Here is a 57,671-nt window from a genome sequence, read left to right as displayed (position 1 = left end):
GCATATGGGCCTCACCACCGGCCCGGACGCCGCTAGCCCCGTCGCCCGCTTCTCCGGCGGGCAGGAGGATGGCGCGATTTCCGCCGATGGCCGGGTCGCTGGCACCTATATCCACGGCCTGTTTGCGCATTCGGCGCAGCGGCGCGCCTGGCTCTCCCGCATCGGCGTCGCGTCCACCGGAACCGACTATCGCGCTTCCGTCGATGCCGCGCTGGACGAGATCGCCGCCACGCTGGAAACCCATGCCGATATCGACGCCATCCTCGCACTGTCCATGAAGGCGGCATGACAAAAAGGTCAGGAACGGGCGGGGGGCTGGCCGTCGATTAAGCCTTCGTGCATATGCGCGGAGATAGAGGCATCCAAATCCCTGCCCCCAACTTTGCGAGGCGCTCCCTTCCATGTGCGGTATTATCGGAATCGTTGGCAATTCCCCCGTCGCCGACCGTCTGGTCGATGGCCTGAAGCGGCTCGAATATCGCGGTTATGACAGCGCGGGCGTCGCGACCGTGTTCGAAGGCGCGATCGAGCGCCGCCGTGCGGAGGGCAAGCTCGCCAATCTAGTCAAGGTGCTGGAGGGTGATCCTCTGCCCGGCGACATCGGCATCGCCCATACACGCTGGGCCACCCACGGCGCGCCGACCACCAGCAACGCTCACCCGCATGCGACCAATGAAGTGGCGCTGGTTCACAACGGCATCATCGAGAATTTCAAGCCGCTGCGGGACGAGCTGATCGGCCGCGGCCGCACCTTCGCCAGCGAGACGGATACGGAGGTCGTCGCGCATCTGGTGAGCGAACTGGTGGAGCAGGGCGCGTCGCCCAAGGAAGCGGTTGCGCAGGTGCTGCCGCGTCTGCATGGCGCTTTCGCGCTCGCCATCCTGTTCCGCAGTCATCCCGATCTGCTGATCGGCGCGCGTCTCGGTTCGCCGCTGGTCGTCGGTTATGGCGACGGTGAGACCTATCTGGGGTCCGACGCGCTGGCGCTCGCCCCGCTGACCCAGCGTATCGCCTATCTTGAGGAAGGCGACTGGGTCGTCATCACCCGCGAAGGGTCGGAGATTTTCGACAAGGACAATAATCCCGTCGAGCGTCCCGTCACCATTTCCGGCGTGACCGGCGAACTCATCTCCAAGGGCAATCACCGCCACTATATGCTCAAGGAGATTTACGAGCAGCCGGTGGTCGTGGCGCAGACGCTGCGTTCCTATATGCGCCGGATCGACGATCAGGTGTCGCTGCCGATCCCGGACTTCGACCTGTCGGCGATCCGCCGGGTGACGATCGTCGCCTGCGGCACCAGCTTCTATGCGGGCATGGTCGCGAAATACTGGTTCGAACAGTTCGCCCGCATCCCCGTCGACATCGATGTGGCGAGCGAGTTTCGCTATCGCGAGCCGGTGCTGGAGCCGGGCGGGCTGGCGCTGTTCATCAGTCAGTCGGGTGAGACCGCCGATACGCTCGCCGCACTCCGCCATGCGCGGGCGGAGGGGCAGAAGATCGCCGTGGTCGTCAACGTCCCCACCAGCACGATGGCGCGGGAGGCGGACCTGCTGCTGCCCACCCATGCCGGTCCGGAAATCGGCGTCGCCTCGACCAAGGCCTTCACCTGTCAGTTGGCCGTGCTTGCCGCGCTCGCCGCGAACCTGGCGCGGGCCAAAGGAAGGCTCAGCCCGGAAGAGGAAAAGAAGGTTGTGCGCCATCTGGCCGAAGCCCCCGCCGCCCTCAACGCCGCGCTTGCCTATGACGAGGCGATCGAGAGCATGGCGGGCGTCATCGCCGGAGCGCGCGACGTGCTGTATCTCGGCCGTGGTCCCGATTATCCGTTGGCGCTGGAGGGCGCGCTGAAGCTCAAGGAGATCAGCTATATCCATGCCGAGGGCTATGCCGCCGGCGAGATGAAGCATGGCCCCATTGCGCTGATCGACGATGCCGTGCCGGTGATCGTCATCGCACCGTCAGGTCCGCTGTTCGAAAAGACCGTGTCGAACATGCAGGAGGTGCAGGCGCGCGGCGGCAAGGTGGTGCTGATCTCCGACTATGACGGGATCGCGGCGGCGGGCGACGGTTGCCTTGCCACCATCACCATGCCAAAGGTCCACCCGCTGATCGCGCCGCTCGTCTATGCGGTGCCGGTGCAGCTCCTCGCCTATCATGTCGCCGTGGCGAAGGGCACGGACGTCGACCAGCCCCGCAACCTCGCCAAGTCGGTGACGGTGGAATAGGCCATCGATATAGGGGAATGGTGGGCGATGACGGGCTCGAACCGCCGACATTCTCGGTGTAAACGAGACGCTCTACCAACTGAGCTAATCGCCCCCAGGGCTCTGGCTATCTAGGGCAAAGCGCCGCAGGGTCAAGCGCGGAGTGCGCGCGGTTACAGTTCGTCACGCAGTATCCGCCGCCGCGCCACATACCATTGGGTGATCGCCGCGGCGGCGTCATCGGACAGGGCGATGAACACCCGGCGTCCGTCCGCCGGGTCGGCCTGCCGCACGAAAATCCCCCGGTCGGTAAGCTGGCGTATCCATCGCAGCGCCGTCGTCGGCGGGACGGCGGCGGCGATGCACAGGCTGGACACGGACACCTGCTCCCCCGAAAGGCGCGCCGCCATCAGGTCCAGAAGCATGTCCCAGGCGGGGTCGGCGAACATGTCCGGCGGCAGGAAATGGTCGCGCAATCGCCGCGTGCGCAACAGAGCGCGGATATGACCCGCGGTCAGCTCGTCGCCCACCGGCGCCAGCGATGCGGCGGCGGGCTGGGCGACATAGCCGCCCTGCCGTTCGGCCAGCCAGCTTCCCTCCGGGCGCTGCGCCGCCTCGCTGCGTTCGGTAAGGACATCCAGCGCGCGGGCGATGCGGCCGACCTCCTCGCTCAGCCGGTCGATCCGCGCGGAATCGCCCTCACGCCCGATGTCGCGCAACAGGGGGTCGCGCTCGCGCATCCTCAGCCCCAGCGTGATCGCGGCGGCCAGTTCCGTGTCGCGCGGATCGCACAGCCATTGGGTCGCAGGCGCCCGATGATGGGCATAGGCGATGTCCAGGCAATCCATGCTGGTCACCATCACCAGCGCGGCGTCGTTCGCCGCCGCCATCGCATCCAGCCTTGTCAGCAGGCCCGGCAAGGCCGCATGAGGCCGCGCGCAGCACAGGACGATCATGTCGACATGCGCGATGCGGTCGAGCCGGATCGCCGCCTCCTCCAGACAGACCGACCCCAGCAGGCGCGCGCCGACCGCCGTTGCGGCCGCTTCCAGGCATCCCCATGCATCGGGTTCGGCGATCATCAAAAGGGTGGGCCGGTCGTCGGCGCACAGCGCAATATCCTGCGTGATGAACCGGGCGGCGGGATGATCCGCCGGCAGCAATATCTCATCGCCCTTCATGCCCGTACCCCCCGATCCAGATCCGCCATCCGCTTTCGATCTATTATGGAAGGAACGCGGCCCGGCGTCGCAAGCCGCCTCCTCCATAATGGAGGAACAGCACCGCCCCGGACCCCGAAAGGGTGCGTGAAATGCGGTCTGTTCCTGTCCGTAACGGTTCTAACCTTCCCAAATCCATCCAGAATGGCGGTGGGGAATATCTTCTCCGATATGGATGATGTTCCTTATATGTTCTTTCTTTCCTTCTGTCGATGATCAATTGCGCCTTGCCCGCGAAAGCATGGAGGACGAGGATGCCGCGCTGTCTACGGAGTATCGTCATGCGCAAAATCGTCGCCGCCCTCCTGCTCGCCGGGGCAACGCTTCCGGCCGCCGCCCAGACCGGATCGAGCGGCTCTCCCGCGCTTAAGGGCGTGATCGACGATCATTGGCGCTGGTGGCTTTCGGTCAACCCGGTGGAGGCGACCGGCCTTGGCGTGCGGGACTATGATGATCGCATCGACGACCTCAGCCTTGCCGCACGGGATGCCAATGCAAAGACCGAACAGGCTTTCCTGTCGCGGCTGGAGGCCATTCCCGATTCGGGCCTCAGCGCCGACGAACGCACGAACAAGGCCGTGCTCTCCTGGATGCTCGGCGACGATATAGAGGCCAATCGCCATGGCGAGCGGATGATGCTGTTCACCACCTATTATGGCTGGCAGCAGGGTTTCGCCGACATGGCCGACAACCTGCCTTTCTACACCCGCGCCGACTATGAGAGCTATCTGAAGCGCCTTTCGCTGTTCCCGGCGCAGAACGGGCAGGGCATCGCGATCACGAAGCGGGCGGTGAAGGAGGGCTATGTCCAGCCCTGTTCGGTGCTTGGCGGCTTTGCGGACACGATCAGCGCCACCGTGGCGGGCAAGCCGGAGGATACGCGCTTCTACGGTCCGTTTCTGCGCAACCGCCCGCGCGACATGGGCGAGGCGGACTGGACGGCGATGAAGGCGCGTGCGGTCACGGTGATCCGCGACGTGGTGACGCCGGAATATGCCCGGCTGCACGATTATATCGCGAAGGAGTATGTGCCCCATTGCCGCAAGACGGACGGCGCATCGGCCATGCCGGGCGGGGCGGCCTGGTATGCGACGCAGGTGAAGGCGCATACGACGACCGGCCTGACGCCGGATCAGATCCATGCGATCGGCCTGTCGGAGGTCAAGCGCATCCTCGCGCGCATGGATGAGGTTGCGAAGAAGGCGGGCTATGCCGACCGCGCCGCCTTCATCGCCACGCTGCGCACCGACCCCAAATATTATGCCAAAACGCCGCAGGAACTGCTGAACGCGGCGGCGTGGCAGGCCAAGACGATCGACGGCATGCTGCCCCGCTATTTCGGGCGTCTTCCGCGCCTGCCCTACGGCGTCCGGGCGATCCCGGCGGAAACGGCGGAGGGAACGACGACCGCCTACTACGGGCCGGGTGCGCCGGAAAGCGGCATTTCCGGCACCTATTTCGTCAACACGTCAAAACTGAGCCAGCGCCCTTTGTGGGAACTGCCCGCCCTGACCGCGCATGAGGCGGTGCCGGGCCATCACAACCAGATCGCCCTGCAGCAGGAGCTGGACTTGCCGGATTTCCGCAAACATGCGGCCGGTTTCACCGCCTATGTCGAGGGGTGGGCGCTCTACACCGAATATCTGGGCGAGGAGATGGGCCTGTACGACACGCCGGAAAAGATGATGGGGCGGCTGAGCTATGAGATGTGGCGCGCCTGCCGTCTGGTCGTCGACACCGGCATTCATGCGAAGGGCTGGACCAAGGCGCAGGCCGTCGCCTTCATGAAGGAGAATAGCGCGCTGTCCGAAGCGAATATCGATGCGGAGGTGAACCGCTATATCAGTTGGCCGGGGCAGGCGCTCGGTTACAAGCTGGGCGAGATACGCATCCGCGAGCTGCGGGCGAAGGCGGAGGAGGCATTGGGTCCGAAATTCGACCTGCGCGCCTTCCATGACGCGGTGCTGGCGCAGGGACCGGTGCCCCTCGACGTGCTGAGCGGCCGGATCGATGCCTGGATCGCGGGGCGGAAGCAGCTTTAGGCCAGTATTGTCCCCCGCTCCGTTCGGGCTGAGCGAAGTCGAAGCCTTTCACTGAGCGTAGCGAAGTGCCCTCCCTCTGGTCGGGCGAGCCCTTCGACTTCGCTCAGGGCGAACGGAATTGAGATAATCTGCTCAACCCACCGATAACCCGGAAAAGCGAAACCCATGCTCCAGCGGCAGCGCGGTCTCGCAAAAGGCGCACTCCGCCACGACCCTGCCGACCAGCCACTGGCTCTTGCCGCAACCGGGGCAGGGGTTAGACGCAGCCTTGCGATAGAGGATATTGTGGCCAACGGCCGGGGGTCGGGATTTGCGCGTGGGCGCGGGACATGTCTGGATGTTCAAGGCCGGTCCTTTTCTCTCCCCATGCTAACACGCCAACAGGCGGAAGTTTCCGTGCCGGTATGAAACCAAGCATCGAAAAAATCACAGGGAATCGATGAGCAGCGGTTGAACCGAGAGCAACGTGCTCCTGCGAAAGCAGGAGCCCAGATCCGCCCTCCGAACTGGGCTCCTGCTTTCGCAGGAGCACGCTAATCTCAAAGCAACGACGCTAAGATCGACACCACCCGCCTCGATCAATAATCCTTGGAATAGCGCAGATTGGCCGAAGTGCCCGTCGTGCCGCCGGTCTGGGACAGGATGCTGAGCGCCTTGGACAGCGCCACCTCAAGCTGCGTCGCGGTAAAACCCTTAGCGTCGGTGATGATCTCCACATAGACATTGTTGGTCAGATACTGCCCCGCCGCCAGCGCCGTGCCGCGTCCCGTTGCGCTGTCGGAGCCGAGGATGCGGAGCCGGTCGACGCCGGATGCGCCCTGCAGCTTGCCGAGCGGGTTCAGCCCGCCGCCACCCCCGCGCAGGCCGTTCAGTGCAGCGGCAAGCTGGATCGCCTGCGTCGCGGACAGGTTGCTGACATTGCTGCCGAACAGGATGCGGGACAGCACCTCGTCCTGCGGCAGGCTGGGGACGGAGGTGAAGGCGATCTCCGGATTCTGGGCTGTGCCGGTGACATTTATGGCGGCGACGACCTTCTCGACATTGGTGGACGCGGTGATGAAGATCGCCGGATTGGTCATCGCGCCGCCGGTGAAATCAATCTCGCCGCGCGTCAGCTCGAACCGCTTGCCGGAGAAGGTGTAGGTGCCGCGCACGATCTGCACCTTGCCCACCACGCGCGGATCGGCGGTGGTGCCGGTAACGCGCATGTCCGTCTTCCATTCCGATTCCAGTCCCATGCCGGTGACGTAAATCTGATTGTCGGCGCGTACCCTGATATCCAGCTTGAACATGCTGGGCGGGCCGGCCGCGGCTGGCCGAGCGGTGATGTCGACCTGCTGGTCCTTGCGTCGCACGCCCTTCAGGTCGCGGACCTGCGCGCCGCCCTGCCAGGCGACCTGATAGCGCAGTTCCGGTATCCGCAGGTCACCGGACACCAGCGCACCATTGGCCTGGCTGTTGGTGATCGCCATCTTTCCGCTGACGATGGTGCCCAGCGCCTCGCTCCGGGCCAGACGGGCGCGGTCCAGCGTCACATTAATGTCCATCGGGAAACCGCTGGCGGCGGCAAGGCCGACCGTGCCGCTCGCCTGCACCGTGCCTTCACCCGCCTTGCCACTGAACTGGCGTATTTCCAGCCGGTCGTTGGAAAAGCGCCCGTCCAGCCGCATGTTCGTCACCTTGGTCCCGAACGTCTCATTCTCATATGTCAGGGCGTTGGCGCGGATCAGGCCGTTGATGCGCGGGTCGCTGGCCCGGCCGCTGAAATCGGCGGCGAGCGCGATCCCTCCCGTCAGTTGCTGGTCCGGCTGTCCGGCGAAGGAGAACAGGACATCCGCCGGGCCGTTATAGCGCACGCCGCCGCCTAGCGGTGCCGCCATCAGCCTTTCCGTCCAGCTTCCCTTGCTGCCCACCGGCTGCATCGTCATCACCAGCCGCCCCAGCGCCGTGCCGTTCTTGCGGATCAGCGCGCGCAGGTCCGCGCCATTCTGCTGCATCTTGCCCTCGACGCTGATCTCCACCGGGTCCGACACCGCCGTCAGGCTGGACCGGGTGAAGTCCGCGATGTTGAGGCGCGCGGTCGCGGCGGGGAAGGCGTTGCCGCTCTGCACGAAATCCACCGTCCCGGTCGCCTTGCCGCCGATGCCCAGGCCCGGCGTGAAGATATTGGCGACGGCCAGGTCGAAATCCTTGAACCGCGCCTGCGCTTCCGTCCTGTTGCCGAGGCGTCCGGCAATGTCGATCGTGCCCTGCGGCGTGACGATCTGCGCGGGTTCCAGACTATACCCGTCCCTGCCGCTGCGGATGATTGCGGGCTTGGCCAGGCGAAAGTCGATCCGGTCGGCGCGGCCGTTCAGCGCCACGGCATAGAGGTCGGGGCGTAGCGCGGCATTCACGGCCAGATTGAACGGCACCCCGCTATTGCCGTCCGCAACAAGCTGCGCCGTGCCGCGCCCGCCGCGATAATTCACTTTGCCGCGCGCCTGCCGGATGACCAGATCGCCATAGCGGGTGTTGGCGAACTGGGCGTCGGCAACCACCTGCGGCGTGTCGTACAGGATGACCGAGGCATCGATGAGCGCACGGCCGATCACCACATCATTGTCGCCGGGCAGCCTTGCGTTGCTGGCTGTCGCCTTCACCGTCGCGCTCTGCTTGCCGGACAGGTTGGCAAGTTGCACTGCGCCGTTGATCCCGGAGCCATTCAGGCTGAGCCGTCCCGCGAACGGCCCGGCCTGCGTCTGTTGCAGCGTGCCCGCCATATCGACCCCGGCAAAGCGCGCACGGCTGATGTCGATGGTCAATGGCCCCTTGGCGGTACGGACCAGTATATTGGCGAAGAATGGCCCATATTCCGATCCGCCAGTCGCCTCCAGCCGGTATCCGGCCGCCTCGCCATTCAGCTTCGCAACGACATCGGTCAATTGCACGCCGACATTGGGCCGGGCGGCGCGCAGCACTGCCTGCGGCCGGTCGACCGTGCCGCGCACCGTCAGCGCCAGCGGCCCATATTGCCGGGAGTTGGCGGATGTATCGAAGGCGATCGCGCCATCGGTCTCATATCGCCCGCTGCCGGACAGGATCGTGAAATTGGGCGCGCCGCCCTTCAGCTCCGCGAGGGTGAAGTTGCCCTCCGGCGTCATGCCGACCTTGCCGCTGAAGATCGCATTGCCGCCCAGGAAATCGCGGACGGACGCATTTTCAAGCTGGGACGTGCGCACGCCGAACCGGCCGCTGATGCCGAATCCGCCCTTGGGACCAGGCTCCAGCTTCGCGTCGGTCGTCAGGTTGACGATGCCGACCCCGTCGATCCGGTAATCATTGACCCGTCCTTTCAGCGCGCCGCGATACAGTGCATTGGGAATGTCGGCCAGGACAAGGGCGGTCGCGTCGATCTTGTCGCTGTCGATCTTCAGATTGTCGCTGATCAGCTTGCCGCCCGCATAGGCGAAATCGCCCTTCACCCGCAAATTGGTGAGCAGCCCGCCCGCCGCCGCGTTCAGCCCGGTCACGCGGCTGGCGGTGGCGTTGACGGGAATGCGGATGCGGTCGGCGTCGATCACCGCGCGGCCGCTGGCTTTCAGATTCTCGATCCCCGTCGCGTCGAAGGCGATCTGCCTCGCCGAAATATCATAGTCGATGAACGGCGTGGCCATCGGCCCGTCCAGGATCACCGACGCCCGCACATCCTGCCCGCGCACCTTCTCCATGATGGCGCCGGGGGTCAGCAGCCGCGCGTCGATCTTCAGCGCGCCGAACTTGCTCTGGCCAAGGTCGATCAGCCCGTTCGCGTTCGCCGCCAGCGCGTCGGACGTGAGCGATGCGCGCAGATTGACCCGCCGCTCGGCCAGCGCGGCCGTCATGTCCATATCCAGCGCCGGCGCGGTCAGCCGCTGGACCGGCCCCTCCATGATCAGGCCCGGACGAAGCGGCCCTTTCGCCGTGAACGTGCCGTCCCGCGCCACCAGCGCCACCGACGCCAGCTCGCCCTTCGGCGATGTCGCGACCAGACGCCCGGCCCAGCTCTGCCAGCTTCCCTTGCCGTCCAGCTTCACCGTCATTTCGTCGGTCAGGCCGCCCATGCGCGCGACCACGCCGCCTGCGGGCGCATAAAGCTCACCCTGCATCGCCAGCCGGTTCTGCGCGGGCACGGCGTCCAGCTTCGCCGTCAGCCGGTCGCCGCTGTCGGCGCGCGCATTCGTCTCCAGTTGCGCCCGACCGTCCGCGACATGGGTGCTACCCCTGATCGCGACGATGCGCCGCTCGCCCGTCACCACCCGGCCCAGAATCAGCCGGTCGATCGTCAGCCGGTCGACGTCGATGTCCAGGTCGGGCAGCAGCGGCGCATTGGGGTCGCTCTCCACCGTGTTGAACTGCGGCAGGCGGGAGACCGCAATCAGCGGCGCGGTCAATTCGCTGACGCTGATATGGTTGTTGAGGTAGCGGAAGGGCTTCCACACCACCTTCACCTGCGGGCTGACGGCAAATATGCCGTTGGGATCGCGCAGGATGAGGTTGCGGATCGTCATGTCGCTGTAGATCGACCCGTCGATCCGGCCGATCTCAATCGCCATGCCGGATTCCAGCTTCAGCGCCGCGATCTGCCGCACCAGAAAACGCTTGCCCGGCGCGGTGTTGAGGCCAAGCAGGATCAGGCCGACCAGCACCACAAGGCCCACGATGCCGATGCCCGCCCATTTGGCGATCCGCGTCCACAGCGGCGGCTTGTCCGGCGCGGGGCGTTTCGCGATGGCCTCTTCCTCCGCCATCAGAAGGCCTGCCCTATGCCGATGTAGAGCGCGAACTTGGACTCGCCCGGCTGGCGGTTAATCGGCATGGCGATGTCCGCGCGGAACGGCCCGAAATTGGTGTAGAAACGCCCGCCGATCCCTGCGCCGAAACGGATGTCGGAAAATTTGGGCATGCTGGAATCATAGACCTGGCCCGCATCCACGAACGGCACGATGCCGAAATTGCCGAAACGGTAGCGCGCCTCCAGCGCGAATTCGTTGACGGACCGGCCGCCGATCGGATCGTTGTTCGCATCCTTCGGCCCCAGTTCCTGATAGCCGAAACCGCGCACTGATCCGCCGCCGCCCGCATAGATGCGCCGGGACGGTGCGATGTCCGCGCGGCTGACGCCGGTGATCGTCCCCACCCGCGTCCTGGCCGCGATCACTATGCTCTCTGATACGGGATAGTAGCCGGACAGGTCGAACATCGCCCGGACATAAGGCGAGACATTGCCCTGCAACGATGCCTCCGGCGACACGCGCAACGTCGCGCGATATCCCTTCGTCGGGTTGAGCAGGTCGTCCGAGCGGTCATAGCCGATCTGCCCAGGCAGCGCCCCGATCAGATAGGTCAGCCGCCGCGTCTCCCCGGTCGTCTCGTTCAGCGTGGTTTCGTTCGATCCCAGAATCTCGAAGCCGTAGGACCATGTCCACCGCTTCTGGAATATCGGCGTGGAGGCGCGGGATATGCTGCCGCTGATCCCGGCGGTGAACGCCTCGTAACTCGCATAATTCTGGTGGCTGAGGTTGACGCCCGCCTGCACCGTCCGGTCGCGCTTGCCAGCATTCGCCCGGCGGAATGTAGCGCCGATCCCCTGTTCCTGCGTGCCGCCGACGCCGGTCAGAATCAGCGCGCCTTCCGGCGGGAACAGGTTGCGGTGGGTCCAGCTTCCCTGCGCGCGGAACCCCTGGCCCGTGCCATATCCCGCCTCGCCCGCCAGCGTCCGCGCGGGTCCGGCGTCCTGCTCCACCTGCAACTCGACATATTCGGTGCCGTCCGGTCCGGGCTGGCCGGTGGGCTTGGGCTCGACGGACACGCTGGAAAACAGGCTGGTCGCGACCAGCGCCTTGCGCAAGTCGTCCACCTTGCGGCTGTCGTACAGTTCGCCCCGGTCGAACCGTGCCAGCACGCCGATATGCTCCGCGTCGAACGCCAGGTCGCCGCTGGTCGTGATGCCGCCGAAGCTGCTGCGCGGCCCGGTATCGACCGGCAGGGTATAGTCCCCGGTCAGCATCTGCCCGTCGAGAGCGATGTCCCGGTCTCCCAGCTTGACGAAGGGATAGCCCTGCCGGGGCAGTTGCAGGCTGACATTCGCCTCTGCCCCCTCGATTCGTTCGGTCGTGATCGTGTCGCCGGATTTCAGCGGCAGCGACTTGCGGATCAGGTCCGGCGGCACCGTCGCCTGCGCCTGCACGACGATCTCGCCCAGCACATATTGCTTGCCCGGCGTCACCGTGACGATGGCGTTGAGCGGTGCGTTCTGCGCGGAACTAGCGGCCGTGGAAGGCGCCTTCGACTGGTCGACCGTGGACAGCGCCGACGCATCGAAATAGCCCGCCGAGTGTAGCAGACGGATGGCCAGCGCCTCATCCTCCCGCGCCCGCGCTTGCACCATCGCGGCGGTATCCGCCTTCCCCTTGCCCTTGCGCAGGGCGCTCAACTCGTTGAACTCATCCTCCAGCCCGGTCCCTTTGAAGCCCTCGATGGCGGTTGTGTAGGCGATAGCGTCCGGCGCATCGGGCGTCGGGTCGGCGGCGACCTCCACGGGCGTTACGTCGAACCCGTCCAGCGGCGTGAGCGGCCTGGTCAGCTCCATATCCTCCGGCGGTGCGGTTTCGGGTGGAAGCGTGGGGGCGGGGGGCGTATCGGCGGCCGCCTTGTCCATAAATTCATCGACACTGGGCAGGGGCGTCTCCTGACCGTCGCTGATCGGCGGCAGGCGCTGCTCGAAACTGTCGTTGGGAATAATCGGCGTTTCGTCCACGGCCGGGGACGATGCCCCGTTCTGAGGTGGCGCATCCTGCGCGCGCACCGGACAAGCCTGTCCCGCCATCGCCACCGCAATGCAGGTGCCTAGCCCGGCATCAATAATCCGCATCGCTCGCGAAACGCCCCCATGCTGTCCTGTTTTTCGGGCAGAGGCTCGACGCAATGCCGGGAAAACGTGAAAGGGATACGTTCCGGCAGGCACGTTAGTTCCCAAAGAAAAGCCGTTCATCACTACCGGACATCAATCGGGAAACGTGAAAAGCGTTGAAAATTAAGGGCGATGGCGATGAAATCTTAACGCCCCGCAACGTAATGCAGCGCTTTGCGGCGCATGGTGGAAACTCTCCGCCGGTGCAGGACCGGGGACATTTTGGACGAACATTTCGCCTTTCTCCTGCCGATCATCATGGCGGTTTTCGGTGGCGCATTCCTGTTCGCCTGGCGCTGGGGCGCACGGAACGCCCTGCCGTGGGGCGCCGGTTATCTATGCGGCGGGGTCGCATTCTGCATTCCCGTGATAGCGCCATATTTTCCATCACGCTTCTGGGCGCTTCTTGCCGACGCCCTCTTTGCCACCTCCTTCTACCTTTATGGTCAGGGCATCCTTCAGCATGCGGGCGCGAAGGATATGCGCCTTGTCCGCATGGCGATCTGGGCTGTCTCCGTGGGCCTTTGCGCGTTCGCGATTTTCGGATCGCACAGCCTGCGGCTGGAACTTGCCGCGTCCGATCTTGGCTGCTTCCTGCTCATCGCCCTGCCTTTGGGCGTCATGGCCCGGCGGATGCGCAGAAAGGTCGACCATGCGCTGTTCGCGGCCGTCAGCCTTGTCGCGCTCGACACGCTCTCTCGCGGAACGACCGTGATGCTGACCACGCCGTCGGATCAGCGGGCGGCGTTCCTGTCCACTGACTATGCCTTTCTCATGCAGGTGCTGGCGAGCATGCTCGCCCCAGTGATGGCGCTCACCGCATTGGCGGCCAGCGTCTCGCGCGTCGTCGCCGATTATCAGCGCGACGCTTTCACCGATCCGCTGACCGGGCTGCTCAACCGTCGCGGTTTCTGGGATGCGGTGGCCCTGCGCGAACGGCGGGGCAAGGTGCCGGGTTGCGTGGTCATCTGCGACATCGACCATTTCAAGCGTATCAATGACGCCCATGGCCATGCGGTGGGGGATGCGGTGATCACCGCCTTCGCCGCCACCATCCGCGCCGACCTTCCGCCCGGAGCGATCGCCGCACGGTTCGGTGGCGAGGAGTTTCTGATCCACCTGCCCCGGACGAGGCCGGACGAAGCCGTCGGATTTGCGCAGGCCGTGCGCCGGGCTTTCGCTGGCGCGGACTGGGACGGCACGGGCATTTCCTACCCGCTGACCGCAAGTTTTGGCCTGTCCGAATATCTGGAAGATGATTCGTCACTGGAAGTCGCGATAGAGCGCGCCGACCTCGCCATGTACGAAGCGAAACTGGCGGGCCGGGACAAGGTGCGGATCATGAAGTCCAACGGAACCGGCGACATGGTTCCGGAAGCGCCGGCCCCCCAACTGCGCCTGATCGCCGGATAGCGCGGGTTCATCGCAACCATTGATGGCGAAGGGGATTATGCCCTAATTCGCGTCCGGCCCGGCAGGACACGCGGGGATGGCGCATGCGCAAAGGAATGGATGATGCAGGCGAAACTGGCGACGATTATCGGCGTCCTGCTGCTGGGGGCTAGCTGCACGTCCCTGCCGTCCGAGGCAGGTGATCCGCGAACCCCCAAGGCTGTCGGGGCTGTAGACCCGGAACGGCTTTCCTCCATCACCCGGATGTTGGCGAGCGATGCGTTTGAGGGTCGGTCGCCGGGATCGGCAGGCGAAACTCGGACCGTCGATTATCTCGTCGAACAGTTTAAGGGCCTGGGGCTTGAACCCGGCGGGGACAAGGGCGGCTGGACCCAGATCGTGCCGCTGCTCCGCACGCAGTTGGACCAGTCGCGCCCTGTCACCATGACGATCAAGGGCGCTGATCAGGCGCTGGCGCAGGGCAGGGATATCTACATCAGCACGCTTCGCGATGCGGACCATGTGCAACTGTCCGCCGCGCCCATGGTGTTTGTGGGCTATGGCGTGACCGCGCCCGAACGGGACTGGGATGATTTCAAGGGTATCGACCTGAAGGGCAAGGTTGCGGTCTTTCTGGTCAATGATCCGGATTTCGACGCGCAGGCGGGCGAACCGGTCGCGGGGGCCTTTGGCGGCCGCGCCATGACCTATTATGGCCGCTGGACTTATAAATATGAGGAGGCGGCCCGCCGTGGCGCGCTGGCCGCGCTGATCGTCCATGATACGCCGGGGGCGGGTTATGGATGGAATACGGTGATCGCGCCGGGCGGCGAGAATTTCGGTCTGGTGCGGGATGCTGGCGCGCCGGAGGCGCTGGCGTTGCAGGGATGGCTTTCCGGCGATGCCGCCACGCGGCTGTTTGCCGTCTCCGGCCTTGATCTGGCTGCGCTGCGCATTGCCGCGCGCGGGCGGGACTTCAAACCGGTCGCCCTTTCGTCCACGCTGTCGGCGGATATCGGCGTTACGCGCGAACGTATCGAAAGCCGCAATGTGATCGCCAGACTTCCCGGACGCACGCGCCCGGATGAGACCATATCCTTCGCCGCGCATTGGGACGCCTATGGCATAGACCCGAAACCAGGCCCGAAGAAGGGAACGATCCGGCGCGGCGCGGTCGATGACGCCATCGGCGTCGCGGGCGTGCTGGAACTGGCGCGCCTTTTCGCCGCCGGGCCACGGCCGGACCGGACGCTTATATTCGCCGCATGGACGGCGGAGGAGAGGGGTCTGCTGGGGTCGGAATGGTTCGCCCGGTCCAACCTCTATCCGGCGGACAGGATGGTCGCGAACATGACGCTGGACGTGTTGCAGACGGCCGGCGCGGCCCGCGATGTTGTCCTGATCGGCGCGGGACAGAACCAGCTTGAACGCTATCTCGCCGATGCCGCCAAGACACAGGGGCGGACGGTGACGCCGGACGCCCGGCCCGAACGCGGATTATTCTACCGCGCCGATCATTTCTCCCTCGCCCGGCGTGGCGTGCCGACCCTGCTGCTGATGGCGATCGGCGGCGGCGCCGATCTGGTCTCCGGCGGCCGGGCGGCGGGCGACAAATGGGTCAGCGACTACACGGCCAACTGCTATCATCAGGACTGCGATCGCTGGTCGCCCGACTGGGATCTGACCGGCGCGACGCAGGATGTTACGCTATTCCATATGATCGGCGGGCAACTGGCGAACAGCGATCGCTGGCCGGAGTGGAACAGTGGTTCCGAATTTGCAAAACTGCGTCAGAAGGGTGCCGCCGCAGGGGATTGACCGGCGCGCGCCGCCAGCGCCTTGCCGAGCGCATCCAGAAGCGGCGTCGGCTGCGCGCGCAGCGGTTCGGCATCATGGCCGAACGCAAAACCCAGCGTCCGCTGAAATTCGAAACCGGCGAGTTTTGGCCGCACGACGGCCTCATGCGCGTAACTTTCGGGCATCACGGTTATCCCCAGTCCCGCCGCCACCATTTGCAGCACACGCTCGTCATTGGTGGAGCGCAGCGCGAAATGCGGGCGCACGCCTCTCTCGGTGAAATAGCGGCTGGTTTCGGACAGCGCCTCGCAATGGCGGCGCACGATCATCACCTCCGACGCCAGTTCCTCGGCCGCAATGTCGGTGCGCGCGGCTAGCCGGTGCTCCTTGCCCATGGCGAGGGCAAAGCCCTCCGTCGCCAGAGGCTGTTCCAGAAACCTGTCGGAGCCGCGCTCCACCAGCGTCGCGGCGACCTCGATGCGGCCGCGCGCCAGATGGCCCACAAGTTCGCGTTCGCTGCCATAGACCAGTTCGACGGTGGCGTCCGGGTCCTGTCCGCGCGCATCCCGTATGGCGGCGGCGACCGTCGCGCCCGGAATGCTGTGCAATATGCCGATCCGCAGCACGGGAGCCGCGCTGGCGCCGGCCATCGCCTGATGCGCCAGGTTGAACTCCCGCTCTATGCGCCGTGCATGGATCAGGAAACGGTTTCCGGCCTCCGTCAGTTGCACCCTCTGGCTGGACCGGGAAAAGAGCGAGGCGTCCAATGACCGCTCCAGCTTGGCTATGCCGACGGACAGTGTAGGTTGCGACACATTGCACTGCGCGGCGGCGCGGGAGAAATTGCCCTGGTCCACCACGGCCAGAAAATAGCGGAGAAGGTAACGGTCAATCATAGACGCTATCTATACAATGCTTGGCGTCTTTCAATTTTTCTATTGCATCCGGTTGCGCTATTCCGATCCGTCATAGGAGAGAAGGCATGAGTGATTTCGATTTCGCGCTGGGCGAAAATGCGGACATGATCCGGAAAAGCACCGCACAGTTCGCCGCGAACAAGATCGCGCCGCTCGCTGCCGAGATCGACGCCAGGGACTGGTTTCCCCGTGAATTATGGCCCGCCATGGGCGAACTGGGCCTGCACGGCATCACCGTCGAGGAGGAATTTGGCGGGCTTGGCCTGGGCTATCTGGAACATGTCGTTGCGCAGGAGGAAGTGGCGCGGGCGTCCGCCTCGATCGGCCTGTCCTATGGCGCGCACTCCAACCTCTGCGTCAATCAGCTCCGCCGCTGGGGCAATGACGCGCAGAAGGCGAAATATCTGCCGAAGCTGATTTCCGGCGAACATGTCGGCAGCCTCGCCATGTCGGAGGCCGGGGCGGGGTCCGACGTCGTGTCGATGAAGCTGAAGGCGGAGAAGAAGGGCGACCGTTACATCCTCAACGGCACGAAATTCTGGATCACCAACGCCGCCTATGCCGACACGCTGGTCGTCTACGCCAAGACCGGCCCAAATGACTCTGCGCCGTCGAAGGGCATCACCACCTTCATCATCGAAAAGGACATGCCGGGCTTCTCCATCGGGCAGAAGATCGACAAGATGGGCATGCGCGGTTCGCCGACCGCCGAACTCGTATTCGACGATTGCGAGGTGCCGGAGGAGAATGTCATGGGGCCGCTCAATGGCGGCGTCGGCGTGCTGATGTCCGGCCTTGATTATGAGCGGACGGTGCTGGCGGGAATTCAGCTTGGCATCATGCAGGCTTGCCTCGATACCGTCATTCCCTTCGTCCGCGAGCGCAAGCAGTTCGGCAAGCCCATCGGCGCCTTCCAGCTTATGCAGGCGAAGATCGCCGACATGTATGTCGCGCTCAATTCCGCCCGCGCCTATGTCTATGCCGTTGCCCGCGCCTGCGATGCTGGCAAGACCACGCGCTTCGACGCGGCAGGGGCGATCCTGCTGGCGAGCGAGAATGCGATGAAGGTCGCGCTGGAGGCGGTGCAGGCGCTCGGCGGTGCGGGCTATACGAAGGACTGGCCGGTGGAACGCTATATGCGCGACGCCAAGCTGCTCGACATTGGCGCGGGGACAAACGAAATACGCCGCATGCTGATCGGCCGGGAGTTGATAGGGGCATGAGCGCGCCGGTTCTCGACACCAACGCGCAGGTGGACAGCGAAGCGTTCCGCCGCGCCGATGCGCATAACCGCGCGCTGCGCGATGAACTCCACGCCCGCGTTGCGCAAGCGGCGCTCGGCGGCCCTGACATGGCGCGGGAGAAGCACACTGCGCGCGGCAAGCTGCTCCCCCGTGAGCGTGTGGAACGCCTGCTCGATCCCGGTTCGCCTTTCCTTGAGATCGGCCAACTCGCCGCCAATGGTCTTTATGGAGAGGATATTCCCGGCGCTGGCCTCATCTCCGGCATCGGCCGCGTGTCCGGCCGTCAGGTGATGATCGGCTGCAATGACGCGACGGTGAAGGGCGGCACCTATTATCCGATGACGGTGAAGAAGCATCTCCGCGCGCAGGAGATCGCTCTGGAGAACCGGCTGCCCTGCATCTATCTGGTCGACAGCGGCGGCGCGAACCTGCCCAATCAGGCAGAGGTGTTTCCCGACCGCGAGCATTTCGGCCGCATCTTCTTCAATCAGGCGAACCTGTCGGCACGGGGCATCCCGCAGATCGCCTGCGTCATGGGAAGCTGCACGGCGGGCGGCGCCTATGTCCCCGCCATGTCCGACGAGACGGTGATCGTCCGCAATCAGGGCACGATCTTCCTTGCCGGCCCCCCGCTGGTTCAGGCCGCGACCGGCGAAGTGATCAGCGCCGAGGATCTGGGCGGCGGCGATCTCCACGGGCGCAAGTCCGGCGTTGTCGATCATGTTGCGGAAAATGACGAACATGCGCTGACCATCGTGCGCGATATCGTCTCGACGCTGCAGCCGGACCTGACGCCGGACGTCAACCTGCGTGATCCGCGTCCGCCCAAATATGATCCCGCCGAACTTTACGGCCTGATCCCTGACGATGTCCGCGCGCCTTATGACGTACGCGAAGTGATCGCGCGCATCGTCGACGGCAGCGAATTTCACGAGTTTAAGGCGCTGTACGGCACCACCCTTGTCTGCGGCTTTGCGCATATCTGGGGCATGCCGGTGGCGATCCTGGCGAATAACGGCGTGCTGTTCAGCGAGTCCGCGCTGAAGGGCGCGCATTTCATCGAACTCGCCTGCCAGCGCCGCATCCCGCTGCTGTTCCTTCAGAATATCTCCGGCTTCATGGTCGGCGGCAAATATGAGGCGGAGGGGATTGCCAAGAATGGCGCAAAGCTCGTCACCGCCGTCGCCACCGCCAGCGTGCCGAAGATCACCGTGCTGATCGGCGGCAGCTTCGGCGCAGGCAATTACGGCATGTGCGGCCGCGCCTACGGCCCGCGCTTCCTGTTCACCTGGCCCAACGCGCGGATCAGCGTGATGGGCGGCGAGCAGGCGGCGAGCGTGCTGGCGACGGTGCATCGCGACGCGGCAAGCTGGACGCCAGAGCAAGCGGAGGCATTCAAGGCGCCCGTTCGCGCGAAATATGAGGAAGAAGGCAATCCCTACTACGCCACTGCGCGCTTGTGGGACGATGGCATTATCGACCCGGCGCAGACGCGCGACGTCCTGGGCATCGCCTTCGCCGCCTCTCTGAATGCCCCAATCCCCGAACGCGCAGCGTTCGGCGTGTTCCGAATGTAAGGAATTTCCGATGATCCTGCTTTCGATGCTCCTCGCCGCTGCGCCGGGCGACAAATTGCCCCCGGCAAATCCGGTCCCTCTGGACACCAGCGCCGAGACGGCTGTGCTTGAGCCGGTCAACGCTATCTTCGCCGCCTTGGATAAGGGCGATGCGGCCGCCATGCTTCAGCATGTTTACCCGGATGGCCGGGTCAGCGCCATCGGCCCGCGCCGCGACGGGGCGCAGGGATTGCGGCAGGAAAGCTGGACGAAATTCGCCGAACGCCTGAAGCTTGGCGCCGGTTTTGCGGAACGCATCTGGGACCCGGCGATCGATATAGACGGCGACATCGCCATGGTCTGGGCGTCCTATGACGTGCGTGTCGCGGGCAAGGTGACCAATTGCGGCGTCGACCATTTCGACCTGATCCGCGAAGGCGGCGTGTGGAAGGTGATGAACCTCACCTTCTCGTCGCGCACCACGGGATGCGCTGGCCAATGATCGCCTCCCTCCTCATCGCCAACCGGGGCGAAATCGCTTGCCGGATCATTCGCACAGCCCGCCGGCTGGGCATCCGCACGGTCGCGGTCTATTCGGACGCCGACGCAAGGGCGCTGCACGTCCGGCAGGCGGATCAGGCCGTGCATATCGGTCCCTCCCCCGTCCGCGAAAGCTATCTGGTCGGTGAGAAGATTATCGCCGCCGCGAAGGAAACCGGCGCGCAGGCGATCCACCCCGGCTATGGCTTCCTGTCCGAAAATGCCGAATTTGCGCAGGCGGTGATCGACGCGGGTCTCATCTGGGTCGGCCCCAATCCCGCCTCCATCACCGCGATGGGCCTGAAGGACGCGGCCAAGAAACTGATGCAGGATGCCGGCGTGCCCACCACGCCCGGCTATCTCGGTGAGGATCAGAGGCCCGATCACCTCAAGCAGCAGGCCGACGCCATCGGCTATCCCGTCCTCATCAAGGCGGTCGCGGGCGGCGGCGGCAAGGGCATGCGTAAGGTCGATGCGGAAGCCGATTTCCTCGACGCGCTCGCCTCCTGCCAGCGCGAGGCGGCGTCCAGCTTCGGCAATGATCAGGTGCTGCTGGAAAAATGGGTCACCAACCCGCGCCATATCGAGGTGCAGGTGTTTGGCGACACCCATGGCAATGTCGTCCACCTGTTCGAACGCGACTGTTCGCTCCAGCGCCGCCATCAGAAGGTGATCGAGGAAGCGCCCGCGCCCGGCATGGATGCGGAAACGCGCGAGGCGATCTGCCAGGCGGCGGTGCGCGCCGCCAAGGCCGTCGATTATGTCGGGGCGGGCACCATCGAATTCATCGCCGACGGATCGGAGGGGCTGCGCGCCGACCGCATCTGGTTCATGGAAATGAACACCCGCCTGCAGGTCGAACACCCCGTGACGGAGGAGATCACCGGGCAGGATCTGGTCGAATGGCAGTTGCGCGTGGCGAGCGGGGAACCGCTCCCGAAACGGCAGGATGATCTGTCCATCAACGGCTGGGCGATGGAAACGCGCCTCTATGCTGAGGACGCTTTAAAGGGTTTCCTGCCCTCGATCGGCTTGCTCGACACATTCGATCTGGGTGACGCCTATCGCATCGATACCGGTGTAGAGGAGGGGGCGGAAATATCGCCTTTCTACGACCCGATGATCGCCAAGGTCATCGCCTGGGGCGCGGACCGGGATGCGGCGCGCCGGTCCCTGGCGGCGACCCTTGCCGACACGGCGGTCTGGCCGGTCAAGACCAATGCCGGTTTTCTGGTCAAGGCGCTGGAGCATCCGGCCTTTGCCGGCGCAATCCTCGACACGGGTCTTATCGGGCGAGAGGGCGATGCGCTGATGCCGCCGGAGCGACCCTCGGCGGAGGCTCTCGCCGACGCGGCGCAGGCGCTGATGCCGGGGCGCGGCACTGGAGGCTTCCGGTTGAATGCGCCGCCCAAAAGGGAAGCGCTGTTCCTGCTGGACGGTCAACCGCTGACGGTGGACTGGCGGGACAGCGGCGATGCGGTAGATGGCGATGCGGTGGGCGGCGACGGAGAGGATGCCGTCCTGATCGCGGAAGATGGGCAGGTGTGGCGGCTGTCGCAATGGCGCGTGGAGGGCAGCGTCGGGGGCGGCGCGTCGGATGGCGCCATCCTTTCGCCCATGCCCGGCCGCATCATTGCCGTCGCCGTGACGGCGGGCGAGAGCGTGACGAAAGGCCAGAAGCTCCTGACTCTGGAGGCCATGAAGATGGAGCACAGTCTGGTCGCTCCGTTTGACGGCATCGTCGCCGAACTGAAGGCGGCCGAGGGCGGGCAGGTCAGCGAAGGCGCGCTGCTTGCGAAGATCGAGAAGGGGGATCAGGCCTGATGGCTGGCAAATATTTCGACCAGTGGTCCATCGGTGAAACGCTGGTCCACGAGATTCGCCGGACGGTGACGGAGACGGACAATCTGCTTTTTTCCACCATGACCCATAATCCGCAGCCGCTGCACATCGATGCGGAGGCCGCCAGGGCATCGGAATTTGGCCAGATCCTCGTCAACGGCACCTTCACCTTCGCGCTGATGGTCGGGCTGTCGGTGGGCGACACCACGCTCGGTACGCTGGTCGCCAATCTGGGTTATGACAAGCTGGTCATGCCCAAGCCGGTATTCATCGGCGATACGCTCCGGGCGGAGACGGAAATCACCGATCTCAAGGAGAGCAGATCGCGGCCCGGCGCAGGCATCGTCACCTTCACGCACAGATTGCTGAACCAGCGGGATGAACTGGTCTGCCAGTGCCTGCGCACGGCGCTGATCAAAAAGTCCGCCTGAAAGCACCGGAGCCTGTCGCCCCGGCATGCGTTCTCCTTTCAGGAGGCATGCATGCAGCACGATATGGAGGGACATCGGCATGGGGCGGAGGCGGAGTCCCCGGCCCAGCTTTCGGCGCGCGCCTGGTGGTCGATCCTCAAACGGGTCTGGACGAATATCGGCCGGCATAATGTCGGGCTGATGTCGGCGGGCGTCGCCTTCTATGCCTTCCTGTCTTTCGTGCCCCTGCTTGGCGCGCTGTTGATGAGCTATGGGTTGATCGCCGACCCGGCGATCGTCGCCAATCATATGCGGATGATCATAGAACTGGTCCCGGCCGACGCAGCGCGGCTGATCTATGAACAGCTTACCAATCTTACGACCGCAGCGGCGGGCAAGAAGGGGATTGGTCTGCTGGTGGCGCTTGCCGTGTCCATCTATGGCGCGACCCGCGCTTCGGGCGCGCTGATCACGGCGCTCAATGTGATCTACGAGGAACAGGATCGCAGGGGATTGATAAAGGGCACCCTGACCTCCGCTGTGTTGATTGTCGGGGCGATCATGATCGGGATTATCGGCGTCCTCTCCGCGACCATGCTCGGTTATGCGCAGGATTTGATCGGGGGCATAGGGCCGGTCGCCACGGGGGTCGTCCGCGCGGCGACCTGGATAGCGGCGGGCGCGCTCTGCTGCATGACGATGGCGGCCATGTACCGCTTCGCCCCGGATCGCGCGGATGCGCGCTGGTCATGGCTCAGCGTCGGATCGGTGCTGGCGACCCTGTTGTGGCTTTCAGCGACATTGGGCTTTGGCTTCTACGCCGCGCGTTTCGGGGATTATGACGTGACCTATGGGTCGCTGGGCGCGGTGGTCGTGCTGCTCATGTGGCTATATGTGTCGGCTTACGCCACGTTGCTTGGCGCGCTGGTCAATGCGGAGGCGGAGCGGCAGACGGCGCGCGACACGACGACAGGGCGGGAACGGCCGATGGGTCAACGTGGCGCGGTGGTCGCGGATATGAGCGCCGCGCTCACAGCGGGCGAAGCGGCGTCCTGACGGCGGTATCAGCGGCTTTCGATGCAGCCATACCAGCCAAGGCCGTGATAGGTTTCATATCCCGGCGTCAGGGCGTAGGATATCAGCTTGTCGCGCTGGCGATAGAAACCGCGCTGCGGCTGGATAATGTCCAGCGGATAGCGTTCGGTCAGCAATCCCTTGCCGTCCGACGAAGCGATGACCTGGAAATTGGAATTCAGCAGCATGACCCGGCAGGCGCGCCGTTCTTCTTCGGTCAGGGCGACGTCGCGGACGACGGACTGCGCCTGCGGCTCCCAGTCGAAAAAGATGCCGAGCGCGCCGATCGGCTCCCCCAGCACTTCGCCGCCCGCGCGGATCGCCGTGGAATAGGTTGCGACGGCGGCGTCCTCCAACAAAGGTTCGCGGGCAATGTCGCACACGGCGAAGGCGTCTCCCGACGTGGTCTGCAACGCCTTGTTGAACCACAGGCTCTGGGACACATCCTTGCCGATGATGCCGGGATAGCGGTTGCCGCGGCCCTGCGCGATCACCCGGCCGTTAATGTCCGCCACCCAAAGGTCGAGATAGACGGTATAGGATCGCAAGATCGTCGCCAGCCGCTCATTGGCGCGCTCGCGCGCGGCGTCATTGTCCGTCAGGCCGGACGCCACGTCCACCACTGCGCTGTCGGTCGCCCACCAGCGCACGTCGCAGGACCGCTCATACAGGTTGCGGTCGATGATCTCGACGACATTCCTTGACAGGTCGGCGTAGCGCGCCCCGCGAAAGTCCAGCACCATCTTCTCCCCGGCGGTTTCGATCTGTGTGATGTTTGATGCGATGACGCTGCGAAGCTCTGTGGCGAGATGCGCGACCTCGCTGGCGAAATCCGACATTTCCTGTGCGACCACGGCAAAGGCCGCGCCCTGTTGTCCCGCGCGCGCCGCCTCGATCCGGGCATTGAGCGCCAGCGTCTTGGTGCGCCGCGTCAGTGCGTCGATGACATCGATCTTTTCTTCGGTGGCGCGATGCACTTCGAACGCCAGTTTCAATATGTCGTCTTGCACGTGTGGGACCCGATCGGATGTGCATGACCGAGTTCATACACCCCGGAATCGCTAGAAACTTAAGGTTAATATGATGCTAACCCTAAGCCGCTTTGCGCCCCTGCGACTCAATTTGTTTCGATTTCGCATCGATCGGCGAAATCAGCGGGCTGGAGGTCAAAATTCTATGCCCGCCTGCGCCTTCACCCCCTGGTCGCGGAACGGGTGTTTGACCAGCGTCATCTCCGTCACCAGATCCGCCATGTCGATCAGCGCCTGCGGGGCGTTGCGCCCGGTCACAATGACATGGGTCATGGCCGGTTTGGCCGCCAGCGCTTCGATCACCTCGTCCAGCGGAAGATAATCGTAGCGCAGGACGATATTGAGTTCATCGGCTATCACCATCGCATAGCTTGTGTCGGCGATCATCCGCTTCACCTCCTCCCAGGCGAGGCGGGCAACGGCGATGTCGCGGGCGCGGTCCTGCGTGTCCCAGGTGAAGCCCTCACCCATCGGCTTGAACTCGATCAGGTCGGGGAAACGGTCAAACACGGCCTTTTCACCGGTCTGCATCGCGCCCTTCACAAACTGCACCACGCCGACTTTCTTGCCATGACCTATCGCCCGGACCGCCATGCCCAGCGCGGCGCTGGTCTTGCCCTTGCCGGGGCCGGTATGAACAATCAGCAACCCTTTCTCGACGGTCTTGGAGGCAACGATGCGGTTATGCGCGGCCTGCCTTTTCTTCATCTTTTCGGTATGCTGCGCCTCCGTACGTTCCGCCACGATCATGCTCCTGAAAATTTCGCGAACGGGACGCCCGCTCCCTTTGGCCGGAATTTCCATAGGCCGCGTTCACGCGGCCGGACAAGCCGCATGGCCGTCCGGCGCAAACGCAAACCGGCCCTCGCGCCGATTGCGTATCTCTGGCGCAGGCTCCCCGCAAAACCTATAGAGCCGCGTGAGCAGGCGGGATCGGCTTGTTTTCTGGTTAGAAAAGGGGCCGTCATGGCGCTTACGGACATTCTTATCCCGACCTATCTGCAGATGCTGAAAGCGCTGTCGGGCTGGCTTGGCAAGGCGGAGGCGCAGATGCCGGGCGGCAGGGCGGAGGCGCTGCTTTCCGCGCGTCTTGCGCCCGACATGTTTCCTTTGTCGACGCAGATCCGCTTTGCGTGCGTGCAGGCGCAGGAGGGCATGTTCCGGCTGAAAGGGGAGCCGTTTCCGCCCTCGATCGACATTCTGCTGAACGAAGGGCGAAATGCCGCCGCGCAACCGGGATCGCTCGCCGACGCGCAGGCTAGGATCGGCGAGACCCTCGCGCTGGTGGAATCGCTGGCCTCCGGTGCGTTCGACCCGGACCCGGAAAGGCCGATTGCGCACGCGCTTCCGGCGGGCATGATTTTCGATCTGTCGGCCGGACACTATGTGCGCGACTGGGCGGTGCCCCAATTTTATTTTCACATCATGACCGCTTACGCGATCCTGCGGAACCAGGGGGTCGATCTGGGCAAGGCCGACTATGTCACCCACATGTTCGCCTATTTGCGCCCCGGCACAATGCCCGCGCAATGAACGGCCTGATTCCGGCGGGACGGGGCCAGCCAGAGCTGGAGGCGTTTTTCAACGGTTGAAAATGGCGCACCCGAGAGGATTCGAACCTCTGGCCTCTGCCTTCGGAGGGAATATGGCTAGCTCCGCCAAAAAGCGCAAGGAGCCGCCAATGTCCGCCTATCTCCCTGTAAACGCTAAACAATTTGAATTTCTTCTCCGCCGAAGCTACTCTTCTCCCCGCCACAGTTTTCGCCCGCATGCTTACGTGGTGCTTACGCGAGAGGAAACGGTAGGGTCGGAGGAAGCCCATGCCTAAGCTCACTAAACGGGTCGTCGACGCCACACATAGTCGCGAAAAAGATTACGTCATTTGGGACGACGAGCTGCCCGGTTTCGGCCTCAGAGTGTTCGCCTCCGGCAAGCGCAGCTACGTCATTCAGTATCGGCTCGGCAAGCGATCGAGACGCTTCACGATTGGCCTGCACGGCGTCTGGACGCCCGAGCGGGCCCGCCAGGAAGCGAAGGTGCAACTGGGGCGTATCGCTAAAGGCGAAGACCCGGCAGAAGAGAAGCAGCTCGACAACAGGGCGATCACGGTCAAAGAGCTGTGCGACCTCTACCTCGCCGACCTGAACGCCGGCCTCATTCTCGGAAAAGGCGGGCGCCCCAAGAAGCCAGGCACGATCGCCTCGGACATTGGCCGAATCCACCGGCACATCGTCCCCTTGCTCGGTTCCCGACGGGTGAAGGATCTGACCAAGGCCGAAGTCAACAAGGCCATGAAGGACATCATGGCGGGCAAGACGCGACTCGTTGCCAAGACGAAGAAGCTGCGAGGAAAATCGATCGTCAAGGGCGGAGCCGGGACGGCTACCCGTACGATCGGCTTGTTCGGCGGAATTCTCACCTACGCCGTGGATGCTGGCATTATCGAAGTGAACCCTGCACACGGTGTGCGGCGACCGAAGGACAGCGTCCGCGCTCGGAGGCTCAGCGAGACCGAATATCGCGTGCTTGGCCAGTTGCTCGCTAAGGCGGTCGAGAACGAGAAATATGAGGTTTCGGTCGATTTGATCCGCCAACTTGCGCTCACGGGCTGCCGCCGAACCGAAATGGTCACTCTGACTTGGGCCGAAGCCGATACCGATTCAAGCTGCCTGCGACTGACGGACAGCAAAGAGGGGAGATCTATCCGCCCAATCGGCCTGCCCGTCGTGGAGTATCTCGAGAAGCGCCGGAAAACGAGAGCAGGCACCTACGTCTTCCCGGGACAAGGAGATGATAACGCTTTCGGAAGCTTGCCGAACCATTGGGAGCAGATATTCGACGGTACGCCGCTCGCCGACATCACGCCTCATGTCCTGCGACATAGCTTCGCCAGCATCGCAAATGATCTTGGTTTTACGGAGGTCACCATCGCTGCTCTGGTTGGACATTCGAAGGGTTCCGTCACCAGCAACTACATACACACGCTCGACACGGCACTGATCATGGCCGCCGACACCATCTCTGGCTACATCCAGGGCCTCCTGGACGGCATTGAATTCAAGCAGACGGCATATGCCGTAGATCGGGAGTCGCGCCGCGCAGCGCTCGCACGCTTCTTACAGCAGGCTACGGCAGCGGACGCCGTCGGCACGGCGAATGACGAACAGCGAGCCGCTGCATAACGCTCAGCAAGTGGCGGTGGAATTCTGCCGGGAATGCCGCTACTTGCATGTCAGAAAAACTTGCCTCATTTTCTGACAGGTGAAGACGCTAAACGCCTCAGTCCCCGAGCGGGTTATGAAGCGCGTCCGCGCTAGCGGACGTGGCAGCGTCTTCACGCCTAGCGACTTCCTCACAGTTGCCACCCGCTCCTCTGTTGATCAAGCACTCTCCCGGTTAGTGACGGCCGGACAGCTCCGCCGGCTTGCGCGTGGGCTCTACGACTTTCCGAAGCTACACCCGAAACTCGGGGCGTTGTCACCCGCACCCGACGAGGTTGCACTCGCTCTTGCGCGAGAGACCGGCTTGCGGGTGCAGATCGCCGGAGCGCGTGCGGCGAACGCGCTCGGCCTTTCAACCCAAGTCCCGGCACAAAGCACTTATCTGACCGACGGCCCATCGCGTCGCGTGGTCCTAGGAACGCGCGTCGTGGATCTTCGCCACGCCTCGCCCAAACATCTTATCGCGCCAGGCAGCCCCGCCGGGACGGTGATCCAGGCGCTTCGGCATGTCGGCCCCCTCCGAGCGGCGGACGTCGCGAGCGTCGCGGCGAGCCGGCTTTCGGCACCCGATAAGAAGACACTGGCCTATGCGGCGATCCAGGCACCAGCGTGGATGAGGACAACGCTCGCTGCCATCGCGCTTCTTTAATCAAGGCTTATGCACTGTGTCACCGCCAAGGTCTCCGTCGACGTCCTGACCGTTTTGTAATGCCACTTCGGACATCGACTTGATTTGTCTATTCAGTTCGTCAAGCCGTGCCCTCATCGCCGCGCGATCACCTGACACAGTCCCGATGCCGCCCGGAGCCCCTGACAGTATACCCACGATGTGGTCACGCTCATCTTCGAAGGTGCGCAGTGTCGCGTCACGTTCCAGCGCCGCTGCTGCGTCATCCTGCCGCCGGCGAGCCTTCTCGTCGGCGAGAATGCTTTCCTCGACCCGCGCGACGTTGGGCTTGATATCGGGGAACCGATCAGCTGCGAAACGCAGGAACTGACTGAACTCATAAATGTGAAAATCCTCGCCGGCCTGCGAGCGAAACTCCTCAATCAGCTCCGGGCGAGCACCCATTTTCCGCCCGCGGTGTATCCACCACCAGTCCTCCTTCGCGTCATCGGAAATGAAGATCACAGGCCGATTGTCGGCTTTCGCCTTGGCGATCATGTCCTTCCAGATGATGAGATCGCCGAATTTGTCGTATTCTCCCGCGTCCTTCTTCTGGTCCTTGTAACCCGGCGGTATTTTCTTGGAGTAACGATCTTCGCCCTCCTTCTTCAGCGCAGCAAGTCTCTCCGACGGCCACTTATCTCCAATCCGATGCCCAAGGAGCGAGGTCAGTTTCTCTAAGACTCCTTCGGCCCCAACAGAGGGATGGGCATCACGTGCAGCCTCCATGCGCCCCTTGAAGTCCGATACAAACATATCGAGCGCGGCCAGTTCCTTCTGCACGTCTATCGTCGGATGCGCGCGCAGTTGGCGGAGACGTTCGCGCGCTTTGTCGATGTTCGCCTCTTGATCTTTGATCAGCGCGTCATAGGCATCCAGGGCGCCGAACTCGACGTCCAGGCGATTGCGATGAAATTCGAGGCCGACTTGATATGGGATCCACAAAGCGTCGCCGAGCGCTTCGAAAAGACGTAGCAGTTCATCTCGCACGACGGTCGTGTGCCGGAGGCAATGAAGGAGGACGTTCGCGTCGGGAACGAACACTGCGGTATCCCAGAGCTTCGCGATGTGCTCCGGCGTCTTTGGGTACCATCCTGGAAAATTGTCACGCATATGATTCAGTCCAACCAGGCGAGTTTCTCGACCCCGAGGCGGGTGGCGGCATCTCTGACGAGATTGCGTGTCGCTTCGTCCGGCGTCTTTCCTGTCTCCAGAAGCACCGCGCCAAACGGCTTGCCCTCATGACGAGATTTTCCTCGCTCGAAGACGGCCATGATGACGAGTTTCCAATCCCGGCTCTTGCCCCAGCAGATGACGCGACCATCTTCTAAGCGGCAGCCGTGTGGCTTGATGAATGTTTCTGCCGCCTCGGTCGGCGCCGTCATGTCGAGCGCGCGCCAGATCTCGGGTTCGCTCGCGAGCAGCCGCGCACGCTCATATGGCTTGATCAGGGAATCCTTGATGTAGACCCGTACTTTTCTCGGGTCCATGAAGTGCGCCAACTGCCCGCCAATGGTCGGATCCTTGGTCCACTTTTCATAAAACCGAGACCGCTCCGCATCGTTGAGCGAGGCCCAGCCCAAATCATCCGCCGCGCCCCACAGCTTGTCCCGCAGGCCATCTCGTATGTCCTCGGGCATCATCATTGCACGGTTCCCCGGTTATGCGGTTGGGGAAAGTCAAAGGCCGGCAACTCCAACGTGGGATCGCCCTCGCGCATGAACAGGTCGGCCTGGTCCCGCATCCACTCAAGCATGAAACTCCCAGCGCCCTCGTCACGGAAGTGCACCATGCCCGGCAGGCGAAGACGCTCGAGGTCACCCCGCGCGGCCTTCTCAAGCTCCACGACCTCTGCGATGCGCCGCAAGTCGCTCACGAAATCGAGTACAACCACTTTAGTTTTCTTGGGGCTGATCCTTAGGCCGCGCCCAAGTTGCTGCACGAAGATTCGACGGCTGTGGGTCACGCGCATGAACGCGATCATGTCGACGTCAGGCACATCGACGCCCTCGTTGAAGAGATCGCGCGTCGTTACGACGTCAAGGCTTCCTTTGCGAAAGGCCGCCATCACTTTATCACGCTCGCGGGCGCTCATCTCACCGGTGATGGGCTCAGCCCGGAAACCGAACAAGCGCAACGTGGCCGCGAAACTGTTGGCATGATGCACCGAAGAGCAGAACACGATGGCCGACCGCCGGCGCTCAGCATCGAACGTCTCACGGATAGCGCGCGCCGCCTCCTCATCGCGTGTAGGAAGCAGCAACAGGCGATTCAGTTGACTGAGTGAGTAGCGGTTGCGCGATTGGGAGCGAACGAGTTCCCAGTCGATGTTATCAGCGAGGAGCCTGTAGTCTGCCTCGCATAGAAATCCTCGTTTCAAGCCCTCGGCGATCCCAATTTTCAACACCGGAGGTCCAAGGAGTTCGTCGATATCGTATCCGTCCCCGCGCCATGGCGTGGCCGTAACACCGCCAATCATCGCTTCGGAGAGATGGTCCGTGACGCGTCGGAAGGTCTCCGAGCCAACATGATGAGCCTCGTCGATAAGCACCAAGCCGAAGTCAGGGAGTTCCTCAAGCCTCGACACAGCGGACTGGATGGTCGCGAAGGTGATACCAGCCCAATGGCTTGGGCTCTCACCGCCCATTAGACGATGTGTCCTGATCCACTTCGGAAGTTGATCCCAGAACGAGCGTTGTAGCTGATCGACGAGTTCACGTGTGCCTGCGAGCACCAGCGCTCGCCCCGTAGGAATCGCCTCATCTCGAAACAGTTGCGCGACGCTTTCCGCCAAAACGACGGTCTTTCCCAGGCCTGTGGCCAAGACAACCTGAGCTCGGCCGGTCTCGCGGAGCGACGCCACGAAATTCTCGACTGCCTCGTCCTGATAGTCGCGCAGCTCTCTTCGATGCACCGAGTACTCAGGACTTTTCCGAGCGAGCTCAAGAAGCATCGCTGGTTCTAGGACCCCAATCTCAATCCCGAGCGCCTTCCAGCGCTTAATGGCATCGTGTGTGGCGGGACCGGCTCTCCTGCTGGACGCTACATAGATGCGGTCCGCTTTATAGAACCGCGCGGCCTCTCCGACCTCGTTCACCGCGCTCGCCGACGGGTAGCCGCCGGTGGTAAACTTGCACTGGATTACCCAAAGCTCTCCATTCTTGACACCGAGCACGTCCGCGCCGTGATCGCCGGAACCCGCGACCAGCCGCACATCCTCGAACCCGTTGCAAACAAGGAGCCTTGCAACGTCCCGCTCAAAGGCTTGCCACGGCCCCTTTAACAATCGCTCCGCGTCGAGGAAGGGCTCGCGCATCAGTCGGACACGTCGGATTTTAACAGCCTCACGGAGCAGCTCGCTCGGATCACCGCATCTCGGCTCGCACGCTCAATATCGGCCGGCGATTGATTGGCGAGCCACACGGCATCGCTGAGATACGCGTCGTATCGTGAGCGCACCGCCGAACGGGCTTGTTCGGAGATCACGTCACTGCCGAAATCTAAGCTCCCGTAAGCGTCGTCCCAATACTTGCCGTCCAGGAACAGCTCAGGGTGTCTGGCAAAAAGTTCTCTCAGGGATTCCGGGTCCGCATAATCCCAGAAACGCCCATCCGCGATTAAGGCCTTATGATCAGGTACGCCTCGATTGGCCATTCGGCGGGCGACGGCATCGCGTTCAGCGCTCTCGAGTTCATTGAACATTGCCTCGCCCTGTCCGTCCGCGACAAGGGTGGGGATAGCGCGTGCCATGTCGCTGAGGACGGACGTCGCCAGCGTGATGATCTCCTGAGGATCGAGTCGGCTATTTAGGCAATACAGCTTACGAAAATCGGCGAGTACGCCAGCGACTGAGGGATCTTGCGCCTGCCCCTTTAGGAACTCGACCGTACGATGAGTGAGCTCGGTGAGAAGTCCGTCAAGCGGGGTCATCGTGGTAGAACGAAAGACATCATGGCTCACGTCGACCAAAAAACCGTAAGTCCTGGTTGCGACGTCATCAAGTTTTAGAACCCAAGGGAGACCGGCCGGAAGATCAGGGTCATTGCTGGCGACCCCATAGGCTTGAATCTCATACTCGACCCTAAAAGTCGGATGCACATACTTACGGGATAGCTCGTGGATTTGCCGACGCGGCGGCGCTGGCGGCTCGGGTTGCGGCGGGGGCGGTGCGGTCGTTGTGGTGTCTTCCGGATCACCCGCAGGCGGCTCATCTACGAAGCCCGGCGGCAAGAGCGCATCGCCTCCCTCGGCCGGTTTCTCACCCAAGACTTCTTTATCCTGCTCAAGTACGAGCTGCCACCAGCGCTCGTCTGTCAGATAGTCAGGATCATCCTCCTCGAAGAGGTTTGCCATCTGCTGGGCACGGTCGTTATCCTTCACGACCAAGACACGTGACCACAGCCCGTTTTTTCCTTGAGGGCTAGACCGACGGAAAGTCTGGTAGAGCTTGTAAAGCGGGCTGTCGTTGCCAGCATAACCCCGTTGCTTGGCGACGATAGGCCGGAGCGGCCCGTCACCACGAACGACGCGCAACATTTCACTCCATGCGGGATCGTCCCGCTCGAAGCGGTCTTTGGTGTAACTTACGCGGCAGTGATCAATATGTATCTCGCCAACAAACCGACCGCGTCCTCGCTGATCGTCGGTGGGATATTCCACTTCAGCCGTGTCGCCGTCGCTCCATTCGAACAAATCCTTATTCGCGATCTCGATCTTGCGCCCGTTTCGGATGAAATCCAGACCGAACTCAGTGTTGTGAAGATAGCGTTGGAGGCCGATCCAACCGTGGACCCGGCGCTCAGCCTCGACCACCTCGCAGCTCGGGCTCCCCGTCGGGCAGGTTTCCTCGGCCGCCGCGAGCGTTCTCATGCAGTGGATGCAGTAACGACGCGGCGCGAGCTTGAAGTCAATGTGCTCCACCGCCCGGGCGACGGTGCCATCTGGAAACGAAACCGTGCGATCCTCACCCCAAACGCAGTGACGCCTCGGCGCCAAGCGCGTGCTTCCCACCATCAGGCGGATCTTGCCGGCCTCTGATTGACCGAGCAGCGAGGAGTACGCTCGCGCGACGTGCTTGCGCACCGTTTTCTGATTGTTGCCTCGCGCCAAGTATGCACGCTGATCCGGCTTCAACCGGCTTATTACAATCGTTGTCCCATGCGCGTTGTGATCCGGCTTGGCGCGTGTCTGGCGGGGGACCTTGAAGCTACGGGTCGTGCGCAGCTCATCAAGGTCGATACGCACGCCGACCTCCTCGGGATCGCCGGCGCGACTAGTCCAAACCTCGGTCACTAGGCCCAGCCGAGCCGTCGCGATGTTGAAGCCCATTCCAAAGAGGCCGAGATTCGACAATGGATCGTTGCCAGACCAGCCAGCTCGAACGGCGTTTTCCAAAGACTCAAACGACATCCCCGGGCCATTGTCCCTGACAGTGACGCGCGCGTTCTCGTTATCGGCGGTCGGTAGCGCGACGCTAATCTCTGGCGCGTCGATGGGGTCACCAGATCGCGTCGCGTGGACGAACCCGTCGATAGAGTTGTCGATTAGCTCCGCGAGGCACCGCCATTGAGGAAGGTTGATCTCACCCAGCATCTGCAGGACGCGGGGGTCCGGCGTCAGATCGAATTCCTGGCTCATTCTATCTCGTTCCCCCTTCGTAGCGGCAACGCGCTCTGCGCGCTCTTTATCTTGCTCGCCAGAGCGTCCAAATCATCGGCACCCGTCCGGCATTCCCAAACCTCCAGGACATACCAGCCACGCGCCTCCAGCTCGCCGCGCGTTCTCAAATCCCGTTCGCGATTGCCCACTAGTTTAGGCCTCCAAAAGTCAAGCTTTGACTTTGGCATTCGCGCTAGCTTGCAGGCGGGATCCGGATGTTGGTGCCAAAAACAGCCATGCACGAAAACCGCGATACGCCGTGAACGAAACACCAAATCAGGCCGGCCAGGTAAATCCTTCGCGTGAAGTCGGTAGCGTAAGCCAGCCGCATGCATCGCGCGCCGGACCTTCAGCTCAGGTTTTGTGTCCCGCGCCTTGATAAGCGCCATTTGAGCGCTTCTGGCCTTGTCTGTTTCATTCGTCTTCCGCACCACCAGCCTCGTCGGGCGCTGGCCCAGCTGCTTCCTCACCGACTGGAGGTTCCTCACTCTCTCGGCTAACTAGGTCGTCTTGGCGGAACCCTTCCAGCATCTCTTCCAAGAGCGCCGCATGATCCAACCGCGCGGGCACACGCTGCAAGGTGCTCTGGATGCGGCCTTCAATTTCGGTGGGACTGAGTGAATCGACCAGTCGTTCATCCATTGCCCAGGCGCGGCCAGGGTGGACCACGTCCCAAGGTGAGCGCTTGTTGGCGCGTGTGGACGCCGCATCGCCGTGCTTGCTCATGCCCCAGCACGCTTTCGTCTCGGCATTCCAGATCGGCCAGAACGTGCGGATCAGATGCTTTTCAGCCACGAGTTGCGCGTTCGTCGCGCATACCAAACGCCTACATCGAAAATCCGCCAGTCTGATGGGTGAGAGATGTTCTGGCAGTCGATCGGTGTAGGCCTCGGCCGTACCAATGGTGCCCGCATGCTCCAGCAGGCGCGCGGTCAGCTTTGCACCCTGTTCACGGGTAGTGCTTGCATCGTCATTGGCAGGATCGGCTTTGCCGACGTAGATTGGTGTTTCCGACCCAGAGATGCCCGCATAAAGTGGATGCTCGCCGCGATAGTAGATCGCGTACACGCCGGAGCCATACGCTGTGCGGACATCGGCGAGCGGAATCATAGGCTGAGCGAGAAGGGCGATTGAGACCATGCGCCCGATGGCCTTTGGATCGGCCGGATCAAACGTTGCTCTCGGCATCCGAATTGGATCGGTGGCCGATCTTGCAGCTTCGAGAGCCGCCGCATGCGAGGCGAGGCCCTCTCGTATACGCCTTACCACGGCTTGTGGCGGATTCTCGCCAGCAGCAGCTAGCACCGCGCTTAACGCATCCTCGAGTGCCTTAATCGCAGCGCGATCAGGTGCGAGCGCCATCCTTCATCCCTCTTCGGTATGCCGACACGAGGTCTTCTGGTCGCGACTCGTTCTCCCGGCTACGGCAAGGCTCAATCCTTACGCCGCCTTTCTTGCTGGTACTAGCGAAGGTTGCGCTCCACCAGCCGCAAGACCCACAAGCCACTCCCCGGCGGCAGCTCCAAGCTGGGCGGGAACCGCATTGCCCAATTGGCGCATACTTTCCGTCCAAGAGCGGGGAAATTCGTATTCGTCAGGGAGCCCCACAAGGCGAGCAGCCTCCCGGGTAGTGAAATAGCGGACGGTCCCGTCGTCTCGAACCATCATGTTTTCCCCCCCGGGAACGCCGTGGTCTCCTGCCTTCAGTGCTTTTGCAGGCAGATCGAGGGGGCTACCCGTATGTCCAGGATAAACCCGCGCACCAGTCTGCAGAACATGGTTGCGTTTTCCATTGGGTTCGCCGAGGCCAAGCAATGTATCCCGAACGGTCATCCAAGGCTGTGTTGATGGAGCAATCGCGAGCTTCTTCAGAGCCGCGACGCGGCGTCGATCCTGCTCAAGGACAGCCTCCTTACGTGGCTTCAAACCATGACGCTTCCAGTATTCGCCTGTTACGAATTGATCCCACAGCAACCGATCTCGAGAATGCGTCGGAACCATCAACGTCGGCGCAACACCGACGCTCATATGAACTCCGAAGATAAGGACGCGATGGCGAATTTGCGCCGCGCCATAATCAGCGGCGTTCACCAGTTGCCAAACAACGCGATATTCGCGCTTCGATCGCGAGGCGTTCAACCTCGTTAGATGCGACCCATGGCTTTCGCCGTCGCGCCGAAGCACCCTTGGGCGCTCTAGGCTCGCGATTATCCAGTTGAGGTACGGTTGGAAACGCGGACCAGCGAGGTTGCGAACGTTCTCGAACAGGAACATCCGCGGTGAGGCCTCACGAATGGCGCGGATAGCCTCTGGCCACATATCGCGATGATCGTCCTGGCCAAGCTTTTTTCCGCCTATCCCAAATGGCTGACACGGCGGCCCACCGGAGATCAGGTCAAGAGTGGCAATTTTCTCCCAATCGATCTCACGAACGTCCTGTAAACCCATAGGCCAGTCACGCACGTGCTCGACGCCATTCAGCTTGTTATGAAGAACCGTTTCAACCGCGTCACGATCGAACTCAGCCATATATGCGTGTTTGAAGCCTGCCCGGGACATCCCCAGAGCAAGCCCGCCACAACCGGCGAAGAGTTCAGCGCTTAACATCTCCGCCTCCTTCTAGTTCGAGCGGTAGCATCGGGCCACCAGCCGCTTCATCCAAATATCGTTCAATCGCACGCCGGATCAGCCACGCTACCTTGACCCCTTGCGCCTTCGCGAGCCTATCAAGCTCGGCCTTCTGACGCCTGGCCAATGTAGTGGTGACGCGCTCGGCATCCCGCCCATCCTTGCCCAAGCTTCCAACCTCCGCGGCGATCCGCGGCATTCCGCGGCAACCAATCGATCTTGGCCGAGAGTCCTTAAAAATTCAACTGGCATTGTGCGGAGTTAAACAGCCTTGACTCTCCAGCCATCAAAGAACAAAACATGAACACAATGCTATACCCGTCTCCGGAGGTCAAGGAAAAGAGTGCGGCCCGAGCCCGCCATAGAGTCTTTGCGCGCGCAGATCGAAAAGATCGAAGGCAGAAGCCGGCGCGCCAATACGGTTCTCCCGTTTGGGATTGCCGACGTCGACTCACGACTCCCCGGTGGCGGGTTGGCGCTTGGCGCCCTGCATGAGATCGCAGGGGGCGGGAACGGCGCGGTCGATGGGGCGGCGGCGGCATTGTTCAGCGCGGGTGTCGCGGCACGGACCAAGGGCAAGATCCTGTGGTGCATCACGCGTCCAGATCTCTTCGCGCCGGCGATCGCTCAAGCTGGTCTCGCGTCCGATCGCGTAATCTATCTCGAAGCCGGCGATGACAAGACCGTGTTGGCCTGCATGGAGGAAGGGCTGCGCCATGGTGGCCTAGGGGCGGTTCTCGGTGAGGTGGCGCGGCTTTCCATGACAGCCTCGCGCCGCCTGCAGTTGGCGGCCGAGGGAAGCGGATCGATCGGGATCGCGCTGCGGCGTTGGCGACGACAGACCGAAGCCACTGATTTCGGCCAACCCACCGCCGCGATGACACGCTGGCGCGTGTCTATGGTGCCATCGACACCTCTGCCTGTTCCGGGCGTAGGGCGTGCCCGCTGGCTAGTCGAACTGATCCGCGCACGCGCGGGCGAGAGTGCAGATTTCGAGTTGGAGGCGTGCGATGACACGGGTCGTCTCGCTCTTCCTGCCGAGTTGGTCCACCGACCGGCTCCGGCGGAAGGCTGGCGACGCGGCGCCTCCGGCTGAGGCGCCGCTCGTCCTGATTGGCCGGGAAGGAAACAGGCGGGTGGTGTTGGCGGCGAATGCCGCTGCCGTGGCCGCCAGCCTTTGCCCCGGCATGCCTGTGACCAAGGCTCAGGTCCTCGTGCCAGACCTCATCGTGCAAGATGCCGAGCCGGCAGCCGATGTGGAGGCACTTGATCGGCTCGCCACCTGGCTCCTGCGCTACGCGCCTGTCGTGGCCCCTGATCCTCCAGACGGGATCATCATCGACTCGACCGGAGCCGATCACCTTCACGGCGGCGAAGCCGCCATGCTGGAGGGCCTGATCGGAAGGCTGGCAATGTCTGGCATCGCCGCTCGCGGCGCGATCGCCGACAGCTGGGGCGCAGCCCACGCCTTGGCCCGGTTTGCAGCCCGTCCAACGATAATCGCTCCTGAACGTCATGATGCATCGCTGTTAGAACCGCTTCCGCTGGCCTCGCTGCGCATCGACGCTTCGATCGTCGCGGCGCTGCGAACGCTTGGCTTCGAAACCATCGGCGATATCCTCTCGCAGCCGCGCGCGCCGCTCACCCTGCGCTTCGGTCCAGCAATCGGCCGCCGTATCGATCAAGCGCTCGGCGATCTGTCAGAGCCGATTGATCCGGTTCGACCCGCCGACCTGATCGAAGTGCGCAGATCGTTCGCGGAACCGATCGGCGCGGCGGAGACCATCGCCCGCTACATCGCCAAGCTCGTCGATCAGCTCTGCGACCGCCTCGAGACAGCTGGTCTCGGCGCACGACGGCTCGACCTCATCTGCCACCGTGTCGACAGTCGCTCACAGGCGGTCCGGGTTGGAATGGCGACGCCGGTCCGGGATACAAAGCGCCTGACGCGCCTCTTATGCGACAAGATCGAGACGATCGAGCCCGGCTTTGGGATCGAGGTGATGACGCTTGCAGCCAGCGTCGCCGAGCCGATCGAGCGCCGGCAGACCGTCAGTTCGCTGATAGAGGAGAGTACACCGGACGTCTCGGACCTGATCGATACGCTCATGAACCGGGTAGGTGAGCACGCGCTCTATCGGCTGGCGCCGGTTGCGAGCGACGTCCCGGAACGCTCCGTTGGCCGCATTCCGGCGATGGCCGCCGATACAGGCGCAGCATGGCCCGGCCATTGGCCCCGGCCCTCGCGTCTGCTGGCCCATCCGGAGCAGGTCGAGACTGTAGCGCTGTTGCCCGACCATCCACCCGTTTCATTTACCTGGCGCGGCGTCCGTCGTCGGCTGCGCCGCGGAGATGGGCCGGAGCGCGTATTCGGCGAGTGGTGGAAACGCGACGCGGAGTTGGTCGCCGTCCGAGACTATTTTCGGGTCGAGGACGACGCCGGCGAACGCTACTGGCTTTATCGTGCCGGTGACGGCGAAGACACAGCGACGGGATCGCACCGCTGGTTCATCCACGGGGTCTTCGGATGACGTCGCCTCGCTACGTCGAACTGCAGGTCACCTCACACTTCAGCTTCTTGCGCGGCGCGTCCTCCTGCGAGGAACTGTTCGCGCAAGCGGCCTTGGCTGGGATCGAGGCCGTCGCCATCGTCGATCGGAATTCGCTCGCCGGCGTCGTCCGTGCTCATGAAGCGGCCAAGACGACCGGCGTTCGCCTGATTGTCGGTTGCCGGCTCGACCTCGCCGATGGGACATCCGTGCTGGTCTATCCAGCGGATCGACCCGCTTATTCGCGCCTCTGCCGGCTTCTTTCCCTCGGTAAGAAACGAGGCGGCAAGGCCAGGTGCATTCTCGAATGGCCTGATCTCGTTGCCTACGGCGATGGCCTGATCGTCGCGCTCGTTCCCGACCTTGCGGATGACGAGTGCGCGTTCCGGCTCCGGCGATTGCGGGACGCTTTCGGCGACAGAGCCTATCTCGCGCTCACCTTGCGCCGCCGGCCAAACGATCAACTCCGACTGCATGAGCTTTCGAACATGGCCACACAGATGCGCGTGCCCACCGTGGTGACGAACGACGTCCTCTTCCACGAGCCGGCCCGGCGGATCCTGCAGGATGTCGTCACATGCATCCGCCACAACGTCACGATCGATACGCTTGGCGATCGGCGAGAGCGACACGCCGACCGCTACATCAAGCCGCCGGACGAAATGCATCGTCTGTTCAGCCGCTATCCCGAGGCCCTTGCCCGGACGCTGCAGATCGCGCACCGCTGCCGCTTCAGCCTCGACGAGCTTGCCTACCAGTATCCGGAAGAGCGCGACGATCCCGCACTCACGCCCCAGCAGACGTTGGCGAAGCTCACCTGGGAAGGGGCGGCTGAACGCTATCCCGAAGGCGTACCCGAGAGCGTGACCGCCGCCCTCCAGCATGAGTTGCGGTTGATCGAGAAGCTGGACTACGCGCCTTATTTCCTGACCGTGAATTCCATCGTTCGCTTCGCACGGTCGAAGGACATTCTGTGTCAGGGTCGCGGATCGGCCGCCAACTCCGCCGTCTGTTACGTTCTTGGCATCACCTCGATCGATCCAGGCCGCAATGACCTGCTGTTCGAGCGATTCATCTCCGAGGAACGGCGCGAGCCGCCCGACATCGACGTCGATTTCGAGCATGAGCGGCGCGAGATCGTCATGCAGTGGGTGTTCGAGACCTACGGCCGAGAGCATGCCGCGCTGTGCTCGACCGTCATCCGGTATCGCACCAAGGGCGCGCTGAGGGACGTCGGCAAGGCGCTCGGCCTGCCCGAAGACCTGATCGGCACGCTGTCGTCGCAGGTGTGGGCGTGGTCAGAGGAAGGCGTCGAGAAGCGTCACGTCGAGGAGTTGAACCTCAACCTCGCCGACCGGCGCCTTCGGATGACGCTCGACCTTGCCCGACAGCTGATGGGCGCTCCCCGCCACCTCAGCCAGCACCCTGGCGGCTTCGTGCTCACCCATGACCGCCTCGACGATCTCGTGCCGATCGAGCCCGCGTCGATGGTCGATCGCCAGGTCATCGAATGGGACAAGGATGATATCGACGCTCTCAAGTTCATGAAGGTCGACGTCCTGGCGCTCGGCATGTTGACTTGCATGAAGAAAGGGCTCGATCTGCTCGCCGAGCACAAGGGCGTAAACCTCGATCTGGCTACCATCCCGGCCGAGGATCCTCGCACCTATGCGATGATCCGGAAGGCCGATACGCTCGGCACCTTCCAGATCGAAAGCCGTGCGCAGATGTCCATGCTGCCGCGCCTTAAACCGCGTACCTATTATGACCTTGTCGTTCAGGTCGCCATCGTCCGGCCTGGGCCGATTCAAGGCGACATGGTTCACCCCTATCTTCGGCGCCGGGAGGGGCTGGAGCCCGTCCATTATCCGAAGCCAGAGCTCGAGAAGGTTCTGGGCAAGACGCTCGGCGTTCCCCTGTTCCAGGAGCAGGCGATGCGCGTCGCGATCGAATGCGCCGGGTTCACGCCCGGGGAAGCCGACATGCTGCGCAAGTCGATGGCGACCTTCAAGTTCACCGGGGGTGTATCGCATTTCCGGGACAAGCTGATCGCCGGCATGGTGGCCAATGGCTACGACGCTGCCTTCGCCGAGCAGACCTTCAAGCAGCTCGAAGGCTTCGGCTCTTACGGCTTTCCGGAAAGCCACGCAGCCTCTTTTGCGCTTATCGCCTACGCGTCGGCCTGGCTGAAGTGCTGGCACCCCGACGTTTTCTGCGCAGCGCTCCTGAACAGCCAGCCCATGGGGTTCTACGCGCCGGCCCAGACCGTGCGTGATGCGCGAGATCATGGCATCGAGGTGCGACCGGTGTGCGCCAATGCGTCCCGTTGGGACTGCACGCTCGAGCCGATCGATGATGACGGCCGATTTGCTGTTCGGCTCGGCCTGCGCATGGTCAAGGGTCTGGCGAACGCCCATGGCGCAGCGATCGTCGCTGCCCGGGCGGGACATCCCTTCATGTCGGTGGACGATCTCTGGCGCCGAGCTGGCGTGCCTGTGGGCGCGTTGACGCAGATCGCTGAGGCGGACGGTTTCCGGCCGCCCTTTGGTCTTGCTCGTCGGGAAGCGCTCTGGGCGATCAAAGCACTTCGGGATGAGCCATTGCCGCTCTTTGCTGCGGCCTCGGCCCGCGAAGCGGAAATCGTGCCCGAGGTTGCCGAACCGGCCATCGTCCTCCGACCCATGACGGCCGGTGGCGATGTCGTCGAAGACTACCGCCACGTCAGCCTGTCTCTACGGGATCACCCCGTATCCTTCCTCCGGCAAGACCTGCGGCGGCGCCGAATGGTCACCTGCCTCGAAGCTATGGAGGCGCGTGACGGCCGGTGGCTCGAAGCGGCCGGCATCGTGCTGGTCCGACAGCGGCCAGGGTCTGCCAAGGGCGTCATGTTCATAACGCTGGAAGACGAAAGCGGCATCGCGAACCTCGTGGTTTGGCCTAAGGTCTTCGAGCAGAACCGTCGCACGATCCTGTCCGCAGGTATGATCGCGGTTCGCGGTCGCGTCCAGCGCGAGGGTGAAGTGGTCCATCTCGTCGCCCAGCGGCTCACGGACCTCTCCGCCGATCTGGCGAGCGTCGGCGATCGACAGACCGCCTTCCCGTTACCGCATGGTCGCGGCGACGAGTTTCACCATGGCTCGCCGACGCCCGATCCACGTGACTTGCCGCCCCGGACCGTTCGGCCGCGCGACATTTTCATCCCAGACCTCCACTTGGACACGATCAAGGTAAAGACGAGAGACTTTCGGTAACGACCGCTGCAGAGGCACGCGAGATAGCCGAGAGGTCGATCGCGAGTTCCCGCGCTCCGGTCTCGTCAGCTCCGACGCGGCGAAGCATCGCGACGAAGGCCTTGGGATCTGGCTGTCCCAACGCGAGCCGGTAGTAGAGCAGGTCCTCGAGCATGCGGTCCCGTCGGGCCGCTCGGTGGCTGAACCGCCAGTCAAAGCTGACGCTGGTCGGGCGGCCTTCGACTGGAAGCCACCACCGCTCGAGCCCCGTGCGGTCGCTATCGACCCTCTTGGCGAGAGAGATCAACTCGCCGAACGGGCTCGAGCCACGGGCGGCAGCGAGCGATTGCGCGCCATGCTCACGCGCCAGCGAGCGCCGGACCGCGAGACTCCCGTAGCGAGCGATGCGGCCCTCGCGCTGCTCGAAGTCGACCGGATCGCCCGGGAGGTCCCAATGAACGATCCGGCTGCACCAGAGATGGAAGTCCAATCCCTCTTGGCCGATCGAGGTGGTGCAGAGCATGTGCGGCCAGAAAGGCGAGTTGAACGCGCGGCGAAGGGTGTTGCTGCGAAGGCGCTTTATTCCCTTCTTTCCGCCGCGGCTCTGTTCGCCTCCGGCGAAGGGAGTCACGGCCTGCACTGGGACGCGGTGGTTGGTTCTGCCGCGGCGAAATTGCACGAGGCCGGGACGGTCGAGCAGGCTCGCCGAAAGCTGTTCGACGATCTCCTGTCCTTCGGCATCGCCCAGACTGGATAAGAGGCACATCTGCTCGTCCAGTACCGCCTCGAAGCCGCCCCTGAGCATCGCGTCCGCGAGCGCGTCGGGATAACGCTTCTTCTTGGACGATGACTGGATGAGGTCGGCGAAGGCCCTGTGGCCGAGATAAGGCCGCAGGTTCTCCCATAAGAACGCGAATGTCCGCTGTCGATCGCGGGGCCGATCCTGCGGAACATCGTGGCGCACAAGGCATCGCGCAAGGATCGAGCCCGGCGATGACAGGAGGTGGTCGCTGAGCGCCGCCACTTCCGCCGGTGAGACCCTGTTGATCTTGGGCAGGCTGGACCAGTTCTTGGCCTTCGCGCCCCGGCTCACCCTGTCGGCCAGCGATGAAACCCTCTGGTATGTTGTCCCGTTAATCTCGCGCTCGATCCCGGCCGCGACGATCCAGGTCGGACGCTTCTCTGTCCCGTCGAGGCGAATCCGCCGCGCTTGGAGATATACCTCGAGCTGTCGACGGGCGTCCGCCCGGACGCTCGCAAGCGTCGTGCCCCTCGACTTCCTTGGTTCGATCGCGAGTGGCAGGCTGGGCCACGGCATGAAGAGCCCGACCAGAGCGCCAGTTTCGCTGCCCCCGGGCCGCAAGAGCGCGACTGGCGCCTTCTCCTTCGGCTTTCGCAGTCCACCGGACAGGTTGATCGAGAGCAGGGCCGAGATGGCCGTCGGGGCGCCGCGCCACCTGCTGAAAAGCAGCGTCTTGCCTGGAAGCGGCCGCCTTCCTGACCACGGCCCCTCCAGTCGCCACCAGGCAACAGTTGGCGGCTGCCACGGTAATGAGAGATGAGCTTTATCTCCGACCAAATGGGCGAGATGGCGCAACTGGGGGTGCGCAAGATTGCCCTTGCCGCTTCCGGCCTCGATCGGAGCGGGCTTGGCGGCCTGAAGGGACTTCCAAATCTTGTAGCCGTGCATCGTCTGCGCGGGGTATGGGATCGAGGTCCACATCGCTGGCGCCCAGCCGGCAAACTCCGCGCCGGCAGTCTCAGCGAAGTGCTTGAACACAACGAGGTCCTGAGTCTCAACGGAGACCTGCGGGTTATCGCGGTCGAACAGGTCCTCCTTGTGCACCAAGGCGCGCTCCGTCCGCGCCATCAAAGGCCGGAGGAGCGCCTCAAGTCTCTCCTTGGCGCGCAGGACCGACGCGCGGATTGCGTCCCCCGTCCCGATCGTCTTCAAGGCACGGCGGTAGTCACGCATTGCCTCCTCGACGGCGGCCCGGCATCCTTCGTCGTCAGCGAGGAAGCCGGCAAGATCGATGAGCGATCGGTAGTGGTCGACCTCATGGATATCGTCGCCGCCAAGGCGTCGCAGCCTGTATGGTGTTGCGGAGAGCAGAAGCACCGCCGGTCTCTCGTCGCCGCCGAGAAGCGCCTCCACGAGGAGCCGGTGGATACGCGCTCGTTCCTGTTTTAGCCGAACGTTCGAAGTCTCGGCCTTCGGAACGATCAAATCCGCATATCGGTGGAACTCGTCGAGAACGACAAGGTCGGGCTTCACCTTCTTGAGGCGCAGCGCTGCCAGCGCGAGGACCGATCTGAAGCGGCCGACGAACTCGACGACATCCACGTCATCGCGCTCGAGCCATTTCAACGCGGCTTTCTCGATGCTCCCCGACTGGCAGTCGAAGATGTCCCGCATTGCCCGCTCGATCTCAATTGCGGTGAAGCCCTTAAGGTCGCCGCGGTCGGCGAGCAATCGCCGTCCTCCCGCGGCTCGCTCGCGGTCGAGCCGTTTCACAGCAGACAATAATGCAGGGAACCGTTCCAGCGCCGAGCGTATCAGTTCGCGCTCCGTCTTCCGGCCGGTCCTCGGGCCCGGCTTCCATCCGGGCAAGCTCGTTTCCGGGGTGAAGGTGAACACCCGGAATCCATTCCCCTCCTCGGGCAGCCAGCCGGGGACCAGCGCGAGACGATCTCCACCGGGATCGTATTCATCGGGGTCGATCCCAGTCAGCGAGACAAACTTCGGGCGGTTTTGACCGGCAATCTCGAGGCTCGGACAGAGGTACATCACGTTCAGTCGTCTGCGTCCCGCCCGCAGCCGCTGGGCGATCGTCCGGGCAATGACGGTCTTGCCCAGCCCGACCTCGTCGGCGACGAGGAAGCGACGCGGGCCGTTTGCCTTAAGAACCTCGCTTGCCACTTCGACGGTGCGGGACTGAAACGGTGCGAGCTCCATCAGACGTCCCGGTGGATGGCGTCGTGGACGGCCTGCAGGAAAGGCCGCACCTCGGACAGGTCCGCGAGAGCAGCGCGCCTCTCCTCCTCGTCGGGCAGTTCCTCGAAGGTCTCGCGAAATGAGTCGAGCATCGCCATCATGCCGGCGGTACGTCGCTCGAAGCCTCGAGGATCGCGGGCCCAGGCGGACAGCATCGTCTCAAGCGTGAACATCTCGGGCACGTTAGAGGGCTCGCGCTCATGGGTATTATGCAGCCGGTCGGACCACCTTTCCCCTGCCGTGCCGTCGAGACCGTCGAGTTGCGAGCGCAGCCAATCCCGGAACCTGCTGGCCCCAACGTATCGGGTCAGGAGCGCGAGGTCGCGCCGGTCGTGGTCGAGACCGGTAACTGGCAGCGAGAGCACCCAGCATCGTTGGATCGTCCTGTCCGTTAGGCTGGTCGCACGGAACGAGACGAGCGACGTCCGTTCGCTCGGCACGACATTCCCGCGCAGAAGTCGGACCTTTCGCATACCTGTCTCGATCCAGACCCAGGCGTCGGGTTCGAGGAACGGTGCTGCCTCGAACCGCGCGGTCGCGAGTGCGGCGTCCGCTCCCTCGCCGACTGTAAGCATCAGTCCGCCGTCCTCGTATTCAAGGGCGAGCTCGCATTCGAGGAGGAGAGCGATCCGCTCATCCAGCTGCCGCTGGCTTTCCTCAAGCCTCGCGAGATCCTCGTCTACTCGGGAATAGTCGAACTCAAAGCCAGATTGCACGAAGCTATGAAGCGAGCTGGCTAGCGCCGTGTCCATGACGTCGAGGATGGCGACAGCCTCGGCGTTTGGACCAAGCAATCCGCGCTTCGTCAGGTTGGCGCTGCCGAGCATGATGGCCGACCGCTTCCCCTTGCTGACGGCGATCATCTTGGCGTGAACACCCGCCGGTAGCGGCTCGATAAACTCAGCGGTCCTGTCGTCGGTCTGCTGGTCTACTGAGACAGTCGTTTCCGGCTCCGGCGCCGCACCTGTCCGAAAGACGATCCCGGATATCGGCGCACAGCTGCCAGCCGACACGTCATTCGTCAGCAGGGTAACGGAGGGGGCGCCCGCGCGTAGCACCTCTCGCAGTCCGGTCACATCGATGAAGGGGCTGACCGCGCTGGCCGTCTCCGCCCCACCCAGCAACGGCGCGGAGATGAAGGACGTGTCTCCACCCGGCCTGCGCCACAGCAATCGCCGAATGGCCGTACCGGCAGGAGCGAGCCAGCGCGCAGTGCGCAGCTCGTTGAGTTCAGTCGCAGTGAATTGGCCTTCGACCAGAAGGCCACGCGCCAGTTCGGCGATGTCCGGAACCAAACGCGCCGCCTTATCGTGCGAGGACGTAACGAGAAGGCCGGCGTCTAGGTCTCGCGAGCCAGTCAAGTTCCGGCTGCCGATCCAGAATCGCCACTGGACGGGATCGCCATCGTATCGAACGAGGGCGACTTTTGGATGCCAGCTCTGGCGGCGCTCGTTGGCCGGGATCGCCTCAATCATCGTGTCGAGCAGAGGCAGGATCGACCTGTGCGCTCGGGGTGCGATTATGCGACCGACCTGATGCAGCACGCGGAGCTTGCCGCGCACGCAGTCGAAGGCCTTCACGAGACCGAGCGGGGAGCTCTCGAACTCGGCCTCAGCATCTCCGCCAAGCGCAAGGACGAGTCCGAGTAGTGCGATAAGGTCGAGCGAGTAGGTGGCGACGACCGCTCGCGAGACGAATTGCCCAGCGTAGGGCCGCAGTGCGCCAAAAACCGAGATGCGGCTGCCCGGGTCGAAACTCATACGCCCACTCCGACGCGGATGATCATCTCCCGCACCACGGGCCACCGATAGTCGAGCGGTGCTGCGACGTCCTTGCGCCAGTCCACGCGCCGCTTAGCGTTCAGCAGGTACGCCCGCTCCCGCTTCAGCTCGCGCTCGCGGGTCTCGAGGGCACGGGAGATGCCGTCCAACTTCCTACCGGAGCGAACCCATTCGAGCACCTCCTGCACGAAGCGCGTGAGGTTGCCATCCATGCGGGTGGCCGCGCGCAGGGCGTCGAGGTTGGTCTCCAGTGCGGCCTCGCCATGCTGCGCAATGAGCTCAGGCAGCGCGTCGGAATGGAGCCGTTCGTCAATTTCCAGGTCCACGTTGCGCTTCGCCTCGACGAGTGCGGCATAGGCTGCACGCGCAATACAGGCGATCGACGCCGCCCTCCGTGCCAGCGCGAGCAGATCCCGCTCCTCGGTAGAGGCCACGTCCTGAACCTTCCGCGACCAAAGCGATACAGTGCACACGCCGGCTTCTGCGAGGCGGCTGAGCAGTGGACGCGTCCCACCTGGACCGGCCTGCCGCCATTTCCGACGGATGTACTCCGCCTCCACGCCACGGAGTTCGAAATCGAGAGCGCCGGACTTGTGCCGCCAACCCTCAGGCGCGCGCGGGATGTCTTCGAATAGATCGGTGACCGATGCCCTCAGCGCGTCGCTGTCGTCTCGCGTGATAAGCCTTGGCCAAGCGGCCTGCAGCTGCGATTCGGTCGGGGCGTAGTCCATGCCCGCGATAGGAGTTGCGATCTGCCAGGAGCGGAGGGCGGTCCAGTAGATCGTGCTCGCGCGAACAACCGGGCGCTCCCGTGCCTGATACTTCATCCATCCCGAGATGCCTGAGTTCTGTAGCTGCGGAACACCCTCCATCAATCGAAGAGAGTAACGGCGCTCTACCTCGAAGAGCCGGTCGCGGTCGAAACGACCGCCGTCGCTATTGGCCAATAGCTCCTGATACGCCCAGGCGACAAAGAATACATAGCGCAGTTGCTGATGCTGGACCGAAGTGCCTGGGAAGAAGCGGTCGGCGAACGCGAAGTGGATTGGTGCAAAGCCGAGCTCGTCGCGCGTCCCGTCCGACGAGAGCTTCGACAGAAATCGGTGAGCCGCATCTCGATCGGCCTCTGAGAGCATGAACCATCCGATAGCGGGCGTACCGGTCATCGAACCTCTCTTGCGCGGCCCGGATCAGGCTCTTCTCGATTGGGCATCCTCGTATGAATGTCGAGTGTCGCAAGTTCGAACGGAACGTTGGTGTCACAAGATGACACCGCAATACTGTCCAAACCCATCCGCCCGTAGGGTAAACGACACGCCCCCTCCGGGCACCAGCAGAAAACCGATTTCAAAGGATCAACCCCCGAGCCAGAATAGCCCGCGCGGTCTATCGCGGGTCAAGCTCAAGACTAATCATTTTGCCGACGTCGCACATACTTGATTGTGCTTGCTTAGATTAAAAGTGGCTACGTTGCGAGCTATGCCTCAATGGCAACCTCTGGGCGCCCTAGCGGCTAGTTGGAACGACCGGTGAGGACGTTGCCACCAAGGGCCGCTCATCTCGTTGAAAGGCGGCGCCTTGAGACAAGCTCAGCCAGACCGGACGATTGCCGAGCGGCATAGAGCGGCATGGTTCCAACGCCGGACGCTGCATGCCGGTAGAGCAACGTGCCCGTCGCATCGCGATCGGCGGGGTATGCGAATGCGTAGCCCTGACCAAGCCCACAGCCCATCGCCCAAAGCTGACTCGCCTGAACCTCGGTCTCGATGCCTACCGCGACCACGGCGACGCCGAGACGGCGGGCGATCTCGATTAGCCCTTCCACGATGATGGTGCTCGGATCGTCAGGCCACAGCCGGGCGACGAATGCCCGGTCGATCTTGATGATATCGACCGGCACGTTCACCAGATGCGTCAGCGAGGCGTAGCCCGTGCCGAAGTCGTCGAGGGCTACGCGCACCCCGGCCGCACGCAACACTTCGATCTCCCGCGCTACGACGCGATCATTCCGCCCGAGATAGACGTCCTCGCTTATCTCCAACACGATCTTGTTCAGCCCGATGCCGGCTTTGGAGAAGGTCTCGGAGACCTTCTTGGCGAGGCTGCCTGTGTAGAAATCCGCTGTCGACACGTTCAGGCTGACCTGTTCGACGAGCAATCCCGCGTTTTGCCAATGACCTATGTCGTCAGCGACGATCGCCATCATGCGGGCCGTCAACTCGGAGGCGACATGAGCGTCAGTCGTTGCTTCGTGGAAAGAGCCGGCAGGAAGAAGATCGCCGCTTCGCGATCGCAGTCGGCACAGGGCTTCGAGCCCCACGATGAGGCCGGTGTCCAGCCTCAGGATCGGCTGGTAGTGCGCCTCGATACGATCCTCGGCCGAGGCTTCCGAGACATCCCGGATCGCGGCGCGCCGGCTCGTAATCCGTGAGCCGATGCCAGGCCAGTAGCGAACGAAGCCGCCACGGCCCGTCTCCTTCGCATGGTAGAGCGCGAAGTCGGCCGCTTCTCCGACGCTCGTCGCTGTGCGTTCGGTCTTGCTCAACGTCGCGCCGCCGATGGTCGCGCGAGGTACAACGGTGTGTCCGTCGCAGTCCGCCGCCACCTCGAGCTCGTCGAAGACGCGTTCGGCCGCAGCATTCAGGTCGGCGACATTTGCCGGCTGCTGGAGGATGACCGCGAATTCGTCGCCTCCTATCCGATAGGTGACGTCCGGCGCCATCGCGCGAGCGATACGCGCCGACGCGGCACGGATCAGAGCGTCGCCCGCCAGATGGCCGAACGTGTCGTTGACGATCTTGAGGTTGTCGAGGTCGATGATGAACAGTGCCCACGACCCGACATCGTCGCAGCGAAGCTGAGTCATCGCGCCGTTATAGGCTGCCCTGTTGGCCAAGCCCGTCAGTGCATCGACATTCGCTCGACGGTCCCGATCGAGCGTACTCTCGTGTCTGCGGAAGGCCGTCTCGCAGAGTTCCACGCAAGCTTCAGCCACCTCTCGCTCGACATCTGCGACCTGACGCGCACCGTGAAAATAGAGGTTCATCACCGCTAGCGTGTCGCCTGCCGCCCCAAGCACAGGCAGTGACCAACACGCCGATACACCAAGCCCGTGAACGATCGCCGCACTATGGGAGGCGCGAGGGTCGGACGCGAGATCCTCCAGGAGCACTGGCTGGCGTAAAGACGCGGCTCTCCCGGGTACATCGGTGTCGGCGCCGATCGCAACCCCGTCATGCGCCTGGCTGTAGGCCTCCGGGAAGCTCGGTGCCGCTAACGGCCGCATCATGCCCGTTCGATCGATGGCGAACACCGAACAGAGCACACCGGGCCATGTCTTTTCGACCCGCAAGCAAAGTTGCCGCATCGTGTCGAAGAGCGGCTCACCGTTCGCGATCATCCGTAGAATTTCGTTTTGAAAGCGCAGCAACGACGGGTCACCCAGGAACACACTTCGCCAAGGCTGACGGTAATCGGAGTTCGCTTAACGGCTGACCTCTGAACACGATAAACATTTCATTATCCTTCAAGGGGGGAAGGCTTTCCCCTACGGCCGAGCCCAAGGTCTCTGCCGACCCCTTCTGGGGGGAGACCCCGCAACGCCCCCCCGAGAGTGAGAGTGCGGACCGGATTGCCGTGACGGGTTGAGAGCTGGGAGAGAGGCTTCCGGCGCCCGTCGCGGAGATCCGCGATGTCCAGACGAACTGCTTTGCCACGTCCAGGCCAGAACCGGGCGAGCCTTTACGACGAGATCACCGATAAGATCGTCGCCGAGTTGGAGGCCGGTCGCGTGCCTTGGGTCCAGCCGTGGGGAACGACGGCCGCAAAGGCCCCGCTTGCCATGCCGAGAAACGCCGCCACCGGCCGGCACTATTCGGGGATCAATATCCTGATCCTTTGGGGCGCCGTGGTCGAACACGGCTTTCCGGGCCAGAGCTGGCTCACCTTCCGTCAAGCACTGTCGCTTGGCGGCAATGTCCGCAAGGGCGCGCGCGGCACGACCGTCGTCTATGCGGACCGCTTCACGCCGGAGGACGAAAAGCGCCGCGCCCGCGAGAGCGGTGACGACGCGCAGGCGATCCCGTTCCTTAAGCGCTTCACCGTGTTCAACGCAGCCCAGTGCGAAGGACTGCCGGAAGACGTCGCGATCGATGCGCCCCCGCCGCCGCAAGGGATGATCGAACCACAGGTCGAAGCGCTGATCCGCGCCTCAGGCATAGACTTTCGCATCGCAGGTGATCGGGCGTTCTACGTGCCTGCGCTCGACTATGTGCAGGTCCCTCCGCCACAAGCCTACTTCGAGCCGATCAACTGGCACCGCACGGCCCTGCATGAACTCGGACACGCGACGGGTCACTCGAGCCGAGTAGGCCGCGACCTGACCGGCGGCTTCGGCACCAAGAAATACGCATTCGAGGAACTGGTCGCCGAGATGAACGCGGCCTTCTGCTGCGCTTCGCTCGGCATCGTGCCCACCGTCCGCCACGCCGACTATATCGGCTCGTGGCTGCAGGTCCTGCGCGAGGACAACCGCGCCATCGTTCGGGCCGCAAGTCAGGCGAGCAAGGCGGCCGACTGGCTGCTGGCCCATGCGCCTGAGGGCGCTGCCCACGTCGTCACCGCAGATGAGCTTGAAAGGAGGGTGGCATGAGCAAGGTCTCGTACCCGCTTCGGGTCTTCTTCGATTGCTCGACCGCTCACCTGTCGGAGGCGTCGAGCACCTATCTGAATGTTCACGCCGCTCAGGGCGACGAGCTTGTCGCGGCGACGCCATACGGCTGGTTTATCTGGGTCGGAGAAGGCGACCGCGATAGTCTCCCTGCCGATCTTGTGAGGATCACCGAATACGCGCGGCGCCTCGGCGCGGAATACATCCTGTTCGACCGAGATGCGCCTGAGGATGAGGGGCTTGCCAAATTCCTTGATCGCGCCGCTGTCCTTCCGGCGTCTCACCGGGCGCACCCAGAAATAGAGTGAGAGGGAGGACGGGGTTTCCGTGACGGGTTGGAGGTCGAGAGAGAGGCTCTCGGCCGCCCGTCGCGGAGTATATCCCGATGGCTGTTGCCGCTCAAAAGATCGTCCTGTCGCCCTCGCGCGACATCCCCTTCAACAAGCTGGTCCTGAGCCAGTCGAACGTCCGACGCATCAAGGCCGGTGTCTCGATCGAAGACCTAGCGGCCTCGATCGCCCGGCGCGGCCTGATCCAGAGTATCAGCGTCTTCCCCGTCGTCGATGCCGAAGGCAACGAGACCGGCATGTTCGAGGTGCCGGCCGGCGGACGCCGGTTCCGGGCGCTGGAACTGCTGGTGAAGCAGAAGCGCCTCGCCAAGGTGTCGCCTGTGCCGTGCGTAGTGCGCGAGCGCGACAGCGCGATCCTCGCGGAAGAAGTCTCGCTCGCCGAGAACATCGAGCGCGCGCCGCTCCATCCCCTCGACCAGTATCGCGCCTTCCAGGACATGCGCGACAAGGGCATGACCGAGGGGGAGATCGCCGCAGCCTTCTTCGTGCAGGCCCAGGTCGTCAAGCAGCGGCTGCGGCTCGCTTCGGCGTCGCCCGCGCTGCTCGAGATTTATGCCGAAGACGGCATGACGCTGGAGCAACTCATGGCCTTCACAGTGTCGAGCGATCACGCCCGTCAGGAGCAGGTCTGGGACGCGATCAAGGACGCCTGGTCGAAGGAGCCTTATCAGATCCGGCGCATGCTGACCGAGACAACCGTCCGCGCCTCGGACAAGCGCGCGGTTTTCGTGGGCATCGAGACCTATGAGGCGGCGGGCGGCGTCGTCATGCGCGATCTCTTCCAGTCCGATGATGGCGGCTGGCTGCAGGACGCGAGGCTGCTCGACCGCCTGGTCGCCGAAAAGCTCAGGGCTACTGCCGAGACGATCGCCGGCGAAGGCTGGAAGTGGATCGAGGTCGCTGTCAGCTTTCCCTACGACACGACGCGCGGCCTGCGGGAATTGCAGGGCGAGCCGCTCGACCTTTCGGCCGAGGAGCAGGCGACCATCGAGGCGCTCAATGCCGAGTATCAGAAGCTCGAAGCCGAGTATGAAGGCGCCGACGAACTGCCGGACGAGGTAGACCAGCGCCTCGGCGAGATCGAGACGGCACTAGCCGCCTTCGAGACCCGGCCGGTGCGCTACGAGGCGGACGATATCCCTCGCGCGGGCGTCTTCATCAGCATCGCCCATGACGGCAGCGTCGCCATCGACCGTGGCTACGTGCGGGCGGAGGATGACGCGCCGATCGATCCCGAGGTCGAGACCGGCGTGGACGCCGACGGCGATCCGGCCGAGCCGTCGGTGCAGAGGGCGGTCATTACCATCGGCGGCCAGCCTGCCGAGCCCGAGGACGACGAGGATGACGGCGTCATCAAGCCGCTGCCGGAGCGTCTGGTGATCGAGCTGACGGCCTATCGCACGCTCGCGCTGCGCAACGCCGTCGCGGAGAACCCGCACGTCGCCATGACGGCGCTCCTCCACAAGCTCGTCTCGGACACCTTCATGACCCGCATGTATACGGGCGCCATGGAAGCCGGGGTGAAGCACGTCTTCTTCCCGGCCCAGGACGATGCGCTGAAGGACAGCCCGTCCGCCCGTGCGGTGCAGGACCGCCACGCCGCCTGGGCGGGTGATATCCCGAAGGACGATGCTGCCCTATGGGACTGGCTCGCCGACCTGGATGAGCCCAGCCGCATGGCTCTTCTCGCGCATTGCGTCAGCTACGGCGTGAATGCGCTCTATGAGCGGCCGAACCCGCACAGTGGCAGCGGTGTATCCCAGCATACCCTCGACATGAGGCTTTCGCAGGCCGACCGCCTGACGATGGCGACAGGCCTCGATCTGGTCGAGGTCGGCTGGCGGCCGACCTTCGGCAACTACCTGAACCGGGTGACAAAGCCCCGCATCCTGCAGGCGGTCCGCGAGGGCGCCGGCGAGCAGGCCGCGCAACTCATCGACCATCTGAAGAAGGGCGACATGGCGAAGGAGGCCGAGCGCCTGCTGGCGGACACCGGCTGGCTGCCGGAACCGCTTCGCGTGGTCACCGAGGTCGAGGCGTCGACGGCGGAAACCCAGACCAGCGGCGAGGATGACAGCGCAGCGCTGCCTGACTTCCTCGCGGGCGATGACGAGGAGGCCGCCGGCGAAGACGATGAACGCCACCTCGTCGCGGCCGAATGATCGTGCAGGCGGGGCGGCTTCGGCCGCTCCGCCGATTCCCCCAATCGAGGAGCTACGTCATGTCGCAATCCAGCCCGCCGCCCCGGCGCGTCGTCTTCCAATATCTCGTTCCCGTGCAGGTCGAGGTCGAGGACGGGCTCGTCGCCTGCGTCACGGTCATCGACGAGACGCCAGTCCGCGATCCCGCCATCGTCGAGGGCGATCCCGCCTATCTCAGCGAGGCGGTGCAGGCCGCCGACGACGGTCAAGACTGGCCGTCCTGGCGGTTCGGCTACTAGCCGGACAATCTTTCGATCCTTTCCGAGCCCGGCCTAGCGCCGGGCTCTTTTCGTTTCTGGAGCCTGCCATGACCGATTTTCTGACCCGCTTTTCCTGCCTGCTCGACGTTGGCACTGCCGCCAACGCGGCGCGCGCTTTCGAGATCTACGCAACGCTGATGGCCGAGAACGCCCGAGAGGATCCGCCGGCCGAGCCGTTCCTGCTCTCCCTTTCGCCCGAATACGGATCGGCTCGCCTGTGGCTGCGCGATCCTGGCAGCGCCGACCAGCAACTCGCGATCACCTTCGTGACGCGCTGCGCCGAGGCCTTCGGCCTGACTGGACGTTGGGGATTCCAGTGGGCGAATGTTGCCTCGGCTCCCGTCATCGACGGCTTCGCCGGCGGCGCCCACCTGCTCGATCTCTCGACCGGCCGTACGCTTGAATGGATCAGCACCGGGCGCTGGCTCGCCGACCGGCTTTCCGAGGGAGGCGCGCGATGAGCATTCCCGACCATGCCCGCGCCAATTTCGAGACGCTGCTGCACGCCGCGACCAGCGGCGACCTGGCGTTGATGGAATGCACCGAGATTGCGACGGGCGAGGTTCGCTACGTCATCTGCGCCGTTGGACGTGACGCCAGCGACTATGTTCTTACACCATTCGGCCATCTCGCCGATGGCAACCCATTTGAGCTCTACCGCCCGCCCGATGCCCCGACCTGAGGCGGGCGCTCGAATAGATCCGCGACGATAGTGCGATCCTTAGCCGGGAGCGGCGCATCGCCCGCCGGCATGACGCAACTGTCGAAGGCGAGCTTGCCGCAAGCCGGAGCGATGGCCGCTGCCCGCGTCAGAGTGAGAGGTCGGCCGGGACGGGGTTGAGCCCGTCCGGTCGAGAGAAAGCGCCGGCCCGGCTCGCCCGTCTCCCGCTCTTTCGAGGTATCCTCCATGCTCCACGCTCCCGTCTCTGGTGCCGCTCCGGCGGTCTTGCTTCCGCTCGCACCGAACGCGCCGCCGGCGGCCGCCATTCTCGCCGCCGCCGGCCATCTCCTTCCTCATCTCGAACAGGGCCGCGCGATCGATGCCGCGATACTGCGCTCGGCCATGGAACAGGCCTTCGGCGCGTCCGACGCTAGCGGCGCCTGGGACTGGAAAACGGCCTATGACGCCTGCGAAGCGGCAACCGTCCTCTTCATGCGCAAATACGGAAAGCCGCTTTTCCGCAAAGCCGCGTCTCCGGCCGCACGGCTCTCCGCGCTCGGCAAGATCGCCGGGCTGCTGCCGACGCACACGCGCCGGTCTGAGGAGGCCCAGGCGCGTCAGCAGTTCTCGACGCCGACGCCGCTCGGTCTCGCGGCCTTGACCGCCGCAGCGCTCACGCCCGCCGACCGGGTGCTGGAGCCCTCAGCCGGCACGGGCCTGCTCGCGATCCTTGCCGAGATTGCCGGGTCCGATCTCATCCTCAATGAACTGGCCGAGACCCGCGCCGATCTTCTTGCCTCTCTCTTTCCGGCCAATGCGATCACGCGTTTCGACGCCGCGCAGATCGACGATCATCTCGACCGCACCGCCATTCCCAGCGTCATCATCATGAACCCGCCGTTCTCGGTTATGGCGAATGTCTCCGGACGCGTCGCCGACGCCGCCTATCGCCATATCGCTTCCGCTCTGGCGCGGCTTGCGCCAGGCGGCCGGTTGGTCGCGATCACCGGCGCGAATTTCTCGCCCGAGCTGCCGGCCTGGCGCGACCACTTCGCCCGGCTGCAGGAGCGCGGCCGCGTCGTGTTCACTGCGGCGATCGCGGGCTCTGTCTATGCCAAGCAAGGCACGACCATCGAAACCCGCCTGACCGTCATCGACAAGGCGCCGGCCGAGGATGATGCACGCTTCCCGGCATCTCTCGGCATCGCGCCCGACGTGGCGACGCTTCTCGCTTGGATCGAACGCGACTTGCCCCCGCGCATTCCGGTCGCGCTGCCAAAGATCTCCCCGGATACGGCGCCGCGCACCGTTCGCGGCTATCTCGCCAAGGCCGCAGCATCCACGGACGGCCGGCCCACGGCTGAGATCGAAGGCCTGCCGCTTGACTATCAGACCGTGGAGCGGATGCCTCTTGAAGATGGCCGACTGTCGGACTCGATCTATGAGGCCTATGCGCTCCAGTCGGTCCGCATCCCGGAGGCGCAGCCCCATCCCACCAAATTGGTACAGTCGGCCGCCATGGCGTCGGTCGCGCCGCCGAAGCCGAGCTATCGCCCGACGCTTCCAGCCGCGATCGTCACCGGGGGCGTTCTGTCCGACGCCCAGCTCGAGACAGTGATCTATGCCGGCGAAGCTCACAGCGAACACCTCGCAGGCGCCTGGATTGTGGACGAGACCGGCGATCTCGTCACCGCCGCGCCGGACGACGCTCCAAGCGCCGTCCGCTTCCGCCGGGGCTTCATGCTCGGCGACGGCACCGGCGCCGGCAAGGGCCGTCAGTCCGCCGGCATCATCCTCGACAACTGGCTGCAGGGTCGCCGCAAGGCAGTATGGATCTCGAAGTCCGACAAGCTGCTCGAAGACGCTCAACGCGACTGGTCGGCGCTCGGTATGGAGCGCTTGTTGGTCACGCCGCTATCCCGTTTCCCTCAGGGCACGCGGATCCGTCTCAGCGAAGGCGTCCTTTTCACCACCTATTCCACGCTACGGTCCGACGACCGTGGCGAGAAGCTTTCGCGCGTCAAACAGATCGTCGAATGGTTGGGCTCCGACTTCGATGGAGTCATCATTTTCGACGAGTCGCACGCAATGCAGAACGCCGGCGGCGGCAAGGGAGAACGGGGCGATGTCGCGCCCTCACAGCAGGGCCGTGCCGGGCTGCGGCTGCAGCACGCGCTGCCGGACGCGCGTGTCGTCTACGTTTCTGCCACCGGCGCGACCACAGTCCACAATCTCGCTTACGCCCAGCGGCTCGGGCTGTGGGGCGGTGACGATTTTCCCTTCGCCAACCGCGCCGAGTTCGTGGAGGCCGTCGACAATGGCGGTGTCGCGGCCATGGAGGTGCTTGCCCGCGACCTGCGCGCGCTCGGCCTCTACACGGCCCGGTCGCTCTCCTATGACGGCGTTGAATACGAACTGGTCGAGCACCAGCTTACGCCCGAGCAAGCCCGCATCTACGATGCGTATGCCGGCGCCTTCGCCATCATCCATAACCATCTCGACGCCGCGATGCAGGCCGCCAACATCACCGGCGATAGCGGCACCCTGAACCGTCAGGCGAAGTCGGCCGCGCGTTCTGCATTCGAAAGCGCCAAGCAGCGG

42 protein-coding genes, 1 tRNA gene and 1 pseudogene (1 of these 44 running past the window's edge) are annotated in these 57,671 nt (G+C 63.9%); 24 read left to right on the top strand and 20 right to left on the bottom strand.

Features of this window, described 5'->3' with window-relative positions:
* Both BHQ40_RS12535 and glmS read left to right on the top strand, forming a co-directional pair.
* Window positions 1-289, top strand: a pseudogene (locus tag BHQ40_RS12535) (cobyric acid synthase) (its annotated part extends 529 nt beyond the left edge of the window); the annotation flags it as partial.
* 112 nt (window positions 290-401) lie between these two features.
* Window positions 402-2,225: a glutamine--fructose-6-phosphate transaminase (isomerizing) gene (gene glmS, locus BHQ40_RS12530; RefSeq protein ID WP_070156212.1), complete on the top strand. Its 1,824-nt coding sequence runs from the start codon at window positions 402-404 to the stop codon at window positions 2,223-2,225.
* A gap of 18 nt (window positions 2,226-2,243) precedes the next feature.
* Here the strand turns inward: glmS and BHQ40_RS12525 are convergent.
* Together BHQ40_RS12525 and BHQ40_RS12520 are read right to left on the bottom strand one after the other, a co-directional pair.
* A tRNA-Val gene (locus tag BHQ40_RS12525) sits at window positions 2,244-2,319 on the bottom strand.
* A 58-nt stretch (window positions 2,320-2,377) separates the two neighbouring features.
* A complete protein-coding gene (locus BHQ40_RS12520) occupies window positions 2,378-3,385 on the bottom strand; it encodes a helix-turn-helix domain-containing protein (RefSeq protein ID WP_253183349.1) in 1,008 nt (335 codons plus the stop codon).
* A 320-nt stretch (window positions 3,386-3,705) separates the two neighbouring features.
* On the opposite strand from BHQ40_RS12520, the gene BHQ40_RS12515 reads away from it, so the two are divergent.
* Window positions 3,706-5,466, top strand: a complete 1,761-nt coding sequence (locus BHQ40_RS12515; RefSeq protein ID WP_070156211.1) for a DUF885 domain-containing protein — start codon at window positions 3,706-3,708, stop codon at window positions 5,464-5,466.
* A 132-nt stretch (window positions 5,467-5,598) separates the two neighbouring features.
* Here BHQ40_RS12515 and BHQ40_RS25100 read toward each other — a convergent pair whose 3' ends face one another.
* The 3 genes from BHQ40_RS25100 to BHQ40_RS12505 all read right to left on the bottom strand — a co-directional run bounded on the left by BHQ40_RS25100 (window position 5,599) and on the right by BHQ40_RS12505 (window position 12,358).
* Window positions 5,599-5,811: a hypothetical protein gene (locus tag BHQ40_RS25100; protein ID WP_253183348.1), complete on the bottom strand. Its 213-nt coding sequence runs from the start codon at window positions 5,809-5,811 to the stop codon at window positions 5,599-5,601.
* Between the two features lie 233 nt (window positions 5,812-6,044).
* The gene (locus BHQ40_RS12510) at window positions 6,045-10,235 is read right to left on the bottom strand and encodes a translocation/assembly module TamB domain-containing protein (protein ID WP_070156210.1); all 4,191 of its coding nucleotides are present in this window, start codon (window positions 10,233-10,235) and stop codon (window positions 6,045-6,047) included.
* Window positions 10,235-12,358, bottom strand: a complete 2,124-nt coding sequence (locus tag BHQ40_RS12505) for an autotransporter assembly complex protein TamA (protein WP_083276885.1) — start codon at window positions 12,356-12,358, stop codon at window positions 10,235-10,237. Before BHQ40_RS12505 ends, BHQ40_RS12510 begins: the two co-directional genes overlap by 1 nt.
* 261 nt (window positions 12,359-12,619) lie before the next feature.
* On the opposite strand from BHQ40_RS12505, the gene BHQ40_RS12500 reads away from it, so the two are divergent.
* Window positions 12,620-13,810, top strand: coding sequence for a GGDEF domain-containing protein (locus tag BHQ40_RS12500; RefSeq protein WP_070156209.1), 1,191 nt, complete (start codon window positions 12,620-12,622; stop codon window positions 13,808-13,810).
* A 99-nt stretch (window positions 13,811-13,909) separates the two neighbouring features.
* A complete protein-coding gene (locus BHQ40_RS12495) occupies window positions 13,910-15,607 on the top strand; it encodes a M28 family metallopeptidase (RefSeq protein ID WP_139139295.1) in 1,698 nt (565 codons plus the stop codon).
* On the opposite strand, the gene BHQ40_RS12490 is transcribed toward BHQ40_RS12495, so the two are convergent.
* Window positions 15,580-16,482: a LysR family transcriptional regulator gene (locus BHQ40_RS12490; protein WP_070156208.1), complete on the bottom strand. Its 903-nt coding sequence runs from the start codon at window positions 16,480-16,482 to the stop codon at window positions 15,580-15,582. The genes BHQ40_RS12495 and BHQ40_RS12490 overlap by 28 nt on opposite strands.
* Before the next feature lie 86 nt (window positions 16,483-16,568).
* Between BHQ40_RS12490 and BHQ40_RS12485 the strand changes: the two genes are divergently transcribed.
* From BHQ40_RS12485 to BHQ40_RS12460, 6 genes are read left to right on the top strand one after another with little or no spacing between them, the layout of a single operon-like run.
* On the top strand, window positions 16,569-17,726 hold the full coding sequence (locus tag BHQ40_RS12485; protein WP_070156207.1) for an isovaleryl-CoA dehydrogenase: 1,158 nt from the start codon (window positions 16,569-16,571) through the stop codon (window positions 17,724-17,726).
* Complete coding sequence (locus tag BHQ40_RS12480; protein WP_070156206.1) at window positions 17,723-19,324, top strand: carboxyl transferase domain-containing protein; 1,602 nt, start codon at window positions 17,723-17,725, stop codon at window positions 19,322-19,324. Before BHQ40_RS12485 ends, BHQ40_RS12480 begins: the two co-directional genes overlap by 4 nt.
* A 10-nt stretch (window positions 19,325-19,334) precedes the next feature.
* Window positions 19,335-19,805, top strand: coding sequence for a nuclear transport factor 2 family protein (locus BHQ40_RS12475; RefSeq protein ID WP_083276882.1), 471 nt, complete (start codon window positions 19,335-19,337; stop codon window positions 19,803-19,805).
* The gene (locus tag BHQ40_RS12470) at window positions 19,802-21,667 is read left to right on the top strand and encodes an acetyl/propionyl/methylcrotonyl-CoA carboxylase subunit alpha (RefSeq protein WP_070156214.1); all 1,866 of its coding nucleotides are present in this window, start codon (window positions 19,802-19,804) and stop codon (window positions 21,665-21,667) included. Before BHQ40_RS12475 ends, BHQ40_RS12470 begins: the two co-directional genes overlap by 4 nt.
* Entirely contained in the window at window positions 21,667-22,116 is a 450-nt protein-coding gene (locus tag BHQ40_RS12465) for a MaoC family dehydratase (protein ID WP_070156204.1), read from the top strand. The genes BHQ40_RS12470 and BHQ40_RS12465 overlap by 1 nt, the downstream gene beginning before the upstream one ends.
* Window positions 22,117-22,167: 51 nt before the next feature.
* The gene (locus BHQ40_RS12460) at window positions 22,168-23,151 is read left to right on the top strand and encodes a YihY/virulence factor BrkB family protein (RefSeq protein WP_070156203.1); all 984 of its coding nucleotides are present in this window, start codon (window positions 22,168-22,170) and stop codon (window positions 23,149-23,151) included.
* An 8-nt stretch (window positions 23,152-23,159) separates the two neighbouring features.
* Here the strand turns inward: BHQ40_RS12460 and BHQ40_RS12455 are convergent, their stop codons facing one another.
* Together BHQ40_RS12455 and cobO are read right to left on the bottom strand one after the other, a co-directional pair.
* Complete coding sequence (locus BHQ40_RS12455; RefSeq protein WP_070156202.1) at window positions 23,160-24,179, bottom strand: methyl-accepting chemotaxis protein; 1,020 nt, start codon at window positions 24,177-24,179, stop codon at window positions 23,160-23,162.
* Window positions 24,180-24,335: 156 nt separating this feature from the next.
* On the bottom strand, window positions 24,336-24,944 hold the full coding sequence (cobO, locus tag BHQ40_RS12450) for a cob(I)yrinic acid a,c-diamide adenosyltransferase (RefSeq protein ID WP_070156213.1): 609 nt from the start codon (window positions 24,942-24,944) through the stop codon (window positions 24,336-24,338).
* A 222-nt stretch (window positions 24,945-25,166) separates the two neighbouring features.
* Between cobO and BHQ40_RS12445 the strand changes: the two genes are divergently transcribed.
* From BHQ40_RS12445 to BHQ40_RS12435, 3 genes are all read left to right on the top strand, one after another.
* Window positions 25,167-25,733: a DUF1993 domain-containing protein gene (locus BHQ40_RS12445; protein ID WP_070156201.1), complete on the top strand. Its 567-nt coding sequence runs from the start codon at window positions 25,167-25,169 to the stop codon at window positions 25,731-25,733.
* A 287-nt stretch (window positions 25,734-26,020) separates the two neighbouring features.
* Window positions 26,021-27,382 (top strand): tyrosine-type recombinase/integrase, encoded by a 1,362-nt coding sequence (locus BHQ40_RS12440; RefSeq protein ID WP_024588040.1) that lies wholly within the window; start codon window positions 26,021-26,023, stop codon window positions 27,380-27,382.
* Between the two features lie 115 nt (window positions 27,383-27,497).
* Window positions 27,498-28,070: a DUF6088 family protein gene (locus tag BHQ40_RS12435; RefSeq protein WP_024588039.1), complete on the top strand. Its 573-nt coding sequence runs from the start codon at window positions 27,498-27,500 to the stop codon at window positions 28,068-28,070.
* Here BHQ40_RS12435 and BHQ40_RS12430 read toward each other — a convergent pair whose 3' ends face one another.
* The 8 genes from BHQ40_RS12430 to BHQ40_RS12395 form a co-directional block, all read right to left on the bottom strand.
* Window positions 28,071-29,201: a PIN-like domain-containing protein gene (locus BHQ40_RS12430; RefSeq protein WP_024588038.1), complete on the bottom strand. Its 1,131-nt coding sequence runs from the start codon at window positions 29,199-29,201 to the stop codon at window positions 28,071-28,073.
* A 5-nt stretch (window positions 29,202-29,206) separates the two neighbouring features.
* Complete coding sequence (locus BHQ40_RS12425) at window positions 29,207-29,734, bottom strand: hypothetical protein (protein ID WP_024588037.1); 528 nt, start codon at window positions 29,732-29,734, stop codon at window positions 29,207-29,209.
* Window positions 29,731-31,404: a DEAD/DEAH box helicase family protein gene (locus BHQ40_RS12420; RefSeq protein WP_024588036.1), complete on the bottom strand. Its 1,674-nt coding sequence runs from the start codon at window positions 31,402-31,404 to the stop codon at window positions 29,731-29,733. The genes BHQ40_RS12425 and BHQ40_RS12420 overlap by 4 nt, the downstream gene beginning before the upstream one ends.
* Window positions 31,404-33,725: an ATP-binding protein gene (locus BHQ40_RS12415; protein WP_024588035.1), complete on the bottom strand. Its 2,322-nt coding sequence runs from the start codon at window positions 33,723-33,725 to the stop codon at window positions 31,404-31,406. The genes BHQ40_RS12420 and BHQ40_RS12415 overlap by 1 nt, the downstream gene beginning before the upstream one ends.
* A complete protein-coding gene (locus BHQ40_RS12410) occupies window positions 33,722-34,177 on the bottom strand; it encodes a very short patch repair endonuclease (protein WP_279331687.1) in 456 nt (151 codons plus the stop codon). Before BHQ40_RS12410 ends, BHQ40_RS12415 begins: the two co-directional genes overlap by 4 nt.
* Window positions 34,161-35,108 carry an Eco29kI family restriction endonuclease gene (locus BHQ40_RS25095; protein WP_139139294.1) on the bottom strand — a complete coding sequence of 316 codons (948 nt, stop codon included), beginning with the start codon at window positions 35,106-35,108 and terminating at the stop codon, window positions 34,161-34,163. The genes BHQ40_RS12410 and BHQ40_RS25095 overlap by 17 nt, the downstream gene beginning before the upstream one ends.
* Window positions 35,109-35,186: 78 nt before the next feature.
* Window positions 35,187-36,353, bottom strand: a complete 1,167-nt coding sequence (locus BHQ40_RS12400; RefSeq protein ID WP_024588032.1) for a DNA cytosine methyltransferase — start codon at window positions 36,351-36,353, stop codon at window positions 35,187-35,189.
* Window positions 36,340-36,573 (bottom strand): ribbon-helix-helix domain-containing protein, encoded by a 234-nt coding sequence (locus tag BHQ40_RS12395; protein ID WP_029660579.1) that lies wholly within the window; start codon window positions 36,571-36,573, stop codon window positions 36,340-36,342. The genes BHQ40_RS12400 and BHQ40_RS12395 overlap by 14 nt, the downstream gene beginning before the upstream one ends.
* Before the next feature lie 144 nt (window positions 36,574-36,717).
* Between BHQ40_RS12395 and BHQ40_RS12390 the strand changes: the two genes are divergently transcribed.
* From BHQ40_RS12390 to BHQ40_RS12380, 3 genes are read left to right on the top strand one after another with little or no spacing between them, the layout of a single operon-like run.
* Window positions 36,718-37,470: an ImuA family protein gene (locus tag BHQ40_RS12390; RefSeq protein ID WP_024588030.1), complete on the top strand. Its 753-nt coding sequence runs from the start codon at window positions 36,718-36,720 to the stop codon at window positions 37,468-37,470.
* On the top strand, window positions 37,385-38,905 hold the full coding sequence (locus BHQ40_RS12385) for a Y-family DNA polymerase (RefSeq protein WP_024588029.1): 1,521 nt from the start codon (window positions 37,385-37,387) through the stop codon (window positions 38,903-38,905). Before BHQ40_RS12390 ends, BHQ40_RS12385 begins: the two co-directional genes overlap by 86 nt.
* On the top strand, window positions 38,902-42,174 hold the full coding sequence (locus BHQ40_RS12380) for an error-prone DNA polymerase (protein ID WP_024588028.1): 3,273 nt from the start codon (window positions 38,902-38,904) through the stop codon (window positions 42,172-42,174). Before BHQ40_RS12385 ends, BHQ40_RS12380 begins: the two co-directional genes overlap by 4 nt.
* On the opposite strand, the gene BHQ40_RS12375 is transcribed toward BHQ40_RS12380, so the two are convergent.
* The 4 genes from BHQ40_RS12375 to BHQ40_RS12360 form a co-directional block, all read right to left on the bottom strand.
* Window positions 42,146-45,109, bottom strand: a complete 2,964-nt coding sequence (locus BHQ40_RS12375; protein WP_070156200.1) for a DEAD/DEAH box helicase — start codon at window positions 45,107-45,109, stop codon at window positions 42,146-42,148. The genes BHQ40_RS12380 and BHQ40_RS12375 overlap by 29 nt on opposite strands.
* Window positions 45,109-46,908, bottom strand: coding sequence for a phospholipase D-like domain-containing protein (locus BHQ40_RS12370; protein WP_024588026.1), 1,800 nt, complete (start codon window positions 46,906-46,908; stop codon window positions 45,109-45,111). The genes BHQ40_RS12375 and BHQ40_RS12370 overlap by 1 nt, the downstream gene beginning before the upstream one ends.
* Complete coding sequence (locus BHQ40_RS12365) at window positions 46,905-48,095, bottom strand: DUF6361 family protein (protein ID WP_024588025.1); 1,191 nt, start codon at window positions 48,093-48,095, stop codon at window positions 46,905-46,907. Before BHQ40_RS12365 ends, BHQ40_RS12370 begins: the two co-directional genes overlap by 4 nt.
* A 389-nt stretch (window positions 48,096-48,484) precedes the next feature.
* A complete protein-coding gene (locus BHQ40_RS12360; RefSeq protein WP_253183347.1) occupies window positions 48,485-50,380 on the bottom strand; it encodes a putative bifunctional diguanylate cyclase/phosphodiesterase in 1,896 nt (631 codons plus the stop codon).
* Between the two features lie 240 nt (window positions 50,381-50,620).
* On the opposite strand from BHQ40_RS12360, the gene BHQ40_RS12355 reads away from it, so the two are divergent.
* From BHQ40_RS12355 to BHQ40_RS12320, 7 genes are all read left to right on the top strand, one after another.
* Window positions 50,621-51,580 carry an ArdC family protein gene (locus BHQ40_RS12355; RefSeq protein WP_024350854.1) on the top strand — a complete coding sequence of 320 codons (960 nt, stop codon included), beginning with the start codon at window positions 50,621-50,623 and terminating at the stop codon, window positions 51,578-51,580.
* Window positions 51,577-51,906 (top strand): DUF5983 family protein, encoded by a 330-nt coding sequence (locus BHQ40_RS12350; RefSeq protein ID WP_024350853.1) that lies wholly within the window; start codon window positions 51,577-51,579, stop codon window positions 51,904-51,906. The genes BHQ40_RS12355 and BHQ40_RS12350 overlap by 4 nt, the downstream gene beginning before the upstream one ends.
* Window positions 51,907-51,983: 77 nt before the next feature.
* Window positions 51,984-54,110, top strand: a complete 2,127-nt coding sequence (locus tag BHQ40_RS12345; protein WP_024350852.1) for a ParB/RepB/Spo0J family partition protein — start codon at window positions 51,984-51,986, stop codon at window positions 54,108-54,110.
* A gap of 59 nt (window positions 54,111-54,169) precedes the next feature.
* On the top strand, window positions 54,170-54,388 hold the full coding sequence (locus BHQ40_RS12340; protein WP_024350851.1) for a hypothetical protein: 219 nt from the start codon (window positions 54,170-54,172) through the stop codon (window positions 54,386-54,388).
* A 68-nt stretch (window positions 54,389-54,456) separates the two neighbouring features.
* Window positions 54,457-54,870, top strand: a complete 414-nt coding sequence (locus tag BHQ40_RS12335) for a hypothetical protein (RefSeq protein WP_024350850.1) — start codon at window positions 54,457-54,459, stop codon at window positions 54,868-54,870.
* Window positions 54,867-55,091, top strand: coding sequence for a DUF6117 family protein (locus BHQ40_RS12330; RefSeq protein WP_024350849.1), 225 nt, complete (start codon window positions 54,867-54,869; stop codon window positions 55,089-55,091). Before BHQ40_RS12335 ends, BHQ40_RS12330 begins: the two co-directional genes overlap by 4 nt.
* 225 nt (window positions 55,092-55,316) lie before the next feature.
* Window positions 55,317-57,671, top strand: a 2,355-nt coding sequence (locus BHQ40_RS12320) for a strawberry notch-like NTP hydrolase domain-containing protein (protein ID WP_171905844.1), incomplete at its 3' end; no start/stop codon positions are given.

This window comes from Sphingobium phenoxybenzoativorans, from assembly GCF_001757355.1.
Lineage (GTDB): Bacteria > Pseudomonadota > Alphaproteobacteria > Sphingomonadales > Sphingomonadaceae > Sphingobium > Sphingobium phenoxybenzoativorans.
The sequence above is the reverse complement of the archived record's forward strand: the minus strand, read 5'-3'. Positions and strand labels throughout refer to the sequence as shown.

Excerpts from the sequence above, each read along its gene's own strand:
- glmS (WP_070156212.1), top strand. The coding sequence starts at position 402 with ATGTGCGGTATTATCGGAATCGTTGGCAATTCCCCCGTCGCCGACCGT.
- BHQ40_RS12520 (WP_253183349.1), bottom strand. The coding sequence starts at position 3,385 with ATGAAGGGCGATGAGATATTGCTGCCGGCGGATCATCCCGCCGCCCGG.
- BHQ40_RS12515 (WP_070156211.1), top strand. The coding sequence starts at position 3,706 with ATGCGCAAAATCGTCGCCGCCCTCCTGCTCGCCGGGGCAACGCTTCCG.
- BHQ40_RS12510 (WP_070156210.1), bottom strand. The coding sequence starts at position 10,235 with ATGGCGGAGGAAGAGGCCATCGCGAAACGCCCCGCGCCGGACAAGCCG.
- BHQ40_RS12505 (WP_083276885.1), bottom strand. The coding sequence starts at position 12,358 with ATGCGGATTATTGATGCCGGGCTAGGCACCTGCATTGCGGTGGCGATG.
- BHQ40_RS12495 (WP_139139295.1), top strand. The coding sequence starts at position 13,910 with ATGATGCAGGCGAAACTGGCGACGATTATCGGCGTCCTGCTGCTGGGG.
- BHQ40_RS12490 (WP_070156208.1), bottom strand. The coding sequence starts at position 16,482 with ATGATTGACCGTTACCTTCTCCGCTATTTTCTGGCCGTGGTGGACCAG.
- BHQ40_RS12485 (WP_070156207.1), top strand. The coding sequence starts at position 16,569 with ATGAGTGATTTCGATTTCGCGCTGGGCGAAAATGCGGACATGATCCGG.
- BHQ40_RS12480 (WP_070156206.1), top strand. The coding sequence starts at position 17,723 with ATGAGCGCGCCGGTTCTCGACACCAACGCGCAGGTGGACAGCGAAGCG.
- BHQ40_RS12475 (WP_083276882.1), top strand. The coding sequence starts at position 19,335 with ATGATCCTGCTTTCGATGCTCCTCGCCGCTGCGCCGGGCGACAAATTG.
- BHQ40_RS12470 (WP_070156214.1), top strand. The coding sequence starts at position 19,802 with ATGATCGCCTCCCTCCTCATCGCCAACCGGGGCGAAATCGCTTGCCGG.
- BHQ40_RS12465 (WP_070156204.1), top strand. The coding sequence starts at position 21,667 with ATGGCTGGCAAATATTTCGACCAGTGGTCCATCGGTGAAACGCTGGTC.
- BHQ40_RS12460 (WP_070156203.1), top strand. The coding sequence starts at position 22,168 with ATGCAGCACGATATGGAGGGACATCGGCATGGGGCGGAGGCGGAGTCC.
- BHQ40_RS12445 (WP_070156201.1), top strand. The coding sequence starts at position 25,167 with ATGGCGCTTACGGACATTCTTATCCCGACCTATCTGCAGATGCTGAAA.
- BHQ40_RS12440 (WP_024588040.1), top strand. The coding sequence starts at position 26,021 with ATGCCTAAGCTCACTAAACGGGTCGTCGACGCCACACATAGTCGCGAA.
- BHQ40_RS12435 (WP_024588039.1), top strand. The coding sequence starts at position 27,498 with ATGAAGCGCGTCCGCGCTAGCGGACGTGGCAGCGTCTTCACGCCTAGC.
- BHQ40_RS12430 (WP_024588038.1), bottom strand. The coding sequence starts at position 29,201 with ATGCGTGACAATTTTCCAGGATGGTACCCAAAGACGCCGGAGCACATC.
- BHQ40_RS12425 (WP_024588037.1), bottom strand. The coding sequence starts at position 29,734 with ATGATGATGCCCGAGGACATACGAGATGGCCTGCGGGACAAGCTGTGG.
- BHQ40_RS12420 (WP_024588036.1), bottom strand. The coding sequence starts at position 31,404 with ATGCGCGAGCCCTTCCTCGACGCGGAGCGATTGTTAAAGGGGCCGTGG.
- BHQ40_RS12415 (WP_024588035.1), bottom strand. The coding sequence starts at position 33,725 with ATGAGCCAGGAATTCGATCTGACGCCGGACCCCCGCGTCCTGCAGATG.
- BHQ40_RS25095 (WP_139139294.1), bottom strand. The coding sequence starts at position 35,108 with ATGGCGCTCGCACCTGATCGCGCTGCGATTAAGGCACTCGAGGATGCG.
- BHQ40_RS12400 (WP_024588032.1), bottom strand. The coding sequence starts at position 36,353 with ATGTTAAGCGCTGAACTCTTCGCCGGTTGTGGCGGGCTTGCTCTGGGG.
- BHQ40_RS12395 (WP_029660579.1), bottom strand. The coding sequence starts at position 36,573 with ATGCCGCGGATCGCCGCGGAGGTTGGAAGCTTGGGCAAGGATGGGCGG.
- BHQ40_RS12385 (WP_024588029.1), top strand. The coding sequence starts at position 37,385 with ATGACACGGGTCGTCTCGCTCTTCCTGCCGAGTTGGTCCACCGACCGG.
- BHQ40_RS12380 (WP_024588028.1), top strand. The coding sequence starts at position 38,902 with ATGACGTCGCCTCGCTACGTCGAACTGCAGGTCACCTCACACTTCAGC.
- BHQ40_RS12375 (WP_070156200.1), bottom strand. The coding sequence starts at position 45,109 with ATGGAGCTCGCACCGTTTCAGTCCCGCACCGTCGAAGTGGCAAGCGAG.
- BHQ40_RS12370 (WP_024588026.1), bottom strand. The coding sequence starts at position 46,908 with ATGAGTTTCGACCCGGGCAGCCGCATCTCGGTTTTTGGCGCACTGCGG.
- BHQ40_RS12365 (WP_024588025.1), bottom strand. The coding sequence starts at position 48,095 with ATGACCGGTACGCCCGCTATCGGATGGTTCATGCTCTCAGAGGCCGAT.
- BHQ40_RS12355 (WP_024350854.1), top strand. The coding sequence starts at position 50,621 with ATGTCCAGACGAACTGCTTTGCCACGTCCAGGCCAGAACCGGGCGAGC.
- BHQ40_RS12350 (WP_024350853.1), top strand. The coding sequence starts at position 51,577 with ATGAGCAAGGTCTCGTACCCGCTTCGGGTCTTCTTCGATTGCTCGACC.
- BHQ40_RS12345 (WP_024350852.1), top strand. The coding sequence starts at position 51,984 with ATGGCTGTTGCCGCTCAAAAGATCGTCCTGTCGCCCTCGCGCGACATC.
- BHQ40_RS12340 (WP_024350851.1), top strand. The coding sequence starts at position 54,170 with ATGTCGCAATCCAGCCCGCCGCCCCGGCGCGTCGTCTTCCAATATCTC.
- BHQ40_RS12335 (WP_024350850.1), top strand. The coding sequence starts at position 54,457 with ATGACCGATTTTCTGACCCGCTTTTCCTGCCTGCTCGACGTTGGCACT.
- BHQ40_RS12330 (WP_024350849.1), top strand. The coding sequence starts at position 54,867 with ATGAGCATTCCCGACCATGCCCGCGCCAATTTCGAGACGCTGCTGCAC.